This window comes from Massilia aurea (genome assembly GCF_024753205.1).
In the GTDB taxonomy this organism is placed as follows: domain Bacteria; phylum Pseudomonadota; class Gammaproteobacteria; order Burkholderiales; family Burkholderiaceae_D; genus Telluria; species Telluria aurea.
On sequence record NZ_JANUGZ010000002.1, the window covers coordinates 1,088,842 to 1,146,512 of the forward strand.

47 protein-coding genes and 1 pseudogene (2 of these 48 only partly in view) are annotated in these 57,671 nt (G+C 64.5%); 21 read left to right on the top strand and 27 right to left on the bottom strand.

What is annotated here, in order from left to right; genetic code table 11:
- Window positions 1-1,256, top strand: the 3' portion of a protein-coding gene (gene purB, locus NX775_RS10410; RefSeq protein ID WP_258835929.1) for an adenylosuccinate lyase. The gene continues 124 nt to the left of window position 1, outside the view; the window shows 1,256 of its 1,380 coding nt (coding positions 125-1,380); the start codon falls outside the window, past its left edge; the stop codon is at window positions 1,254-1,256.
- Window positions 1,257-1,326: 70 nt separating this feature from the next.
- Here the strand turns inward: purB and NX775_RS10415 are convergent, their stop codons facing one another.
- Window positions 1,327-3,309: a TOL_0244 family TonB-dependent receptor gene (locus tag NX775_RS10415; RefSeq protein WP_258835930.1), complete on the bottom strand. Its 1,983-nt coding sequence runs from the start codon at window positions 3,307-3,309 to the stop codon at window positions 1,327-1,329.
- Between the two features lie 148 nt (window positions 3,310-3,457).
- Here NX775_RS10415 and NX775_RS10420 point away from each other — a divergent pair.
- From NX775_RS10420 to NX775_RS10430, 3 genes and pseudogenes are all read left to right on the top strand, one after another.
- Window positions 3,458-4,005: pseudogene (locus NX775_RS10420) on the top strand (cytochrome b).
- On the top strand, window positions 4,002-4,574 hold the full coding sequence (locus NX775_RS10425; RefSeq protein WP_258835931.1) for a YceI family protein: 573 nt from the start codon (window positions 4,002-4,004) through the stop codon (window positions 4,572-4,574). The pseudogene NX775_RS10420 and the gene NX775_RS10425 overlap by 4 nt, the downstream one beginning before the upstream one ends.
- A gap of 35 nt (window positions 4,575-4,609) precedes the next feature.
- Window positions 4,610-5,179, top strand: coding sequence for a YceI family protein (locus NX775_RS10430; protein ID WP_258835932.1), 570 nt, complete (start codon window positions 4,610-4,612; stop codon window positions 5,177-5,179).
- Window positions 5,180-5,281: 102 nt separating this feature from the next.
- Here the strand turns inward: NX775_RS10430 and NX775_RS10435 are convergent, their stop codons facing one another.
- Window positions 5,282-6,604, bottom strand: coding sequence for a hypothetical protein (locus tag NX775_RS10435; RefSeq protein ID WP_183556008.1), 1,323 nt, complete (start codon window positions 6,602-6,604; stop codon window positions 5,282-5,284).
- Between the two features lie 281 nt (window positions 6,605-6,885).
- Between NX775_RS10435 and NX775_RS10440 the strand changes: the two genes are divergently transcribed.
- The 3 genes from NX775_RS10440 (at window position 6,886) to NX775_RS10450 (ending at window position 10,825) form a co-directional block, all read left to right on the top strand.
- The gene (locus NX775_RS10440) at window positions 6,886-7,155 is read left to right on the top strand and encodes a GlsB/YeaQ/YmgE family stress response membrane protein (RefSeq protein WP_123067791.1); all 270 of its coding nucleotides are present in this window, start codon (window positions 6,886-6,888) and stop codon (window positions 7,153-7,155) included.
- A 70-nt stretch (window positions 7,156-7,225) separates the two neighbouring features.
- Entirely contained in the window at window positions 7,226-8,503 is a 1,278-nt protein-coding gene (locus tag NX775_RS10445) for a phospholipase D-like domain-containing protein (protein WP_258835933.1), read from the top strand.
- Window positions 8,504-8,665: 162 nt separating this feature from the next.
- Entirely contained in the window at window positions 8,666-10,825 is a 2,160-nt protein-coding gene (locus NX775_RS10450; protein WP_258835934.1) for a S46 family peptidase, read from the top strand.
- Window positions 10,826-11,225: 400 nt separating this feature from the next.
- Here the strand turns inward: NX775_RS10450 and NX775_RS10455 are convergent, their stop codons facing one another.
- The 12 genes from NX775_RS10455 to NX775_RS10510 form a co-directional block, all read right to left on the bottom strand.
- On the bottom strand, window positions 11,226-11,876 hold the full coding sequence (locus NX775_RS10455) for a CatA-like O-acetyltransferase (RefSeq protein ID WP_258835935.1): 651 nt from the start codon (window positions 11,874-11,876) through the stop codon (window positions 11,226-11,228).
- A 16-nt stretch (window positions 11,877-11,892) separates the two neighbouring features.
- On the bottom strand, window positions 11,893-13,377 hold the full coding sequence (locus NX775_RS10460) for an APC family permease (protein ID WP_258835936.1): 1,485 nt from the start codon (window positions 13,375-13,377) through the stop codon (window positions 11,893-11,895).
- Between the two features lie 140 nt (window positions 13,378-13,517).
- A complete protein-coding gene (locus NX775_RS10465) occupies window positions 13,518-14,381 on the bottom strand; it encodes a head GIN domain-containing protein (RefSeq protein WP_258835937.1) in 864 nt (287 codons plus the stop codon).
- Between the two features lie 124 nt (window positions 14,382-14,505).
- Window positions 14,506-15,618, bottom strand: coding sequence for an NADH:flavin oxidoreductase/NADH oxidase (locus tag NX775_RS10470; RefSeq protein ID WP_258835938.1), 1,113 nt, complete (start codon window positions 15,616-15,618; stop codon window positions 14,506-14,508).
- A gap of 315 nt (window positions 15,619-15,933) precedes the next feature.
- Window positions 15,934-16,935, bottom strand: coding sequence for a succinylglutamate desuccinylase (locus NX775_RS10475; protein ID WP_258835939.1), 1,002 nt, complete (start codon window positions 16,933-16,935; stop codon window positions 15,934-15,936).
- Window positions 16,936-16,948: 13 nt separating this feature from the next.
- Window positions 16,949-21,655, bottom strand: coding sequence for an NAD-glutamate dehydrogenase domain-containing protein (locus tag NX775_RS10480; protein WP_258835940.1), 4,707 nt, complete (start codon window positions 21,653-21,655; stop codon window positions 16,949-16,951).
- A 98-nt stretch (window positions 21,656-21,753) separates the two neighbouring features.
- Window positions 21,754-23,094 carry an N-succinylarginine dihydrolase gene (gene astB / locus NX775_RS10485; RefSeq protein ID WP_258835941.1) on the bottom strand — a complete coding sequence of 447 codons (1,341 nt, stop codon included), beginning with the start codon at window positions 23,092-23,094 and terminating at the stop codon, window positions 21,754-21,756.
- 2 nt (window positions 23,095-23,096) lie between these two features.
- Window positions 23,097-24,581, bottom strand: coding sequence for a succinylglutamate-semialdehyde dehydrogenase (gene astD / locus NX775_RS10490; protein ID WP_258835942.1), 1,485 nt, complete (start codon window positions 24,579-24,581; stop codon window positions 23,097-23,099).
- Window positions 24,574-25,653, bottom strand: a complete 1,080-nt coding sequence (gene astA / locus NX775_RS10495; RefSeq protein ID WP_258835943.1) for an arginine N-succinyltransferase — start codon at window positions 25,651-25,653, stop codon at window positions 24,574-24,576. Before astA ends, astD begins: the two co-directional genes overlap by 8 nt.
- On the bottom strand, window positions 25,644-26,696 hold the full coding sequence (locus NX775_RS10500) for an arginine N-succinyltransferase (RefSeq protein WP_258835944.1): 1,053 nt from the start codon (window positions 26,694-26,696) through the stop codon (window positions 25,644-25,646). The genes astA and NX775_RS10500 overlap by 10 nt, the downstream gene beginning before the upstream one ends.
- Before the next feature lie 68 nt (window positions 26,697-26,764).
- Window positions 26,765-28,066, bottom strand: coding sequence for an acetylornithine/succinyldiaminopimelate transaminase (locus NX775_RS10505; protein ID WP_258835945.1), 1,302 nt, complete (start codon window positions 28,064-28,066; stop codon window positions 26,765-26,767).
- Window positions 28,067-28,202: 136 nt separating this feature from the next.
- Window positions 28,203-29,141, bottom strand: coding sequence for a GlxA family transcriptional regulator (locus NX775_RS10510; protein ID WP_258835946.1), 939 nt, complete (start codon window positions 29,139-29,141; stop codon window positions 28,203-28,205).
- 225 nt (window positions 29,142-29,366) lie between these two features.
- On the opposite strand from NX775_RS10510, the gene NX775_RS10515 reads away from it, so the two are divergent.
- The 5 genes from NX775_RS10515 (at window position 29,367) to NX775_RS10535 (ending at window position 33,897) form a co-directional block, all read left to right on the top strand.
- Window positions 29,367-29,795 (top strand): MarR family winged helix-turn-helix transcriptional regulator, encoded by a 429-nt coding sequence (locus NX775_RS10515; RefSeq protein ID WP_258835947.1) that lies wholly within the window; start codon window positions 29,367-29,369, stop codon window positions 29,793-29,795.
- The gene (locus NX775_RS10520) at window positions 29,792-30,073 is read left to right on the top strand and encodes a hypothetical protein (RefSeq protein ID WP_183555992.1); all 282 of its coding nucleotides are present in this window, start codon (window positions 29,792-29,794) and stop codon (window positions 30,071-30,073) included. The genes NX775_RS10515 and NX775_RS10520 overlap by 4 nt, the downstream gene beginning before the upstream one ends.
- A gap of 92 nt (window positions 30,074-30,165) precedes the next feature.
- A complete protein-coding gene (locus NX775_RS10525; protein WP_258835948.1) occupies window positions 30,166-30,999 on the top strand; it encodes an HDOD domain-containing protein in 834 nt (277 codons plus the stop codon).
- Between the two features lie 263 nt (window positions 31,000-31,262).
- Window positions 31,263-32,060 carry a 3-oxoacyl-ACP reductase FabG gene (gene fabG / locus NX775_RS10530; RefSeq protein ID WP_183555990.1) on the top strand — a complete coding sequence of 266 codons (798 nt, stop codon included), beginning with the start codon at window positions 31,263-31,265 and terminating at the stop codon, window positions 32,058-32,060.
- Window positions 32,053-33,897 carry a glycoside hydrolase family 15 protein gene (locus NX775_RS10535; RefSeq protein ID WP_258835949.1) on the top strand — a complete coding sequence of 615 codons (1,845 nt, stop codon included), beginning with the start codon at window positions 32,053-32,055 and terminating at the stop codon, window positions 33,895-33,897. The genes fabG and NX775_RS10535 overlap by 8 nt, the downstream gene beginning before the upstream one ends.
- A 4-nt stretch (window positions 33,898-33,901) precedes the next feature.
- On the opposite strand, the gene NX775_RS10540 is transcribed toward NX775_RS10535, so the two are convergent.
- A complete protein-coding gene (locus tag NX775_RS10540) occupies window positions 33,902-34,930 on the bottom strand; it encodes a zinc-dependent alcohol dehydrogenase family protein (RefSeq protein WP_258835950.1) in 1,029 nt (342 codons plus the stop codon).
- Between the two features lie 102 nt (window positions 34,931-35,032).
- On the opposite strand from NX775_RS10540, the gene NX775_RS10545 reads away from it, so the two are divergent.
- Window positions 35,033-35,926 carry a LysR family transcriptional regulator gene (locus NX775_RS10545; protein WP_258835951.1) on the top strand — a complete coding sequence of 298 codons (894 nt, stop codon included), beginning with the start codon at window positions 35,033-35,035 and terminating at the stop codon, window positions 35,924-35,926.
- 146 nt (window positions 35,927-36,072) lie between these two features.
- Here the strand turns inward: NX775_RS10545 and secF are convergent, their stop codons facing one another.
- From secF to queA, 5 genes are all read right to left on the bottom strand, one after another.
- Window positions 36,073-37,095: a protein translocase subunit SecF gene (gene secF, locus NX775_RS10550; RefSeq protein WP_258835952.1), complete on the bottom strand. Its 1,023-nt coding sequence runs from the start codon at window positions 37,093-37,095 to the stop codon at window positions 36,073-36,075.
- A gap of 16 nt (window positions 37,096-37,111) precedes the next feature.
- Window positions 37,112-38,986, bottom strand: coding sequence for a protein translocase subunit SecD (gene secD / locus NX775_RS10555; RefSeq protein ID WP_258835953.1), 1,875 nt, complete (start codon window positions 38,984-38,986; stop codon window positions 37,112-37,114).
- Between the two features lie 59 nt (window positions 38,987-39,045).
- Window positions 39,046-39,378, bottom strand: coding sequence for a preprotein translocase subunit YajC (yajC, locus tag NX775_RS10560; RefSeq protein WP_183555984.1), 333 nt, complete (start codon window positions 39,376-39,378; stop codon window positions 39,046-39,048).
- Between the two features lie 180 nt (window positions 39,379-39,558).
- Complete coding sequence (gene tgt, locus NX775_RS10565) at window positions 39,559-40,698, bottom strand: tRNA guanosine(34) transglycosylase Tgt (RefSeq protein ID WP_258835954.1); 1,140 nt, start codon at window positions 40,696-40,698, stop codon at window positions 39,559-39,561.
- A 14-nt stretch (window positions 40,699-40,712) separates the two neighbouring features.
- Window positions 40,713-41,735 carry a tRNA preQ1(34) S-adenosylmethionine ribosyltransferase-isomerase QueA gene (gene queA, locus NX775_RS10570; protein WP_258835955.1) on the bottom strand — a complete coding sequence of 341 codons (1,023 nt, stop codon included), beginning with the start codon at window positions 41,733-41,735 and terminating at the stop codon, window positions 40,713-40,715.
- A 118-nt stretch (window positions 41,736-41,853) separates the two neighbouring features.
- Between queA and recG the strand changes: the two genes are divergently transcribed.
- Entirely contained in the window at window positions 41,854-43,914 is a 2,061-nt protein-coding gene (gene recG / locus NX775_RS10575) for an ATP-dependent DNA helicase RecG (protein ID WP_258835956.1), read from the top strand.
- On the opposite strand, the gene NX775_RS10580 is transcribed toward recG, so the two are convergent.
- Entirely contained in the window at window positions 43,911-44,654 is a 744-nt protein-coding gene (locus NX775_RS10580; RefSeq protein WP_258835957.1) for an NYN domain-containing protein, read from the bottom strand. The two genes, recG and NX775_RS10580, sit on opposite strands and share 4 nt — an antisense overlap.
- Before the next feature lie 209 nt (window positions 44,655-44,863).
- On the opposite strand from NX775_RS10580, the gene NX775_RS10585 reads away from it, so the two are divergent.
- From NX775_RS10585 to NX775_RS10595, 3 genes are all read left to right on the top strand, one after another.
- Complete coding sequence (locus NX775_RS10585) at window positions 44,864-45,610, top strand: tetratricopeptide repeat protein (RefSeq protein WP_258835958.1); 747 nt, start codon at window positions 44,864-44,866, stop codon at window positions 45,608-45,610.
- A gap of 86 nt (window positions 45,611-45,696) precedes the next feature.
- Complete coding sequence (locus NX775_RS10590; protein WP_258835959.1) at window positions 45,697-46,338, top strand: nucleotidyltransferase domain-containing protein; 642 nt, start codon at window positions 45,697-45,699, stop codon at window positions 46,336-46,338.
- Window positions 46,268-46,699 (top strand): hypothetical protein, encoded by a 432-nt coding sequence (locus NX775_RS10595; protein WP_258835960.1) that lies wholly within the window; start codon window positions 46,268-46,270, stop codon window positions 46,697-46,699. The genes NX775_RS10590 and NX775_RS10595 overlap by 71 nt, the downstream gene beginning before the upstream one ends.
- A 32-nt stretch (window positions 46,700-46,731) precedes the next feature.
- Here the strand turns inward: NX775_RS10595 and NX775_RS10600 are convergent, their stop codons facing one another.
- From NX775_RS10600 to pyrC, 4 genes are read right to left on the bottom strand one after another with little or no spacing between them, the layout of a single operon-like run.
- On the bottom strand, window positions 46,732-47,091 hold the full coding sequence (locus NX775_RS10600) for a glyoxalase superfamily protein (protein WP_258835961.1): 360 nt from the start codon (window positions 47,089-47,091) through the stop codon (window positions 46,732-46,734).
- A complete protein-coding gene (locus tag NX775_RS10605) occupies window positions 47,088-48,089 on the bottom strand; it encodes a Gfo/Idh/MocA family protein (RefSeq protein ID WP_258835962.1) in 1,002 nt (333 codons plus the stop codon). The genes NX775_RS10600 and NX775_RS10605 overlap by 4 nt, the downstream gene beginning before the upstream one ends.
- 15 nt (window positions 48,090-48,104) lie before the next feature.
- Window positions 48,105-48,908 carry a DUF3025 domain-containing protein gene (locus NX775_RS10610; protein ID WP_258835963.1) on the bottom strand — a complete coding sequence of 268 codons (804 nt, stop codon included), beginning with the start codon at window positions 48,906-48,908 and terminating at the stop codon, window positions 48,105-48,107.
- 5 nt (window positions 48,909-48,913) lie between these two features.
- Complete coding sequence (gene pyrC, locus NX775_RS10615; protein ID WP_258835964.1) at window positions 48,914-49,963, bottom strand: dihydroorotase; 1,050 nt, start codon at window positions 49,961-49,963, stop codon at window positions 48,914-48,916.
- 264 nt (window positions 49,964-50,227) lie between these two features.
- On the opposite strand from pyrC, the gene NX775_RS10620 reads away from it, so the two are divergent.
- The 3 genes from NX775_RS10620 to NX775_RS10630 all read left to right on the top strand — a co-directional run bounded on the left by NX775_RS10620 (window position 50,228) and on the right by NX775_RS10630 (window position 53,966).
- Window positions 50,228-51,496, top strand: coding sequence for a dicarboxylate/amino acid:cation symporter (locus NX775_RS10620; protein ID WP_258835965.1), 1,269 nt, complete (start codon window positions 50,228-50,230; stop codon window positions 51,494-51,496).
- Between the two features lie 81 nt (window positions 51,497-51,577).
- Window positions 51,578-52,861, top strand: a complete 1,284-nt coding sequence (locus tag NX775_RS10625) for a metal-dependent hydrolase family protein (RefSeq protein WP_258835966.1) — start codon at window positions 51,578-51,580, stop codon at window positions 52,859-52,861.
- 31 nt (window positions 52,862-52,892) lie between these two features.
- Window positions 52,893-53,966, top strand: a complete 1,074-nt coding sequence (locus NX775_RS10630) for a type II asparaginase (RefSeq protein WP_258835967.1) — start codon at window positions 52,893-52,895, stop codon at window positions 53,964-53,966.
- Window positions 53,967-54,013: 47 nt separating this feature from the next.
- Here NX775_RS10630 and NX775_RS10635 read toward each other — a convergent pair whose 3' ends face one another.
- Window positions 54,014-55,873, bottom strand: a complete 1,860-nt coding sequence (locus NX775_RS10635; protein ID WP_258835968.1) for an ABCB family ABC transporter ATP-binding protein/permease — start codon at window positions 55,871-55,873, stop codon at window positions 54,014-54,016.
- Window positions 55,874-55,929: 56 nt separating this feature from the next.
- Here NX775_RS10635 and NX775_RS10640 point away from each other — a divergent pair, with 56 nt between their 5' ends.
- Complete coding sequence (locus tag NX775_RS10640) at window positions 55,930-56,373, top strand: acyl-CoA thioesterase (RefSeq protein WP_183555969.1); 444 nt, start codon at window positions 55,930-55,932, stop codon at window positions 56,371-56,373.
- Window positions 56,374-56,427: 54 nt separating this feature from the next.
- On the opposite strand, the gene NX775_RS10645 is transcribed toward NX775_RS10640, so the two are convergent.
- Window positions 56,428-57,671 carry the 3' portion of a long-chain-fatty-acid--CoA ligase gene (locus NX775_RS10645; RefSeq protein WP_258835969.1) on the bottom strand. Its footprint extends 439 nt past the window's final position, so only the last 1,244 of its 1,683 coding nucleotides appear in the window; its start codon lies beyond the right edge, outside the window; it ends in the stop codon at window positions 56,428-56,430.

A 57,671-nucleotide genomic window follows, 5' to 3' on the forward strand; every position in this document is an offset into this window, starting at 1 on the left:
AGGTTGAAATCGCGTGGCTGCAGGCGCTGTCGCAGGCCGGCTTCGCCGAGATCAAGCCATTTTCAAACGAAGCGATCGCCCACCTCGACGGCATGGCGGCCAACTTCGGCGAGAAGGACGCGGCCCGCATCAAGGAAATCGAAGCGGTCACCAACCACGACGTCAAGGCGGTCGAGTACTGGCTCAAGGAGCAGGTCAAGGACGTGCCGGAACTGGTCGCGGCCAGCGAATTCATCCACTTCGCCTGCACCTCGGAAGACATCAACAACACGTCGCACGGCATGATGCTCAAAGCGGCGCGCGATGGCGTGATGCTGCCGGCACTGCAGGCGATCATCGCCAGGCTGACCGAGATCGCGCACACCAATGCGGCGCTGCCGATGCTGTCGCGCACCCACGGCCAGACGGCCAGCCCGACCACGCTGGGCAAGGAGATGGCCAACGTCGTCGCCCGCCTGCAGCGCGCCATGAAGCGCATCGCCGACGTCGAAATCCTGGGCAAGATGAACGGCGCGGTCGGCAATTACAACGCGCACCTGTCGGCCTATCCGGGCTTCGACTGGCCGGCGTTCTCGAAGGACGTCATCGAGACGCGTCTGGGTTTGACCTTCAACCCGTACACGATCCAGATCGAACCACACGACTACATGGCCGAGATGTTCGACGCGTTCGCGCGCGCCAACACGATCCTGCTCGACCTGAACCGCGACATCTGGACCTACGTTTCGCTGGGCTACTTCAAGCAGAAGCTGAAGGCCGGCGAAATCGGTTCGTCGACCATGCCGCACAAGGTCAACCCGATCGACTTCGAAAACTCGGAAGGCAACCTGGGCCTGGCCAACGCGCTGCTGCGCCACATGGCCGACAAGCTGCCGGTCTCGCGCATGCAGCGCGACCTGACCGATTCGACGGTACTGCGCAATATCGGCGTGGGCTTCGGCTACACGCTGCTGGCCTACGACAGCTGCCTGCGCGGCCTGAACAAGCTGGAAGTGAACGCGGCGCGCCTCGAGCAGGATCTGGACGCGAACTGGGAAGTGCTGGCCGAGCCGGTACAAACCGTGATGCGCCGCTACGGCATCGAGAACCCGTACGAGCAGCTCAAGGAACTCACGCGCGGCAAGGGCATCACCCGCGACGCGCTGCGTGAATTCATCGGGACGCTGGCCGTGCCGCAGGAAGCGAAAGACCTGATGCTGGCGATGACGCCGGCAAACTATATTGGATTGGCCGCCAAGCTGGCGGCTGAGATCTGATGTCGCGCGATGCCGCCACACGGCGGCATCGCGCTTGCATTTGCGTTGACGATGCGCCGGCCCCGGCGCGTCAGTAATCCCACCTGACCTTCACCCCCACGCGCCGCTCGAACTCTGCCCAATACGTGGTCGAGCCGAATTCGGCATGTCCGCCATTCAGGTTCTCGCCATACACCGACAAGGCCACGCCCGGCCGCAAGCGCCAGCCAAAGCGCGCATCGAGCGCCGTCGCTGACGCAATGCGCGACGCCGGCATCTCGCCAGTGCGGCGCAGCGTGACGTTGATCTCGCGCGCATCGTCGATGGTGTAGTGCGACCGCAGTTGCAGCGTATGGGACGGGTCGCGCCGCGCCGCGCTCAAGCCCATCACGTCGTTGCCGCCCGGTTTGAGGGCCAGACGCTGGTGCAGCGCCGTCCAGCCGGCCGACAGGCGCCAGCGCGGCAGTGCCTGCCAACTGCCCCAGGTTTCGATGCCGCTGGCGCTGCCCTTGAGCAGACTGGCAAATTCGACGTAACTGAAGGTGGGGTCGATCTGCTGCCCCCGCAGGTGGTCGTAATCGTGGTGGTACAGCACGACCGTGTACGACAGCCCCGCCGCCGGCTGGCCACGGTAGCCCAATTCGAGCACGCGCGCCACTTCGCTGCGCACGTGCGGCCCGCCGCGCAGGATGAACGGTGGCTGGCCGGGCACCCAGGCATCGACGTCCAGCCGCGCGGGCGAGCGCACCGTGCGCGCGGCCGATGCCCACAGCGCGTGCTGGGGCGAGAGGCGCCACGACAGGCGCGCGCTCGGCAGCCATTCGATGCCGGTGTAATGGTTGTATTCGACGCGGCTGCCCAGCGTCAGGCGCCAGTCGTCGTTCAGCAGGATGTCGTCCTGCACGAACACGCTACCCCAGCGCAGCAGTTTGCGCGCCGGCAGGAACGCGACCCAGGGGCTGTTGGTGACGCGGTCACGCGTGCTGCGATAGTTGGCGCCCCACATCAGGTCATGGCGGCCTTTGGTGGCCAGCGTGTGCTGGAACTGCACGTCTGCGGTCGTGAGGCGCTCGGCGAATAGTGGCGGCGCCTCGCGCACGGTGTGATCGAGAAAAGCTTGCAGCGATACGCTGGCGCCCGCGTCAAGTGTGCGCTGCCAGCGCGCCAGCAGGTTGGCGCCATCCGAGCGCACGCGGCCAAATGTGGATGGGCCGAACGGCGTGGCCAGTTCACCCGGCGCCGACTGATCGAGGCGCCCGCGGTTGACATTGCCAACGACCGAGAAGGCATCGGCCCCTTGGTCCCAGTCGGCACGCACGCCCACCAGCGCGCGCCGGTAGCCGTCGTCGATACGCCCGTCGCCAATGCGCTCGCTGTCGCTGCGCCGCGTGACCTTGCCATACGCACGCCAGGCCATGCCGCCATCGCTCGTGCCGCCCTGGCGAAACGCGGCGCCGGCCGTGCCGTCGCTGGCGCCATGCAGCGCCACCATGCCGCCCTGCGTATCGAAGGCCGAACGCGTGCTGATATTGATGACGCCACTGACGGCGTTCAGGCCCCACATCACGCCACCCGGCCCGCTGACCACCTCGATGCGAGCGATGTCCTCGAGCAGCACGTCCTGCGCATCCCAGAACACGCCCGCAAACAGCGGCGTATACACCGAGCGGCCATCGATCAGCACCAGGATCTTGTTGGACAGGACGCTTGGCCCGCTGTTCATGCCGCGCGCGCTGATGGAGTAGGCATAGCCATTGATGCGCGCCACGTGCAGATTGGGCGCAAGACGCAATACCTCGGGCAGCGAATCGGCGCCGGAGCTGCGGATGTCGTCAGCGGTGATGACGAACACCGCCGCCGATGCGTCCTGCAGGCGCTCGGGCCGCTTCGAGACCGACGTCACCTGGATATTGGCCAGTTCCTCGATCGACAGGTCGGCCAGATCGGCCAGATCGACAGGATTGGCCTGGCCATGGGCGAGCGCCAGGACAGGCGCGGCGCAAACAAGAGCAACCCAGACAGTAGCAACACGCGCTCTGGCGGCAAACGGCATGCAGGGTATGAATGCGCTCATAACCAGATATTACATTCGGCAGAACGTGGTGGTGTATCTTTTGCAATCCGGTGTGGCTTGTTGGGCATGTAAAACCGTGTCAACACCACGACGGCCTTTTTTGCTATAGTGAGTTAGTTCTAGCCCGTACTAATTACTTATAAGAAAAATGCGCCGCTACTCGATTCCAGCAATCGTGCTGCACCGGCTGATGCCATCGCGATCATCGGCACCTTCACCCTTGGCCTCGTCATGACCGACATCCAGGGCATCAGCATGGCCAAGCTGCGCTACACGAGCTGGCACAAATGGGCCGGCGTGACGATCCTGGCGCTGGCCGCGCTACGCCTGTTATGGCGCCTGTTCAACAAGCCACCCGCGTATCCTGCGGGGTTGCCGCGCTGGCAGCATGGCGCTGCCCACGGCCTGCATCTGGCGCTGTACGTGCTGATGTTCGCGGTGCCGCTGTCCGGGTATTTCTTCAGCCTGGCGGCCGGCTACCCGGTTGTTTATATCAGCAAGTTTCCGCTGCCGGTGCTGATCGGCCCCGACCCGGTACTGCGCGAGACGCTGCGCGGCCTGCATTACTGGCTCAATATGCTGCTGGCCACCCTGGTGGCGCTGCACGTCCTCGCCGCGCTCAAGCACCTGCTCATCGACCGTGACGGCATCATGCAGCGCATGCTCCCCATCCCTACCCCGAAGGAAAAACCATGAATTCCATCAAGGCCCTGCTGCTGGCGAGCCTGGTTGCCGGCAGCGTCGTTGCCGTGCAGGCCGCGCCACTCAAGACCGACCTGGCAGCCAGCGGCGTCTCGGCTGTCTTCAAGCAGATGAACGTGCCAGTGGAAGCACCGTTTCGCACGTTCGCGGCGCAGATCGATTACGACGCCGCCAAGCCGGCGGCGGCCAGCGCCAGCGTCGAGATCACAACGGCCAGCTTCGATATCGGCGACGCCATGTACAACAAGGAAGTGGCCAAGAAAGAATGGTTCAATTCGGCGCAATTTCCGAAGGCCACGTTCGTCTCCACCAGCATCGCACCGGCCGGCGCCGGCAAGCTGACGGTGTCGGGCAAGCTGACCCTGAAAGGCAAGAGCGCCAATGTCACGTTCCCGCTGACCGTCAAGGCGGCCGGTGCAAAAACCGTGTTCGAAGGCCAGTTGCCAATCAAGCGTCTGGCGTTCAATATCGGCGAAGGCGAGTGGAAAGACACGAGCATGGTCGCCGATGAAGTTGTCATCAAGTTTCGCGTTACCGCAGCACCAGCCAGTACAGCAAAATAAACTGTCCTACCACCACATCTAGAGGAATCTCACCCATGAACATCAAGCACCTGATCGCAGCCGCCGCTGCCTTTGCCGCCACGTCGGCCTTCGCCGCGCCAGTCACGTACGACATCGAGCCGAACCACACCTACCCAAGCTTCGAAGCCGACCACATGGGTCTGTCGGTATGGCGCGGCAAGTTCAACAAGTCGAGCGGCAGCGTCACCATCGACCGCGAAGCCAAGACCGGCTCGTTGGACATCACTGTCGACATCAACAGCATCGATTTCGGCCACGAAAAGATGAACGAGCACGCGAAAAAGCCTGACATCTTCGACGCAGCCAAGTACCCGACCGCGACCTTCAAGTCGAAGGCGATCAAGTTCACGGGCGACGTGCCGACCTCGGTCGACGGCGAACTGACCCTGCACGGCGTGACCAAGCCACTGACCCTGCAGATCAACAAGTTCAAGTGCATCATGCACCCGATGCTCAAGAAAGAAGCATGCGGCGCGGACGTGACCGGCACCTTCAAGCGCGACGACTTCGGCATCAGCTTCGGCCTGCCGAACTTCTCGCCGGAAGTGAAGCTGGCAATCCAGGTTGAAGCAGTCAAAAAGTAATCTGGTTCGACCATGAAAAATCCCCGCCGGTTCGCACCGGCGGGGATTTTTTTTGATCAGCGCGCTGACGAATCAGTGCAGCTCAGTGCAGCTCAGTGCCGATTAACGGCCGTCACGGTCGAAGTCGCCCGGGATCGCGCGCTCGACACGGTGCCAGCCAGCGCGGGTGGCCGACTTGGCCTGGTCCCAGCTCAGGCGCGAATTGCCTTTCGAACGGTCCCACTCGGTCGACAGACGACCTTCGTTGGCATCGTAGCCGCCGTCGTACTTGTCGTAGTTGTTGTAGCCCAGTGCGTAGGCTGGCTCGTAGTCGTCATAGGTGTAGCCTGGCGTGTAGTACGGCTGGGTCTGGTACTCGTTGCGCCAGTAGTCATTCTCGGCTTTCGGATTGACCACATGGCCCACGCCCTTGCCTGCTGCGCCGCCGACCATGCCGCCGATCGCCGCGCCTGCCGCTACGCCCAGTGGGCCGGCTGCTGCACCGATCACCGCGCCAACCGTCGCGCCGCCGCCTGCACCGACGCCTTGCGCCAGGTTATGGTCGCTCAGTTCGTCGGTTGCTTTTGGATTGACCACTTCGCCTGCGCCACGGCCGGCTGCACCGCCTGCCAGGCCGCCGACGACAGCGCCTGCTGCCATGCCGATCGGACCGCCGACAGCACCGACCAGTGCGCCCGCTGCTGCGCCCGAACCTGCGCCCACGCCCTTGGCCAGATGGTGCTCGGACAGGTCGTCGTTGGCTTTTGGATTGACAACTTCAGCTGCGCCCTGGCCAGCGATGCCGCCAGCGATGCCGCCGACAACCGCGCCTGCTGCCATGCCGATCGGACCAGCAACGGTGCCGACGGTCGCGCCCAGTGCCGCGCCGCCTGCCACGCCCAGGCCAGCGCCCAGCACGTGCGAACCACCCTGTTCGGTCCACGATTTGTGGATGTGCGCTGCATCTTCATCCGAACGTGCATTCACGCCCAGCAGGATGCCGCCGCCCTTGATGCCTTCTTCATAGTGCTGTGCGCGTTCTTCCGGAATGCCGGCGCCGATCAGCGCGCCGATCAGGCCACCGGTGATACCACCCGCGCCAGCACCGGCCAGCGCCGCTGCCAGAGGACCGGCGACGACCAGGCCCAGGCCTGGCAGCACCAGCGTGGTGCCCACTGCTGCGATACCGGCCAGCACGGCGCCGATGGTGCCGCCGATACCGGCGCCAATGCCCGCGCCTTCAGCCGCCTTGGTGCCCAGTTCGGTGTCGGTGTCGGCGAAGTGGGTCTGACGGGTGGAGTCGGACATCATCAGGTTGACGTCATCGCGGTTGTAGCCGCGCTCGGACACGGTGCCATACGCACGCTCGGCGCTGGCACGGTCAGGGAACAGGCCAGTGACCATGCGCTGGTTATCCGTGGTGCGGGTGGTATCGAAGCTGCTCATGATGAATCCTTTGCTGGTTGGTTTCGGCAGCCGGCTACGGATGAGCTGTTGCTGCCAAGGACCTTCACCATAGGCCCCGTCTTCGCATGACTCTGTTCGATGACGCACGTTCGGATGACTGACGGCATCTTGCCGCAAAGAATTTTCACGACGATGCAAATTCGTCATCGAAGGTACGCTGCCGCACCGACCCGCGTTTGTAGCGTCTTTAGACTTTTTCACATGGTCACGGCATTCGTTGGGCCTGGGGGAAATATCTTATCAATTGAGGAGGAAGCACCATGTTATTCATTATCTGGATCGTCGTTGGCGGTATTCTGGGTTGGCTGGCCAGCATGGTCATGAAAACGGACGCCGAGCAAGGCATCATCCTGAACGTTGTGGTCGGTATCATCGGCGCCTTCCTGGGCGGCTGGTTGCTTTCGCCACTGTTCGGTACCGGCACCATCAATTCCGACGACTTCAGTGTTGCTTCGCTCCTGGTCTCGTTCCTGGGTGCAGTCATCCTGCTGGCCATCGTGAATCTGCTGCGTCGCGGTCGCGTTCGCTAATATGGTGGTTCGCCACCCATAAAAAACCAACGCCCTGTGCGTTGGTTTTTTTTCCTCTGCGATTTTACTGATGAGCTCAAAAAAGTTCTGGACACTGTTGCTGACAGTGGCCGCCACCCTCGTTCTGGGGGTGCTCGCATTGAATTTCATGCCGGGCGAAAAACAGATCGAACGCCAGCTGACACGGCAATACGATACGGCCGATCCGCAGTTCCGCCGCTCGCTCGGCGTCTTGCTGGGCCCACCGATCATCGAAGGCAACCAGGTCGAGGCGCTGCTCAATGGCGACCAGATTTTCCCGGCGATGCTCGAGGCCATTCGCGGGGCCAAAAAAACGATCACGCTGGAAACCTATATCTACTGGTCGGAATCGATCGGCACCGAATTTTCCGAAGCCCTGGCCGAGCGTGCGCGCGCCGGCGTGAAGGTGCACGTGATGCTTGACTTCATGGGCAGCATGAAGATGGACAATGCCCAGGTCGACAAGATGAAAGCGGCCGGCGTGCAGGTGCAGCGCTATCACAAGCCGGTCTGGTGGAAGCTGGCGCGCATGAACAACCGCACCCACCGCAAGCTGCTGATCATCGACGGCACGGTCGGTTTCACGGGCGGCGTGGGCATTGCCGACCAATGGCGCGGCAACGCGCAGGACGAAGACCACTGGCGCGACAGCCACTTCCGCGTCGAAGGCCCGGTCGTCGGACAGATGCAGGCGGTGTTCAACGACAACTGGACCAAGGCCACGGGTGTCGTGCTCGATGGCCCGGCGTACTTCCCGCCGCTGCAGCCGAAAGGCACGATGCCGGCGCAGATGTTCTCCAGCTCGCCCACGGGCGGCAGCGAGAGCATGCACCTGATGTACCTGATGGCGATCACGTCGGCGCGCGAGACGATCGATTTGTCGGCCTCGTATTTCGTACCGGATGAACTGACGGTGCGCACATTGATCGCCGCCGCCAAACGCGGCGTGAAAGTACGCCTGATCACGCCGGGCCACATCATCGATTCGGATCTCGTGCGGGCCGCCTCGCGCGACCGCTGGCCCGAACTGCTGGCGGCGGGTGTGCAGATCTCGGAATACCAACCGACGATGTACCACGTCAAAACGCTGATCGTCGACAAGCTGCTGGTATCGGTGGGCTCGACCAACTTCGACAACCGCTCGTTCAGTATCAATGACGAGGCCAACCTGAACGTGCTCGATGCCGGGTTTGCGACGCAGATGACGGACGTTTTTGACGCCGACTGGAAGCTGGCCAAGCCGGTGACGCCGCAGGCCCTCGCCAAGCGGCCATGGTGGGAACACGTGAGCACGTGGTTCGCGTCGCTGTTCGAGGCGCAGTTGTAAGCGCCGTTGCAGGCGCCGTTGCAAAGGAGCCCGCGCCGGGACAGGCGCGGGCTTTTTCATTGGCGTGGCTGAAATACAGGTTGACGATCCGATAGCGGATTAACCATACTCACGAACACTCCCCGGAGTCCGTAATTCCCCTTCCCAACCAGACCAAAGCGCATGAAAAAGACCCTTCTCTCGCTCGCCATCCTCACCAGCTTCGCCGCCCAAGCGGACGAAGGCATGTGGATGCCGCAACAGCTGCCACAAGTAGCCAAGCAACTGAAAGCCGCCGGCCTCAAGCTGGATACGGCAAATCTGACCAAGCTGACTGAATTCCCGATGGGCGCGATCGTGAGCCTGGGCGGCTGCTCGGCGTCGTTCGTCTCGCCGCAAGGTCTGGTCGTGACCAACCACCACTGCGTCTACAACAGCATCGCCGTCAACTCGACGCCCGAGCGCGACCTGCTGGCCAACGGCTTCCTGGCCAAGACCATGGCCGACGAGCTGCCAGCATCGCCCGGCAGCCGCGTGTATGTCACCGACGAAGTGGCCAATGTCAGCGCCCAGGTCATCACCCCTGAAGTCGCCAAGCTGACCGGCAAGGCCCGCATCGACGCCATTGAAAAGAACCAGAAAACCCTGGTGGCGGCCTGCGAAAAAGATGCCGGCTACCGCTGCACCGTGGCCAGCTTCTACGGCGGACTGGAATTCTATCGCCTGAAGCAGCTCGAAATCCGCGACGTGCGCCTGGTGCATGCGCCGGCGTCGGGCGTCGGCAAGTTCGGCGGCGACACCGACAACTGGATGTGGCCACGCCACACGGGCGACTACGGTTTCTACCGCGCGTATGTGAGCAAGGATGGCAAGTCGGCCGAGTTCTCGAAGGACAACGTGCCGTACCAGCCGAAGCACATCATCAAGATTGCCAAGGACAACCCGAAAGAAGGCGACTTCGTGATGGTGCTGGGCTATCCAGGCCGCACCAACCGTCACCGCCTGCCGTCCGAAGTGGCGTTCACGTTCGACTGGAACTACCCGGCATTCATCCAGGCCTCGAGCGAGACGCTGGCCATCATTGACCGCGAAACCAAGGCCGATCCGGCAGCACGGCTGAAATACGCGGGCCAGATCGCGGGCGTGAACAACTACTACAAGAATCGCAAGGGCATGCTGGTCTCGTACCAGGGCAGCGACTTCCTGCAGCGCAAAACGGCCGAGCACAATGCGCTCAAGGCCTGGGTCAATGGCGATGCCGCGCGCAAGGCGCAGTACGCAGCCGACATCGACACCGCTGAAACCCTGATCGCCGAACGCGATGCGGGCACCAAGAAGAGCTTCTTCCAGACCTACGCGCAGCCGAAGTTCCTGTCGTCGGCACGCACGCTGTACCGCCTGGCCAACGAGCGCACCAAGCCGGACGCCGAGCGCAAGACCGGCTACCAGGAACGCGACCTGCCACGCCTGACGTCCGTCGTCGAAGGCCAGGACCGCACCTACGACGAAAAAGTCGACAAGGCGCTGGTGCTGAACTTCCTGACCAAGTACAACGCACAACCGGCCGCCGAGCACGACGCCGCGTTCGACGCCGCACTGGGCCTGCGCGCCGGCATGAGCGAGGCCGAACTGAAAGCCGCGCTGGACCGCATCTATGCAGGCTCGAAACTGGCTGACAAGGCAGCGCGCACTGCGTGGCTGAAAAAGACGCCAGCCGAGTTCAAGGCATCGAACGACAGCTTCATCAAGGCAGCGGTCGCGATGTACGACGCCGACATGAAGGATGAAGAAAAGCAGGAAGAGTCGGCCGGCAAGATCCAGCAAGCCTACGGCAACTACATGAAGGCCAAGATCGCCTACATGAACAGCCGCGGCCAGGCCGTCTACCCGGACGCCAACAGCACACTGCGCGTCACCTTCGGCAAGATCGCCGGCCGCCCGCAAGGCGCCGACGGCACCACCGGCTGGACCGCATTCACCACCGTGGCCGGCGTCACCGCCAAGCACACGGGCGAAGGCGAGTTCGACGCGCCGGACAACCAGCTGGCTGCCATCCAGGCGAAGAACTTCGGCAAGTACGTTGATCCGAAACTGAAAACGCTGCCAGTGAACTTCCTGGCGACGCTGGACATCACGGGCGGCAACTCGGGTTCGGCCGCACTGAACGCCAAGGGCGAACTGATCGGCCTGGCATTCGACGGCACGCTCGACTCGATCATCTCGGATTGGGACTTCAACAAAGCCATGACCCGCTCGATCCAGGTCGATACCCGCTACATGCTGTGGAATATGCAGTATGTCGACAAGGCCGATAACCTGCTGAAAGAAATGAACGCGCTGTAAATCTCACGTCGTTAATCTAGCCGAAGGCCGCGCTACCGCAAGGAGCGCGGCCTTTTTAATACCCCAAACAAATTCCCCAACAATTAGGGTCAGAGTCGAATTGTTTGACAACTTTTGCGGATGAGCCGTTAATGCGACTCCGACCCTAGTTATCTCTGGGGCAATTGGCCAATAATTCGACTCTGACCCTAATTAATTTTTAGTCAAATTTGGCCGGTTTGTATAGCTGCAGGAAACTAATGCCGAGAGTATTTGAATGTGCCGTAACTTCTACCAAACTCAAGCAGAAAAACACCTCAAAAACAATTAGGGTCAGAGTCGAATTGTTTGACAACTTTTGCGGATGAGCCGTTAATGCGACTCTGACCCTAGTTATCTCTGGGGCAATTGGCCAATAATTCTACTCTGACCCTAATTGCAGGATGGTGGTGAGTTCGGTAGTGATTTGGGTGGCCAGGCGGTGGATGTGGAGGCCGTCGACGAAGCCGTGGTGGGCCTGGACGGAGAATGGCAGCGTCAGATTGCCGTTCGGGGCATCGCGAAAGCGCCCCCAGGCCAGGGACGGGATGTCGGGCTGCGCCAGCACCGCGGTCGGGTGCTGGATCGATGTGAAGTCGAGCCAGGGGATGCAGGTGACGAAGACTTGCTCTTTCGCCTGGCGCGGTGACAGGGCTGCGTACTGCGTGTTCAACGCGGTCATGCCAGCGGCTTCGGCGCCAGCAACGCGGCTGCGGGCGACGAACGTGTGCAGGTCGTCGGACCACGCGAACATCGCGAAATTCAGGTCGTCGTTGGCGTTCGTGACGGTGAACGATGGGGTCAGGCGTTCGATGCGGATCACGTCGCCGTCCATGATGCGGTAGCAGAAGTTCTCGATCTTCAGCACCGCGCGCAGCGTGGCGCACAGCAGCACGTGGAATGGCGCCAGGCCCTGCGCGCGGCACCAGGGACGAAAGTCTGGCAGCGTCAGCGTGAAGCACAGGTTCAGCGCCGGGCTGTCCATGCTGTCGAACAGCGCGAAGCGGTCGCGCCGTCGTTCGAACTTGTCCATCGCGATCGCCAGCCGCTTACGCCTGCTGTTTGTTCAGCCGGCTGTTGCGCATGCTGTAGACGAAGTAGGTCACGACCGCCACGCCCATCCAGATGAAGAACACGCGGAACGTCGTGCTCGACAAATCCTTCATGATGTACAGGCAGGCCAGGACCGACAGGCCCGGCACCACGTAGGGACCGAACGGCACGCGGAAGCCCGGTGGCGCGTCAGGACCCTGCTTGTGACGGATCACCGGCACCGCGATCGACACCACCATGAACGCCGTCAGCGTGCCCATGCTGACCATGTCCCACAAGAAGGTCGAGTCGACCGTGCCGGCCACCAGGCCCACGACGGTGCACACGATGATCGTATTGGCCACCGGCGCCTGCGTGCGCGGGCTGACTTTCTGGAATACCTTCGGGATCAGGCCATCGCGGCTGATCGCGTACAGGATGCGGGTCTGGCCGTAGATCGTCACCAGCGTCACCGAGAACACCGACACCACGGCGCCAGCCGACAGGATCAGTGCCGGCCAGGCCTTGCCTGTCACGTTCTGCAGGATCACGGACAGGCCGGCTTCCTGGCCTTCGAACAGGTGCGCCGGCTGCGCGCCCATCGCGGCAATCGCCACCAGCATGTAGAACACGGTGACGATGACCAGCGCCGACAGGATCCCGATCGGCACATTGCGGCGCGGGTCCTTGACCTCTTCGCCGGCGGTGGCGATGGTGTCCAGGCCAATGAACGAGAAGAATACGGTGCCGGCAGCGGCGGTCACGCCGGCCATGCCCGCGTAACCCTTGCTCTCGTCCATATTGAAAAATGGCTGGAAGTTGTTGGCGTCAAAGCCGGTGAACGCAATCGCGGAAAAGAACACCAGGATCGCCAGCTTGATCATCACCATGATGGCGTTGGTCGTGGCCGATTCCTTCGTCCCGCGCACCAGCATGATGCCGCACATGATCACGAGCAGGATCGGCGGCAGGTTGATGTGGCCCGGATTGAACGAGACGTTATGGTGGTCCGACACGAACATCGGCGAGCGCAACTCGATCGGTATCTGCCAGTGGAACGCGTTGAGCAGGAAGTTGTTCAGGTAATCGGACCAGCCGATCGATGTCGCACTGGCCGCGAGGCCGTATTCGAGCAGCAGGCAGCCGGCGACGATGAACGCCGCGAATTCGCCCAGCGTCGCATACGCGAACGAGTACGAGGAGCCCGATGCCGGCACGCGCCCGGCCAGTTCGGCGTAGCACAGCGCGGTCAGGCCAGCGGTGATTGCCGCAAGCAGAAACGAGAGGACGACGGCAGGACCGGCTTTCGGCACCGCTTCGACCATCGTGAAAAAGATGCCGGTACCGATCGTGGCGCCCACGCCGATCATCGTCAGCGGGAACAGCCCGAGCGAGCGATGCAGGCCAGGCAAGGCGCCGGCAACGCCAACAGATGTGCCCTCGTCGTGATGGCGTCCCGCCGGTTTGGTACGTAGCAGCTTTTGGCCCAGAGTCTGATTCACGGCGAGTCCTTCAGTACGCGGTTGCAATCGCGTTCGATGCCGCCGGTAAGCAGTCCCCAAACGCAGTCTCAAAACGAAGCTGCGATTATAGGGGACTCTGCTGTCGCTGAAGACATTTTGTTTGCACGCGCGACAAGACCTTAATCGAGCAGGTGGATGCGCTCGCCCGTCATGCTGCGCTGGGCCGGCTGGCCATACACGCGGATGCCGCCCGAGCCCGAGGTACGGGCAAACAGCGACTGCCTGACCGTGGCCCGGATGCTGCCGGCGCCGCTCGCGCCCAGGTCGGCGTCCTGCGTCGTCAGGCCCGCCAGATCGGCGCTGGCCGAGCCGCTCACGCGGGCGTTGAGCGAGCGCACCGCGCCGCTGGCATCGAGCGAACTCGATCCACTCAGCTCCATGCGCGCGACTTCGCCGCTGACCGGGCCAAGGCGCATCCGGCTCGACCCGGACAGCGTGACATCGATGCTGTTGCTGGTGAGCCGGGCCGCATCCAGCAGACCGGAGCCGCTGGCCCGCGCATGCAGGTTGCCCGCAGTGCCGGCCAGCGTCACGCTCGCCGAACCGCTCTTGCGCACGTCAAGCGGCGCGCCATTCAGGCCACTCACGTCGACGCGGGTCGCGCCCGACGCGCGCACCTCGGTCAGGCGCGGCGTCGTGTAGATGATGCGTAGCAGCGTCTTGCTGCGCAGGTTCTGCTCGGACCAGATGCGCAGCGTGTCGCCCTGCGTCTCGGTGCGAATCAGCGGCAGCAGGTTGCTGTCGGCTTCCACCACCAGCGACGCGACCGGCCCCACGCGCACATCGACCGGCAGCGCGCCGCTCACGTCCAGCGCCGGCAGCGCCGCGACGGCGCGGGCATCGCGCGCCGCGACACCGTTCCCCTCCGTCGTCCCGCTACTCCACGACGTATGAATGCGCATGTCGCTGCCATCCTGGGGCGCGACGATGATGGCGCAGCCGGCAAGGGCAGCTAGAGCAGCAAGGGCGATGGGGGTACGCATGGCAGTCCTGACAGGTTGTTGTTCGGGTGATGGCACTCTACCAACCGCCCTGCCCCGCAACGTGCTGCGTGCGACGAACTGCAAAAGCGGCGCCGTGGACTGCATGCCCCCGGCGCGAACCGTGTCAGCCCTTGCCAGGCCGCGTGGTGTCGAACAGCGTCTTGAACTCATGCGGCTGCGAGCGCCAGTACTGCGGCGGCGCGCTCACCTGCGCACCCAGTTCGGCCGCCGCGTGCCACGGCCAGCGCGGGTCGTACAGCATCGCGCGCGCCAGGGCGATGACGTCCGCCTGGCCCGCCTGCAAAATGGCTTCGGCGTGGCGCGCCTCGGTGATCAGGCCGACGCCAATCGTCGGCAGGCCCGTATCCTGCTTGATGCGTTCGGCGAAGCCGATCTGGTAACCCGGCTCCACCGGGATCTTCTGGGCGGTCGACAAGCCGCCGCTCGAGACGTGGATGAAGTCGCAGCCAATGCGCTCGAGTTCCTGCGCAAAGCGCACGCTCTGCTCGAGGTCCCAGCCGCCGTCGACCCAGTCGGTGGCCGAGATGCGCATCCCGAGCGTCATCGACGGCACGGCAGCGCGCACGGCCGCGAAGACTTCCAGCGGATAGCGCATGCGGTTCTCGAGCGAGCCGCCATATTCGTCGGTGCGGTGGTTGGCCAGCGGCGAGAGGAACTGGTGCAGCAGGTAGCCGTGGGCGCCGTGCAGCTCGATCGCGTCAAAACCCAGGGCATGCGCGCGGCGTGCAGCGGCCACAAAACCGTCGCGTACCCGCGCCAAGCCGGCGGCATCGAGCGCCAGCGGCGCGGCGTCGCCCTCGGTATGCGGCACGGCGGACGGGCCTTCGGTCTGCCAGCCTTTGGGCGCGTCAGGGGCGATCTGCGCGCCACCTTCCCACGGCACGTTCGTCGACGCCTTGCGGCCCGCGTGGCTCAGCTGAATGCCGATCTTGATGGGCGAATGACGACGCATCGCTGCCAGAACCGGCGCCAGCGCGTCGGCATGGGCATCGGACCACAGGCCCAGGTCATTTGGCGAGATGCGGCCTTCCGGCACGACGGCCGTGGCCTCCAATGTGATCAGCGCGGCGCCGGACAGCGCCAGGCTGCCCAGATGGATCATGTGCCAGTCGGTGGCCAGGCCATCGACAGCGGAATACTGGCACATCGGCGCGATGGTAATACGGTTGGACAGCTCGAGGGGGCCGAGCGAGTACGGTGAAAACAGCATGGTCATGGTGGCTCCTGCATATCAAGAGCACCAGTCTAGCCCGACATGAAAATTCGTGTCGTCGACCAAAAAAAAGCGGGGGTCAGGTCTGACATTCGGACACGGTCTCGACAATCGCGTAGTGGGAACCAGCTGGCACCGGGCCATGCTAATACTGGGCAAGACACTGTTGGAAGTGGCTAAGGCTGAGGCCGTGTCCGAATGTCAGACCTGACCCCGGCTGTAAGGCTGAGGTCGTGTCTGAATGTCAGACCTGACCCCGGCTTTGTTATGGAAATACGTGTCGTCGACCAAAAAAAGCGGGCCGCAGCCCGCTTGGTCTTATCCGATGCGCACCACCATGATTCCGGCGCGTAGTCCCACCCGGACATCCGGGTTCGGGAACACGACCAGTTCTTCGTCGTGCTGCACCGTGTAGGTCGTTGCACCATCCTGCGCGATGACGTCGCCTTTTTGCATCGGCGTGAAGTTCCAGGTCTCGCGCCCCACCTGCATGCTGAACGCGTCGGACAGCTTGATGATCGACTGCGCCGTTGCGAACACGCGCGGCGGCGCCGTTGCTGGCTGCGTCGGCTGACCGCGCAGCAGGCGATCCAGCGCGCTTGATGCGGCGGCGAACTGCGACAGATCATTCTGCCCCAGCGTGCCAACACGACCCAGTTCGACCGTGCTGCTGGCCGCGCCGAGATGCTCGGCCGTGAAGTAACTGTAGGTGCCGGCCGATTCGGGATTCATGATGATCGCTTCGATCCCTGCCTCGCCCAGCCACCCTATCAAGCCCTCACGCGCGGCATCCGCAATCAGTTCCGGCACGATCGCGAACATCGGATAGTGCGAGGGCCTGATCGCCGTGTGCAGGTCGAGGTGCCAGCGCGCCGGGCCGCTGCCCTCGAAAAACGCGCGGGTCGCCTCGATCAGCACATCGGCGCGGCCGGCCTCGAACGTCCCGGCCAGCGAGCCGCGTTCGGCGCGGAACATCCGGTTCAGGTCCGCGTCGATGAAACGCTTGCCGGCGCGGATGGCGTCGATATGCCCGACACACAGCATCAGGTCCACCGCCAGCGTGCTGGCGGAACGCGACAGCGCATCGACCAGATACGCCACCATCTCGATCGGCCCCGTCTCGTCGCCATGCACGCCGACCGACACCAGCACGCTGGGGCGATCGGCGTCCGGCGTTGCGGCGCGCACCGTCAGGATGCCCGACGCCGGCAACCCGACGACAAAGCCGGCATCGCGAAAACGCTGCGCGACCGCGCCGAAGTCGGCTTCGGCCAGCGCGCGCACCGCTTCCGGCAATCCTGCTGCAGGTGCGGTGCTCATCTCGGTGCTCATATCACGCGGCCAGACGTTCTGGCGAGAGGCCTTCCGACAGCGCCCACACGTCCAGCATCGCCTGCTCCAGTTCGGTCGGCGGCGCAAAGCCCGTCAAGCCGCGCGCGGCGGTTACTTCGTCCACCGCTGCCTGCATGTCGTTGCCGTTGTGGCCCGCATGCTCGATCACCTGCAGCAGCAGGCGCTGTTGCGCGCGGCGCAGCGATTGCAGCGCGTAGTTGCGCAGCTGTTCCTGCGACTTGCTCTGCGCCGGCAGCTTCAGGCCCAGTTCCAGCGTGTCGATACCAACCTGCTGGCGCAGCAGCGTGCCGACCTGCAGGAACTGCAGCAGCGACATGCCTTCTGGTCGTGACACCGAGACCGCCGCGAACAGGAACGAGGCTTGCGACTCGATGATCTCGACCGCCTTCCAGGCCGCTGCAAACTGCGGTGGCAGGCCCGTGTGGCCATCGGCCTCGGAACGGAACTTGGCAGCCGCGCTCTCGTCGGCTTCGGCGAACAGCGTCGAGAGCTCGTCCAGGCCTTGCGAGCCTGGTGGCAGCGACAGCACGCCTTCGATCGTGGCGCGCTGCAGCGCGCGGGTACGGTTGTCGACCGAGACCGACACGTCGCGAGGCACCACCAGAGCATCCGCGTCGAGCGCATCGAACACCGGCGCCAGGTGCAGCGCAGCCCAGGCCTTGGCCCACGCCTTGACGACTTCGGTGTCGTCGATGCGGTGTTCCAGCGCCAGGTCGCGCAGCATCAGCGGGCCGCAGCGGTTCACGGCTTCGTTAGCCAGCACGGTGGCCAGGATGGCGTTGGCCAGCGGATGGTCCAGCGGATCGCGGGTGGCGACCAGCTGCGCCGGGAAGTAAGGCCGCAGCAGTGCATCGGCCCAGACTTCATCGGTCAGCGGCAGCGCAGCCAGCGTGCGCTTGAAGCGGTTCTTGACGTTGGCAATGACCACCGCCAGTTCCGGCGCCGTCAGGCCCAGGCCCAGCGCCTTGCGGCGCAGCAGTTCGACGTCGCTCGGGAGCTGTTCGAGCTCGCGCGAGACGGCGCCTTCGGCTTCCAGGTTGGCGATCAGGGCGATGTAGCCATCGACTACTGCGCCGGTGGCTTGCGCCTGCACTTCGCGCGTCAGCAAATGCGTCTGCAGCGTGTTGTCGCGCAGGACAAGGCGCTCGATCTCGCCCGTCATTTCATTCAGCGTGCGGTTACGGTCGGTTTCCGACAACTGGCCGGCATTGACTTCGGTGTCGAGCCAGATCTTGACGTTGACTTCATGGTCCGAGCAATCCACGCCGGCCGAGTTGTCGATCGCATCAGTGAAGATACGGCCACCGGCGAGCGCGAACTCGATGCGGCCGGCCTGGGTCGCGCCCAGATTACCGCCTTCGCTCACCACCTTGCAGCGCAGCTCATTGCCGTTGACGCGGATCTGGTCGTTGGCGCGGTCCTTCACTTGCGCGTGCGTTTCGGTCGAGGCCTTGATATAGGTACCGATGCCGCCGTTGTAGAACAGGTCGACCGGCGCCTTGACGATGCGATGCATCAGTTCCTGTGGCGGCAGCGATGTCTCTTCGATCTGGAGCGCCTCGCGGATCTGCGGCGAGAGTTCGATCGAGCGGGCATTGCGCGGGTACACGCCGCCGCCGGCCGAGATCAGGCTCTTGTCATAGTCTTCCCACGACGAGCGTGGCAGCGCGAACATGCGCTCGCGTTCCTTGAACGAGACTTCGACATCCGGGGTCGGGTCCAGGAAGATGTGGCGGTGGTCGAACGCCGCCACCAGTTTCAGCTGGCGCGACAGCAGCACACCGTTGCCGAACACGTCGCCCGACATGTCGCCCACGCCGGTCATCGTGATCGGGTTGTTGGCCAGGTCGTGGCCCAGTTCATAGAAGTGGCGCTTGACCGCTTCGAACGCGCCCTTGGCGGTGATGCCCATCTTCTTGTGGTCGTAACCGTTCGAGCCGCCCGATGCGAACGCGTCGCCCAGCCAGAAGCCGCGCTGCACGGCGATGCTGTTGGCGATGTCCGAGAATGTCGCGGTGCCCTTGTCGGCGGCCACCACCAGGTACGGATCGTCCTGGTCGTGACGCACGGTCGCCTCTGGCGGCACGATCTCGCCGCGCACGCGGTTGTCGGTCACTTCCAGCAGGCTGGCGATGAACAGGCGGTAGACGGCTTCGCCCTCGGCGGCGACCACGTCGCGCGCCGCATCCTTCGGCATCTGCTTGCAGACAAAGCCGCCTTTCGAGCCGGCCGGCACGATGACGGCGTTCTTGACCATCTGCGCCTTCACCAGGCCCAGTACCTCGGTGCGGTAGTCTTCCATGCGATCCGACCAGCGCAGGCCGCCGCGGGCGACCGGGCCGCCGCGCAGGTGCACGCCTTCGAAGCGGCGCGAGAACACATAGATTTCGCGGAACGGCCGCGGCTCGGGCGCCAGCGCCAGGTCGCTCGTGTCGACCTTGAAGATGATTTTTTCGCCGCTGTTCTGGAAGTAGTTGGTACGCACGGTGGCCAGCGCCAGGTCGATCAGCGCCGCCATGATTTCTTCGGTGTCGGCGTGGTTCACGCCTGGCAGGCTGGTTTTCAGCAGGTACAGCGCGCTGCTGCCTTCGTTGCGTTGTTCGTCGGTCAGCGCCGGATCGAAGCGCTGCATGAAGCCGTTGACGAATTCCTTGACCAGGCCAGGCTGGGCGCGCAGCGTTTCGGCCATGTAGCGCACCGAGAACTTCGAGCCGAGCTGACGCCAGTAGCTGATGTACGCGCGCACCAGCTGCACTTCGCGCAGCGACAGGCCGCCTTCAATGGTCAGGCCGTTCATGCGGCCATCTTCGGCTTCGTCGTTGAACAGGGCGGAGAACAGTTCTTCGGCCACTTTGCCGATGCCCGGCTTGGTGAGTTTGGCGGCGCTTTCGGCGTCGACCGACAGCGCGGTCACGTAACGGCGCACGCCATCCAGGCCCGTGTGGCGGAAGGTCTGCTCGCGGTCGACCGCGATGCCGGCGTTCTGCAGCGCCGGCAGGATGCGCGACAGCGACGGCACGGTCTCGCTCGAGTACAGGCGGATCGAGGTGCCGGCAGCGTCATCCTGCTCGATGCGCGCGGTCACGCGGTCCGGACGGCAGCGCGTCAACAGCGCGTGCACGTCGCGGAACGCCGTTTCGGGCGCCGTGGCGGAGACAAAACTCACCGGCAGCGTTGGCACCACCTTGCGCATCAGGCTGCGCAGGCGGCTTTCATCGACGCTGTTGGTCAGCTGGGCAAAGCGGTCATGCCAGCCATCGAGCACGCCCAGGAGCGGCGCCTGCAGATCGGTTTCCAGGTCGAGCGGATAGCGGGCCGCATGCGCGATCAGGTACACGCGCGCCAGCGGGCCATCGGCCACCAGGGTCTGGACATCGACGTCGCGCGCGCCCGAGCTTTCCTTCAGGGCGGCTGCCAGGCTCGCGGCCACGGCGGCGCTGAAACGCTCGCGCGGCAGGTACACCAGCACGTTCAGGTGACGGCGATACACGTCGCGGCGTGCAAACACCTTGGCGCGCGGCTGCTTGTACAGCGACACCACGGCGCTGCAGACTTCGGCCAGCCATTCCGGCTCGGCTTCCAGCGCTTCGTTGCGCGGCAGCGATTCGAGGATCTCGATGAATTTCTCGGCGCGGAAACCTTCCTGGCGCACGCCGGCGATGCCGAGCACCTTGGCCACGCGGCCACGGGCGAACGGCAGGCGCGCCAGCGGGGTCGAGGTGGCGGCGCGGGTGAACAGGCCAATGAAGCAATGCTCGCCCAGGATGCGGCCCTGCGCGTCGGTATCGCGCACGCCGATGAAGTCCAGCGGCTGGTCGCGGTGCAGCGTGCCGGCCACGTCGGCCTTGACGATCGACAGCGTGTCAGCGCGGCGCGACAGCGTATCGAGGTCGCCAGGGATGCTGGCCAGGCAATCGCCATACACCGGATGAGCGGTGTCTTTCAGCACGCCGATGCGGCTGCCCAGATCGCGTTCGAGTTCGCGCTCGCCAGCCTTGACGACGTAGTAGGCATAGCCGAACGGCTCGAAGCCTTCGTTCTTGGCCCATTCGAGGAAGGCAGCGGCTTCCTGGCCGTCCGGCGTGCCGGCGGCGGCAGCGGCTGCGGCCACGGCGGTCATGCGGTCGCCCATGGCGACGGCGTCGCGCTGCACGGTGGCGGCGTCGCTGGCGACCATGCGGATGCGCGCGGTCAGCTTGTCGAGTTCTTCGTACTGCAGTTCATCGTTCAGCAGGCACAGGACGATGGATTCGAGCGGGCTGCCCGCTTCGCCGATGGCGGCCAGCGCGCCCGTGGCGTCGCGGCGTACCGGCAGCACGGCGTTCATGACGCCGGCGGCGACGATGCGCTCCTTGCGCAGTGCCATGACGAACGAGTCGACCAGGTACGGGCGGTCATCGTTGAGAATCAAGAGTGCGGTGGCCTTGCCGCCGCGGCCGTCCGAGTAACCCATCGTGGCGATCTGCGCGCCAGGGCCGGTGCGCTGGGCCAGTTGCGAGAAACCGTCGACCAGCACGGGCGCCAGGCTTTGCGGCGCGGTGCCGGCCAGGTCTTCGTCGTCGAGCGACTCGAGCCAGGCGGCGATCAGGGCATTGACCTGCGCGCTGCTGGCCGATGGATTGGCCGAACCGTTCTCGTTGATCAGCGCCAGCGTCTGGCCGCGCAAATCGTTGGGCATATCTTTCATCTTGCTTCTCCAAAGTTGTGTGCCTGGCGCGCAACCGGCTCGTGGCGTGGCGCTGCCCTGCTTTATATGGACGGGGATTACCCGCCCGAATCCTGCTGTTACAAGTCGTACAGCCCCGGCAAGCCGAGGATGCGTGTGAGTTCTTCCAGCGCGGCGGCGCATTCGAGCGCCAGCTGCGGGTCCATCAGATCCTGCGTTTCGATGCGGTCGCGATAGTGGCGTTCGACCCACGCAACCAGTTGCGCGTACAGCGCCTCGGTCATGATCACGCCCTGGTGCATCGCGGCCGCCTCGGCGTCGGTCAGCGCCACGCGCAGGCGCAGGCACGCCGGCCCGCCGCCGTTGCGCATGCTCTGGCGCAGGTCGAATTCGATCAATTCATCGATCGGTACGCGTCCCGCCAGCAAGCCTGCCAGATAATCGGCAACTGCGGCGTTCTCGCGGCATTCGTGCGGCACCACCAGCGCCATGCGCCCGTCCGCCTTCGACAGCAGCTGGCTGTTGAACAGGTAGCTGGCGACGGCGTCGCCCACCGCCACCTGGCTCGTCGCCACGCGCACCGGATGCAGCTCGGTGCCGGCAACGGCCAGTGCGCGCCGCAGCGCGTCGAGCGTGCCCGCTTCATCGGCGAGCGCCTGCTCGTGGTAGAACAGCACATTGCCGTTGCCAACCGCGATGACGTCGTTATGAAAGACGCCCTGATCGATCACGTCCGGATTCTGCGACGCAAACACAGTGCGCGCCGGGTCCAGGCCATGCAGGCGCGCGATGGCTTGCGAGGCTTCCAGCGTCTGGCGCGCCGGGTATTTTTTCGGCGCCGGGGCCGACGGGTCGAACTCGGCGCGGCCATACACGAAGAACTCGACGCCGGCAGCGCCGTGGCTCGCGGCAAAGCGCGTGTGGTTGGCCGCGCCTTCGTCGGCGAAGGCCGGCACCGATGGCAGCGGGTCGTGCACCATGAAATGCTCGCTGTTGCCGAAGATCGCGCGCAGCGTGCGCGTGGCCTGCACATGTTCTTCGGAGCGGTGCAGCTTGTTGTTCAGGTTCGCGGCCGTGAAGTGCACGCGGCCATCGAGCGAATCGGCCGACGGGCTGACGGTGGCCGCGTTGGCGGTCCACATCGGCGCAGCCGACCAGGCGCAGGCCAGGATCACGGGGGCTTCACGATAAGCGCGGGCCAGCACATCGGCGTCGGTGCCCGAAAAACCCAGGCTGCGCAGCAGGCGGAAATTCGGCCGGCCCTGCGGCGGCATCACCGCCTGCGCAAAGCCGCGCGCGGCCAGTTCACGCATCTTGGCCAGGCCCTGCAAGGCGGCCTGGCGCGGATTGGAGCTGCTGCGCACATTGCTGAACGAGGCCACATTACCGAACGAGAGGCCAGCGTAGTTGTGCGACGGGCCAACCAGCCCGTCGAAATTGAATTCGCGTGCGTCGCGCATGGTCAAGCTCCTTCGGCCGGGAAGCTCAAGCCGGGCGAGAGCGTGGCCGGCATGTCCAGCACCGGGTTCTCGATCGAGGCGACCGGATAGGCGCAATAATCGGCGGCGTAATACGCGCTCGGGCGGTGATTGCCCGACTTGCCCACGCCCCCAAACGGCGCCGAGCTGGCCGCGCCGGTGGTCGGCCGGTTCCAGTTGACGATGCCGGCGCGGGCGCGCACGGCAAAGCGCTGCCACAGGTCTTCGGACGGCGACAGCAGGCTTGCGGCCAGGCCGTATTGGGTAGCGTTGGCCACGCGCAGCGCGTCATCAAAACTCGCCACGCGGATCACTTGGAGCAAGGGGCCGAACCATTCTTCGTCCGGAATGCCCTGCGCGTCGGTTGTGTCGACGATGCCGGCCGTGACGAAGCCGGTGTTCGGGTCGAGCTGGCGCATCGCCAGCAGCAGCTTGCCACCCTTGGCGACCATGTCTTCCTGCGCCTGCACGAGGCGCGCGGCGACGGCGCTCGAGACGACGGGCCCCATGAACGGCTGCGGCTCGGCGTTCGACGGGCCGACCTGCAACTGCGCGGCCACGGCCACCAGGCGCGCGAGGAACGCGTCGCCGGCAGCGCCCTCTTCGATCACGAGGCGGCGCGCGCAGGTGCAGCGCTGGCCGGCCGAGATGAAGGCCGACATCACCGTGTGGTGCACGGCCGCGTCGATGTCTTTTACGCCCCACACGACGAGCGGATTGTTGCCGCCCATTTCCAATGCCAGCATCTTGCCCGGCTGGCCGCCGAACTGTTTATGCAGCGCGGCGCCGGTCTGGCTGCTGCCGGTAAACAGCACGCCGTCGATCAGCGCTTGCTGGCCCAGTGCGATGCCGGTGTCGCGGCCGCCGTTGACCAGGTTCAGCACGCCCTTCGGCAAACCGGCCTGCTCCCACAGCTGCACCGTCTTGACGGCCGTGCGCGGTGCGTATTCGCTCGGCTTGAACAGCAGCGTGTTCCCGGCGATCAGCGCCGGCACGATGTGACCGTTCGGCAGGTGGCCCGGGAAGTTGTACGGTCCGTAGACGGCGAACACGCCGTGCGGACGGTGACGCAGCACGGCGTTGCCGTCGGCGACCTTGGTTGCGCTCTCGCCGGTGCGGGCGGCGTGCGCCTGGACCGAGATGTCGATCTTGTTGGCCATCGTCGCGACTTCAGTGCGCGCTTCCCACAACGGTTTGCCGACTTCTTCGGCGATCGTCGCGGCGAGCGACTCGGCGTTGTCTTTCAGCAGATCGCGAAAACGCGTGGCGATGGCGATGCGTTCGGCCAGTGGCGTCAGGGCCCAGGCTTCGAAGCTGTCGTGCGCGGCTTGCGCGGCGCGCGCGATGTCATCCGGGCTCGAGGCATTGCTGGTCCAGGTCTGGCGGCCAGTCGATGGGTCGATCGTCGCGAGCTCGGCGCCGCTGCCGGCGAGCCATTCGCCGTTGATGTAATTCGAGAGATTAGCCATGGGTGTTTTTCCTGGTATTGAGTGTCAGGGTACGCACATTGTCGCCAGCGGCGATGCGCAGCAGCGCCAGCTCGTCGGGACTCAGGACCACGCTGCCCGCGCCCGGCACGGCGCGCGTGAGGATCATCCGGAAGTCGTCCAGGCGCGTGTTCGACACCAGCATGTGTTCGGTGTCGTGGGCGATGTCCTTGGGCGCACCCTCGACCACCTCGCCGGCGTCGATGGCCGGCAAGCCTTGCGCCGCCACGGCCAGCACGCTGTCGCGCACCGCGCGCAGTTCGGACACGCGGCCCTGCAGCACGGGACCGGCGTCGAAAATGTCGACATAGCCTTCGTAATACATGCCCTCTTGTTCGAGCAGACGGCGCGCCGGCTGGGTCGAGGTGTGCACCTTGCCGATGACATCGATCGCCGATTGCGGCAGGTAGTCGACATACAGCGGCTGGCGCGGCATCAGCTCGGCGATGAAGGATTTCTTGCCGATCGCGGTCAGGCCGTCGACGTGGTTGAAATCCATCTTGAAGAAGTGCCGGCCCAGGCCTTCGTAGAACGGCGAATCGCCGCCCTCGTCCTGGTAGCCGCGCATCTCGGCGATGATCTTTTCGGTAAACAGCTGCTGGAACTGGGCGATGAACAGGAAGCGGCTCTTGGAGAGCCACTTGCCATTGAAGCCCACGCGGTATTCAGGCAGCAAAAACAGCGAGCACAGTTCGGTCGAACCGGTGAGATCGTTCGACAGGTACAGCGTCTCCATGCGCGTGAAGACATTCAGTTCGCGGCTGCAGTGCACCAGCGTACCGATGCGGTAGTTGTAGAACGGCTCGGTCAGGCCCACTGCGCCCTTGATCGCGCAGACGCCGGCGATGCTGCCGTCCTGCGGCTGTTCGAGCACGAACATGTAGTCGCGCTGTTCGGGGCGGATGGTTTCGGCAAACGACGCCTCGGACGTGGCCAGGCGCTGGCCCAGCATCTCGGGATCGGGCTTCAGCGTCGTCATGCCGCTGCCGGCCTGGTGCGCCATATTGATCAGGGCGTCCAGGTCGGACGTTTTGGCGGCGCGGATCACGAGCATGATGCTTCTCCTTCGATGCGCAGGCAGACAACCTCGTCGCCCGCTGCGACGCCAAGCGCTTGCTGGACGTCGCGCGGCAGCGCGATCGTCGATGCGTGATCGAGCGGCGAAGAGTGCAGCGTCACGGCCCGGAAGCCGTTGTCGACGCTGGCGACGGCGTAGGCCACCGGCGCGCCGTGATTCGGCGACTCTTGTCCGGCAGCGGCCACGCGCAGGCGCTGCGAGGCACCGAACGAGCGCAGCGCGTTCTTGTGCGCCTGCAGGATCGGACCGCCGTCGAAGATGTCGATGTACTCGTCGGCTTCAAAACCTTCCTGCGCCAGCAGGTCGAAGGCCATCTGGCCACCCGGATGGATCTGGCCCAGCGCCGCCTGGGCATCGCCCGGCAGCAGCGGCACGTAGACGGGATAGTGCGGCATCAGTTCGACGATCAACGTGCGGTTGCGGGCGCCTTCGATCAGGCGCTCGGCTTCGAGAAAATCCATCTTGAAGAACTTGCGGCCCAGCGCATTCCAGAACGGCGACTGGCCATCGGCATCGACGCGCCCGGCCAGCGGCACGAAGAAGCGGTCACCAAAGCGGTGCGGCGCGAGCATCGCGTACAGCAGGCGCGCGCGCGACAGCAGCGCCGCCTCGACACCGGCGCTTTCACGGTTGCGGACAAAAAAGCCCGACAGGTGCGAGTAGGCAGTCAGCTCGGAGCACAATGTGAGTGCGTGCACGTTGTGGCTGATGTTCAGGTCGCGCGAGACCTGCTGGATGACATCGTTGCGAAACGCGAAATAGGTGCCGTTCGAGCCGGCCGATGCGTGGATGGCGGCAGTGCCGACGACCTCGCGCGAGCGCAGGTCTTCGAGCACGAACAGATACGATTCTTCGCTTGGAATATCGACTTGCGCGGCGAACGAGGCGAGCGAGCGCTCGACGGCGGCATTGATGCCTTCGCGCGTGCGCGGGAGCGTATGCACCCCCGGCATCGAAATAGCGGCCATCGCTTCGAGCGCGCCGATATCCGCGCGATCTACCGGACGGACAACATACATGTGGTCTCCCTGTGGGTCAGTGCGTGCGGCCGGCCACCCCGTTCAAGGCGACCGGCGGGTCCGATGCATCAGGCGGCGTCGGGTGCAGGCACGGGTGCCTCTTTGCGTGGCGCCGCAGGTTCGTCGATGGCGTCAGCCAAAAATTCGGCCACGGCGGCGCGCATGATGCGGTTCGCTTCAGCGATCTGCGCGTCCGAGACGATCAGCGCCGGCGCCAGGCGCACGACGTCCGGACCGGCGATCAGGAGCATCAGGCCCATCTTCTCGGCGATCTTGGTGAAGTCCTTCGAGCGGCCTTTCGACGTTTCCGCCATCGGCAGGCCCAGGAGCAGGCCCATGCCGCGTGGCTGGCCAAACACTTGCGGGAAGTCCGCCGCCAGTTGCAACAGGTTCGTCATGATGGCCACGTTGGCTTCTTTCACGCGCGCCAGGAAGGCCGGCTGGTTGATGATCTCCAGGACCTTGAGGGCGACGGTGGTGGCCAGCGGGTTGCCGCCGTAGGTCGTGCCGTGGCTGCCCACGCCCAGGTGCTGGGCGATTTCGGTGGTGGTGAGCATCGCGCCGATCGGGTAGCCGTTGCCCAGCGCCTTGGCCGACGTCAGGACGTCCGGCTTGACGTTCATCTGCTCGTAGGCGAACAGCGTGCCGGTGCGGCCCATGCCCGACTGGACTTCGTCGAAGATCAGCAGCGCGCCGGTCTGGTCGCACAGCTCGCGCAGCGCTTTCAGGTAGTCAGGATTGCCGGGAATGACGCCGCCCTCGCCCTGGATCGGCTCGACGATCACGGCCGCGACATCATCGGTAATCGCGGCGCGCGCGGCCTCGATGTCGTTGTACGGGATGTGGCTCAGTTCCGGTGGCAGCGGCTCGAAGCCTTCGGTGTACTTCGACTGGCCGCCGACCGACACGGTAAACAGCGTGCGGCCGTGGAACGAGGCCAGGCACGACACGATGCGCGACTTGTGCGGACCGAACTTGGTGTGCGCGTATTTACGGGCGAGCTTGAGGGCCGCTTCGTTGGCTTCGGCGCCCGAGTTGCAGAAAAACGCGCGCTCGGCGAACGTCGCTTCGGTCAGCGCACTGGCCAGACGCAGCACCGGCTCGTTGGTGTAGCCGTTGCCGAGGTGCCAGAGGGTGTTGAGCTGCTTGGTCAGCGCTTCGTTCACTTCAGGATGGGCGTGGCCCAGCGAGGTGACGGCGATGCCCGAGGTGAAGTCCAGATACTGCTTGCCTTCCTGGTCCCACAGGTCCAGGCCCGATGCGCGCACCGGCACCATGGCGGCCGGGGCGTAGGTCGGGACCAGGACGTCGTCGAAGGTCTGGCGGGTGACAGACCGCGTGGCGATACCCGAGTCGAGCTGAGCGTTCATGGCTTTTTCCTCATCCAATCAATGTAAATGGCGCGGGACAAGTCTCCCGCATGATCAATTCATTATAGAAACGCTGGCCGACAACTTCTTTTAGAAGTGCGACAGGCATTTTCATTTTTGACGCTACCGGACGGCGCTATTGCGCCAGCTTCCGCTGCCGCTCTTCGCGCGGCGTATTGCCGAACAGGGCCCCGAACGCCGTCGAAAAGTGCGAGCCGGACGAAAATCCGCACATCAGCCCCACCTGGACGATCGAGTGATTGGTGTCGAGCAGGAGCTGGCGCGAGCGGCGCAGGCGCAGTTCGAGGTAGTAGCGCGATGGCAGGCTGCCCAGGTATTGTTTGAACAGGCGCTCGAGCTGGCGCCGCGAAATACCGGCCAGCTGCGCGATCTCGTCGGTGGACAGCGGCTCTTCGATATTGGCTTCCATCAGCGCCACCGCCTCGGACAGTTTCGGTTGCAGCGCGCCGAAGCGGGCCTGCAGCGCCACGCGCTGGCGCTCGTCCGGGCCGCGTACGCGGTCGATGCAGAGGGTTTCTTTCACCTGTGCCTGGACGGTCGCGCCAAACAGCAGATCGACCAGCGTCAGCGCGAAGTCGATACTGGCCGCGCCGCCGCAGCAGGTGAGGCGGTTGGCGTCGAATTCGTACAGGTTGGGAGTGAGCAGGGCCTGCTCGGCCTGGGCATTGACGTCAGGGTACAGCGCCCACGGCAGCGCGGTGCGCACGCCCTGCAGGACGCCGGCATCGGCCAGCCACAGCACGCCGGCGCCGACGCCGCCCCAGAACGGCGCGGCGCGGCAGCGCTCGACCAGCGCGCGCAGATTGGCCGGACGCAGCGCTGCTTCGGCCTCGTCGGCCACCAGCAGCACGAGGTGCCAGTGACGCTGGGCGTCGCCCATGAATTTGTCGGGACTGCGCACGTCGACGTGCAGACGCTCGGGCCCAAGCACCTTGGCAGCCAGCCGCAGCGGCTGGTACAGCCCGGACCAGGTCAGCGCGTCCGGCTCGCCGGCATTGACCAAGAGCACGCGCAGCAGCCGCTCCTGGGTCAGCAGGGACAGGTCAGGCTGCATCGCGGCGGATGGTCAGGGTCACGAAAAGGAAACGGCCACAGGCCTGTGCAAACGACATGGGCGTACATCATACCGGAGAACATTCGCGCAACGGGACTGTGGCCGCCTGCCCGGTAATATTGCGTATCGGTGGACGCGTGGTGCTACCGGCAAGGCAGCGGGCGGCTATAATCCCGGCCCATGGGGGAACGATATCTAAAAAGCGTCCGACTGCTGGCCGAGTGCATGCAGAGTTTCGAGCGCGTCTCGGGCGACGCCGTGCGCCAGAATGGCTTGACGCATGCGCAGTTCGATATCATCGCCACGCTCGGCAACACGAGCGGCATGAGCTACAAGGAGCTGGGCGAGCGCACCCTGATCACCAAGGGCACGCTCACCGGCGTCATCGAGCGCCTGGAGCACAAGGGCCTGGTACTGCGCGAGCGCAGCTGCGACGACAAGCGCTCGTTCTTCGTGCGCCTCACGCCGGCTGGCGAACAGGTATTCTGCGATGTATTCCCGCTCGTGATCGCACGCGGCAAGGAATTATTCCACGCTTACAGCGACACCGACTTCGCCACGCTCGAAACCGCCCTGACGCTGCTGCGCACCCGCATCGCCAGCCACGGCAACGGTCCCCTGCCATCACCACCCCACCTGAAGGAAACGCCTTGAAAACCGCCCTCATCGACGACAAGAAGCCCGCCCATTTCGACAAGCACATCATCGGCAACATCCTGCTCGACGTCGCCCCCCTGGATGAAGTCCAGCAAGAACCGATGCTGATCGGTGTGCGCAACGAAGCCGGCGAAATCTACCGCCTCATCGGCGCTACCAAGCTCAACAGCTACATGAACGCCGTCGAAGAACTGTTCGACCTGGGCCTGGCCGACGAGCTGGAAAACACCGAAGAGCCAAAAGAAGGCTGCGACGCCATCTTCAGCGAAGCGTAATCCGGTCGCAGGGACACCACAGGCCATTGCCGGTGGTTCTCTAGAGCAATATATTTGGTCGCGTTCTGATGGGTTGGGGGTATAATTTTTTGATGGACCAACTCTCCTCCCTCGACAGCATTGCTGCTGAAGCCAGCCGGGGCGAACTCACGTTCCCCACCAGCGTTCACGCATCGCTCAAGTTGCAGCGGGCGTTGAGCGAACCCGACTGCCATATCGACGCCGCCGCCCGCCTCGTGCAGGCCGAACCGCTACTGGCCGCGCGCACGGTGGCGATCGCCAACTCGGTCGCCTATAACCGCTCCGGCAACGACGTCACGAGCGTGCCCGCCGCGGTGCAACGGGTGGGCTTTCGCACGCTGGGCGCGCTGGCCGCGTCCGTCATCGTGCGCCAGCTGGCCAGCGAAATCCGCGACCCGGGCCTGCGCAAGAAGGCCGACCAGCTGTGGACCCACTCCGCCCACGTGGCCGCACTGGCCCAGGTGATCGCGCGCCGCGTCTCGTTCGTCGACCCTGAAACCGCGCTGTTCGCCGGCATCGTGCACGAGGTCGGCGGCTTTTACCTGCTGTCGCGCGCGGAAGCGATGCCGGGGCTGCTGGACGACAATTTGGAGGCCTGGCTCGACCACGGCGAAGCAGCCATCGGTCGCGGCGTGCTGCACCAGCTGGCCGTGCCGACGCCCGTGATGAGCGCCATCGAAGCATTGTGGGACGGCATGCGCGCGCTGCCGCCCGAAACCCTCGGTGACACACTGCTGCTGGCCAATGACCTGTCGCCGTTCCCGTCGCCGCTGTTCGCGCCCGTGGGCGCCACGACCTATGCGGCCGCAGCCACCATCGACTTCGTGTTCGGCCACGGCACGCTCAAGGGTGTATTGGCGGAGTCGGGCGAAGAGGTCAAGAGCCTGACCTCGGCGCTGCTGTAGGCAAAAAAATGCCCGCTCGGTGAGGAGCGGGCCAAAGTCCAAAACTAGGGATGTCCTGAAAGAGACAGCCCGATCTTATGTCTCGCGGGGTGCGCACTCGGTGCGCTGACTCACACTCGCGCCATCTTTTCACGCGGATTCCGTGCTCGTTTTTCCACACGCCATTGCCACCCCTGGCATGCCGGTCGCATCCCCGCTTTCTGCTAAGGTCACGCCAATCACTGGCGTACGCAGCTGTGCGCCCCGACCTTCTGGAGAATCCCATGAAAATCAGCTTGCAAGACCAGGTGGTGCTCGTCACCGGTGGCGATTCCGGCATCGGCCGCGGCATCAGTCTCGCGTTCGCCGAGGCCGGCGCCCAGGTCGTCGTCAACTACAATAGCAGCCGCGACAAGGCCGAAGAAGTCGTCGCGCAGATCACGGGTGCCGGTGGCCGCGCCGTGGCGGTCCAGGCCAATGTCGGGCACGAAGACGACGTCACGCGCCTGTTCGACGAAACCGTCAAGGCGTTCGGCGGCATCGATATTCTGGTCTCCAACTCGGGCATCCAGAAAGACGCCCCGATCGCCGAGATGACGCTGAAAGATTGGCAAGCCGTCATCGACGTCAACCTCACCGGCCAGTTCCTGTGCACGCGCGCGGCGATCCGGCGCTTTCGCGAGCAGGGCAACCGTGGCCGCATGCGCGCCAACGGCGCCATCCTGTGCATGAGCTCCGTGCACGAGATCATTCCTTGGGCGGGCCACGTCAACTATGCCGCGTCCAAAGGCGGCATCGGCATGCTGATGCGCTCCCTGGCGCAGGAAGTGGCGCCCGACCGCATCCGCGTCAACGCCATCGCCCCGGGCGCGATCCGCACGCCGATCAATGCCGAGGCCACCGAAGGCGCGGCGGCCGACAAGCTGCTCAAGCTGATCCCGTACGGCCGTATCGGCGATGTGGAAGACGTCGCGGCGCTGGCGCTGTTCATGGCATCCGACCTGGCCGACTACATGACCGGCACCACGGTGTATGTCGATGGCGGCATGACGCTGTATCCGGGCTTCGAAGACAATGGTTGAACGCTCAAGCAACCAGGCGCCCAATCCACCGGCCACGCCGCCACCAAGGCCTATCGCCGATCACGGCGCGATCGGCAACCTGGCCACGATGGCGCTTGTCGCCACCGACGGCACGATCGACTTTTTGTGCTGGCCCGACTTCGACAGCCCCAGCATATTCGCCGCCCTGCTCGACCCGGACAAGGGCGGTCATTTCACGCTCGCCCCGCAGATGGCGGATGCGCGCGTCGTGCAGACCTACCTGCCCGACACCAACGTCCTGCTCACGCAGTGGCTCAGTGACGAGGCCAGTGTCCAGGTCACCGACCTGATGGCCGGTCCCGAAGAAATCGGCCACGGCGCGGCGCGCCTGCTGCGCCGCGTGCAGGTCACGAAGGGCGACGTGTGCATGCGGCTCGATTGCCAGCCGCGCTTTGACTACGCGCGGCTGCAGCCCGAGGTCAGCATCACGCAGGGCCAGGTGGTGTTTTCCGCCGCCGGCGCGCCGTCGCTGCGCCTGTGCGCGCCGGTCGACTTCACTGACGTCAAAGGCGGCGCCGGCGCCACCTTCGTGCTGAAGGCAGGCGAGTCGATCGACATCGTCATGGACGAAGAAGGCGACCCGCCGCTCGACCAGGCGGCGCGCGATACGCTGGTGGTTGACGTCGTCGCGCACTGGCGCAACTGGGCCCGGCGCTCGACCTACAAGGGCCGCTGGCGCGAGGACGTCACGCGTTCGGCACTGGTGCTCAAGCTGATGACATCGCGCCGTCATGGTTCGATGGTCGCTGCCGCCACCTTCGGCCTGCCCGAGGTGCTGGGCGGCTCGCGCAACTGGGATTACCGCTCGACCTGGATCCGCGATGCGTCGTTCACCGTGTATGCGCTGATGCGGCTTGGCTACACCGACGAAGCCAAGGCGTTCACGCGCTGGTCGGCCGAGCGGCCCAACCATGGGCCGGACGATGGCCAGCTGCGCATCATGTACGCGCTCGACGGCGGGGAAGTGCAGGCCGAAGTCGATCTGGATCACCTGGCCGGTTATGCCGGCTCGCAGCCGGTCCGAATCGGCAACGACGCCGCGACCCAGCTGCAGCTCGATATCTTCGGCGCCCTCCTCGACGCGGTGTACCTGAGCAACAAGTACGGCGAAGCGATCTCGCACGCCGACTGGCTCGGCGTCTGTCACGTGGTCGGCTTCGTGTGCGACAACTGGCGCCGGCCTGACGCCGGCATCTGGGAAGGCCGTGAAGCGCCGCGCGAGCACCTGCACTCGCAACTCATGTGCTGGGTGGCGGTCGACCGGGCAGTCCGCCTGGCCAGCAAGCGCTCGCTGACCGCCCCGTTCGACCGCTGGATCGCGGCGCGCAACGACATCTCCAACTACATCTGGGCCACGTTCTGGAACAAGGAACTGGGCCACTTCGTGCGCAGCAAGGGCTCTACCGACCTCGATGGCGCGATGCTGATGATGCCGCTGGTGCGCTTCATCGGCTCGACCGACCCGCAGTGGCTGGCCACGCTCGACGCCATCGGCGACCAGCTGGGCGACGACGCGCTGGTGCTGCGCTACGACCGCGACGATGGCCTCGAGGGCGAGGAAGGCGCGTTCGCGGCCTGCTCGTTCTGGTACGTGGAATGCCTGGCGCGCGCCGGCCGCCTGGAACAGGCGCACAACAATATGGAAAAGCTGCTCGCCTACGGCAACCACGTCGGGCTGTACGCGGAGGAGTTCACCGGCAAGGCCGAGCTGCTCGGTAACTTCCCGCAGGCGTTCACGCACCTGGCCCTGATCAGCGCTGCCACGTATCTCGACAGCGCGCTCGATGGCAGGAACAACCATCCGTGGCAGTTGTGATCGCTTAAGCCATCTCGATCACGATCTTTCCGAACGGGCCTGCCGCCAGGTGCGCCAGCGCCTCCGGCAGCGCCGCCAGCGGGTAGCGCCGGTCGATCACGGGCGCGATGCCGGTGCGGTCCACCGCGCGCACCAGCGCTTCGAGCGCGCGCCGGTGGCCGACGCTGATCCCCTGCAGCGTGACCTGCTTGCGCAGCATCAGGCCGGACGAGCCCGAGAAGGTAAAACCGTCGAACACGCCGATCAGCGAAATCCGCCCCTGCACCGCCACCGCATGCAGCGCGCGGTCCAGGTGCGCGCCACCGACCATCTCGAGCACATGATCGACGCCCCGCTCGCCGGTGATGCGGTACACCGCCTCGACCCAGTCCTCGCGCGCATAATTGATCAGGTGGGCCGCACCCAGCGCCCTGGCCCGGTCGAGCTTGGCGTCGCTGGACGAGGTCACGATCGCCGTCGCGCCATGCGCCACCGCCAGTTGCAAGGCAAACAGCGAGACCCCGCCCGTGCCCTGGATCAGCACCGTCTGGCCGGCGTGCAGCTGCCCGTGTTCCACTAGCGCGCTCCAGGCGGTCAGGCCAGCCACCGGCAGCGTGCTGGCCTGCGCATCGTCCAGGCGTTCGGGCGCCGTCACGAACCAGTCTTCCGGCAGCGCCACATACTCGGCCAGCACACCGGGCGCCGCGCCCCCGAGCGTATGGGCGGGCGGATGGCGCGCAGTCCCCGCAGGCAAGCCATCAAACCAGCCCGCCTCGAAGGTCGAGATCACGCGCTGGCCCGGCTGCAGGCGCCGGGCGCCCTCCCCGACCGCAACGACGACGCCGCACAGATCCGAGCCCGGGGTCAGCGGAAACACGGGCGGAATGCCCATGCCAGCATCAATCGCCAGCAGGTCGCGGTAATTCAGCGCCACCGCACCGACGCTGATCAGGACCTCGCCCGGAGCAGGCCGGGGCACCGGCGCGCTTGCCAGTGTCAGGTTGTCGCGGCCGGGCGCGGCCAGGCGCCAATGGCGCATCGTGGTTGGAAGCATGAGATAACCTTTAGAGCAAATGAGATGGCTGCCATGGTAATTCCGGATATCCCGGATAATTAGCCCCAAAAACATCACATGATTTATGCCGAAAGTTCTTGAATGACTGCGATTGTCGATACCTCCGCCGGCCTGGCTGCATTTGTTCGCACGATCGAGACCGGGTCGTTCAGCGACGCTGCGCGCCTGCTGGGCGCGAGTCCCTCCGCGGTATCAAAAAGCGTGGCGCGGCTGGAAGCGCGGCTCGGTGTGCGGCTGATCCAGCGCTCGACACGCACGCTGGCGCTGACAGCCGAAGGCGCGCTGTATTTCGAGCGGGTGGCGCCACTGATCCAGGCGCTGGCCGATGCCGAACAGGCGCTGCGCACGCCGGATGATGTGAGCGGCCTGCTGCGCGTGGCGGCGCCGAGTGACCTGGGCCGTACCGTGTTTGCCGGCTGGGCCGAGCGTTTCGCGCGCGCGCATCCCCGGCTCAAGCTCGAACTGGGGATTGCCGACCGCCAGGTCGACCTGATTCGCGAGGGGTATGACGTGGCGATCCGCGTTGGCGCCCTGCTGGACAACCGACTGACGGCGCGCCGCTTGACGACGCTGCAGCCGGTGCTCGTCGCCGCGCCCGCTTACCTGGCGCGGCGCGGGCAACCGGCCGAACGGGCGGACCTGGCCGAGCACGCCTGCCTGCGCTACCTGACGCCGGCCGGCCCCTTCCCCTGGACCTGGGCCGACGGCAGCAGCCTGGTGCCGGACGGTCCGTTCGACACCAACGATGGGGTCGTATTGCGCCAGGCCGCGCTGGCAGGCGCCGGTATTGCCCAGCTAGCCAGGATCGCCGTGGCGGACGATCTGGCCGCCGGCCGCCTCGACATCGTGCTGCCGCACTTGCCAATGCCAGGGCTGGAGGTACACGCGCTGCATGCCTACGGACGCCAGGCGCCGCAGCGGGTGCGCTTGTTCATTGCCTTTTTGCAGCAGCAATTTGCAGCCGACCACGCTTAGCGACAGGGCAAAAAAAAACCCGCGCCGTTGCCGGGGCGGGTGAAGTCCAAAACTAGGGATGTCCTGAAAGAGACAGTTCCACTATAAATACGGGCACATCGCGGCTCCGTGCGTTGACACACACAAAACCGCAATCGTGCAATCGGTCAGACGACGGCGCCGTCGGTATCGTCTTTCTCTTTGACCGGCTTGATCAGGTCTTCACGCTTGACGCCCAGCCACATCGCCACGGCCGCCGCCACGAACACCGACGAGTAGATACCAAAGCAGATACCGATGGCCAGCGCGATCGCGAAGTAGTGCAGCGCGTAGCCGCCGAAGAACAGCATCGACATGACCATCATCAGCGTCGAGCCGTGCGTGATGATCGTGCGCGAGATCGTGCTGGTGATCGCGTGATCGATCACTTCCGGCACGCTCATGCGGCGCTGCTTGCGGAACATCTCGCGGATCCGGTCGAAGATGACGACCGACTCGTTGACCGAGTAGCCCAGCACCGCCAGCGTTGCAGCCAGCACCGTCAGCGAGAATTCCCACTGGAAGAACGCGAAGAAGCCCAGAATGATGACCACGTCGTGCAGGTTGGCGATCACGGCGGCGACGGCGAATTTCCATTCGAAGCGGATCGCCAGGTAGACCACAATACCCAGAATGACCATCAGCAGTGCGTTCAGGCCGTTTTGGGCCAGCTCGTCACCGACCGACGGACCGACGAACTGCACTTGCTGCAGGCTAATCAACTCTTGCCCGCCTGGCGCGACGCAGCTGGTGCGGTTGAGCACTTCACCCTTGTCGGTCGTCGTTTGCGTCTGCTTGGTCGTGCCCTGATCGTCGCGGCAAATCGCGTTGAACACGGCCGTCGAGCTGCTCGCCGCTGGCGCGCCCGCGACGATCGGCAGGCGCAGCATGATGTCCTGCGCGGTGCCGAAGCTGGCCACCTCAGGGTGCGAATAGCCCATGCCGCGCAGCGTGTTGCGGATCTTTTCCTGGTCCGCCGCCTTCGGATACAGCAGCTCCATCACCGTGCCGCCCGTGAACTCCACCGAGAAGTTCAGGGGCTTGGTGATCAGGAAAAACACCGCCGCCACGAATGTGATCACCGAGATCGCATTGAGGACCAGCGCGTGGCGCATGAACGGGATGTCCCGTTTGATCTTGAAAAATTCCATTGTCGTATCCCGGTGCTTACTTCTTGTTAGGCGTCATGCCAGGCTGCCAGACCGTGCCGATCGAAATCTTCGTCAGCTTCTTCTGGCGGCCGTACCACAGGTTGGCGAAACCGCGCGCCACGACCACGGCCGAGAACATCGAGGTCAGGATGCCCAGGCAGTGGACCACGGCGAAGCCGCGCACCGGACCGGAACCGAAGATCAGCAGCGCCAGGCCGACGATCAGGGTGGTCACGTTGGAGTCGACGATGGTGTCCCAGGCGTGCTTGGAACCGGCCGAAATCGCCGCCTGCGGCGTCGCGCCGGCTCGCAGCTCTTCACGGATACGTTCGTTCACCAGCACGTTCGAGTCAATTGCCACGCCCAGTGCCAGCGCGATTGCCGCGATACCCGGCAGGGTCAGCGTGATCTGCAGGATCGACAGCAGGGCCAGCAGGAACAGCACGTTGGCCGCCAGCGCCAGCGCCGAGAACACGCCGAACAGGTGGTAGTAGATGATCATGAAGATCGCGATTGCCACGAAGCCCCAGATCGTTGAGTGTAGGCCGCGCTCGATGTTCTCGGCGCCCAGTTGCGGGCCGATCACGCGTTCTTCGACGAATTCCATCGGCGCCGACAGCGCGCCCGAGCGCAGCAGCAGTGCCAGCTCGTTGGCGTCCTGCGAGGTGCCCATATTGGTGATCTGGAAGCTCGAACCCAGTTCGCTCTGGATGGTCGGGGCCGACAGCACGTTGTAGACGCCCTTTTCTTTCAGCAGGATCGCCATGCGCTTGCCGACGTTTTCACGCGTGGCCAGGCGGATACGGCGGCCGCCGTCGCCGTTCAGGTCGAGCGAGACGGCAGGCTGCTGGTTCTGGTCGAAGCTGGCGGTGGCGCTCGAAATCGATTCGCCGGTCAGGATGATGTCGCGCGAGACGACGATCGGTGCGCCGCGGCCTTCGGTGAACAGTTCGGAGTTCAGCGGAATCGCCGCCGACAGCTCGGTGCCCGGGGTCACGGTGGTGTCGACCATGCGCAGTTCGAGGGTGGCGGTGCGGCCGATGATGTCTTTCGCGCGCGCGACGTCCTGCACGCCTGGCAGCTGGACCACGATGCGGTCGGCGCCCTGCTGCTGGATGATCGGCTCGGTGGTGCCCAGTTCATTGATGCGCTTGGACAGCGTCATGATGTTCTGCTTGATGCCGTCTTCGACCGAGCGCTTGATGGCTTCAGGCTTCAGGCTCACGACCAGCTTCATGTCGGCGCCATCGGCGGCATCGGCAAAGGCCAGCTCGCTCGACTGCGCGGCCAGCACATTGCGCGCGTTGCTGCGGGTGGCAGCGTCGCGGAAGCGCACCTCGATGGTGTCGCGCACGCGCTCGATGCCGCTGTGGCGCACGTTCTTGTCACGCAGGTTGCTGCGCACGCTCGACTGCAGGGCCTTGACCTTGTTGTCGAGGACCGCCTTGGTGTCGACCTGCAGCAGGAAGTGCACGCCGCCGCGCAAGTCCAGACCCAGGCTCATCGGCGCTGCGCCAATGGCCGTCATCCAGGCCGGGGTGTTCTTCACCAGGTTGACGGTGACGATGTAATCGGGATTGGCAGGGTCGCGGTTCAGTTCGCGTTCGAGGGCCAGCTTGGCCTTGAACTGCTCTTCGGTACCGGCGAAGCGCGCGCGCACCGAAGTGGTGTGGCCCGTGCCTTCGAGGGTAATACCGGTGGATGGAATGCCGGCACGCTTGAGCGCATCCGCGACCACGGTGGTGGAGGCACTCGTGATATTCAGGGTAGAACGGCCTGATGTGACCTGCAACGCCGGCGTTTCGCCGAAGTAGTTCGGTGCCGTGTACAAGGCGCCCAGCAGCAGCGCAATGACGATCAGTAAGTATTTCCAGACGGGATAGCGATTCATAGTGTTCCGGCGTTCAGGTTAGGCAGTGCGGGTTGCCCCGCACAGCGCACAGCTAAGGCTTACAGGGCTTTGAGCGTGCCTTTTGGCAGCAGCGTGGTCACCGAATTCTTTTGCACGGTGATTTCGGTGCCGACGGCAACTTCCAGCGTCACATAGGCTTCGGCCACTTTCGAAACACGGCCGACGATACCGCCGGCGGTCACGACTTCGTCGCCCTTGGCCAGTGCGTCCATCATGGCTTTCGCCTCTTTCTGGCGTTTCTGCTGAGGACGGATCATCAGGAAATACATGACCACGAACATCAGGATCAGCGGCAGGAAGGTCGTCAGGCTACCCATGATGCCGGCGTCGGCGACAGGGGCAGTTTGCGCGTACGCGTTGGAAATGAACACAAGAACTCCGATGGTGAAGTTAAAAAAATAAGCGGTGTATTCTAGCATCGGCCAGAAGCCGCAAACCATATCCGGCAGTATGTCGTCTTGCTTTCAGGTATTGCAAGACAAACCGGTCGATATCGCATGCAGCCCCGACCGTCAATACCGCAAGATCGGGGCCGCAGGGTAAGCAAGTGCTTACACGCCGCGTGCGCGGTCGGCCGCGAACTTGACGCGAAACGCCTGGAAGCCGTCGGCATCGATCGCGTCGCGCATTTCCTGCATCAGATTCAGGTAGTAATGCAGGTTGTGGATCGTGTTCAGGCGCGCGCCCAGGATTTCGTTCGAGCGGTGCAGATGGTGCAGGTAGGCGCGCGAGAAATTCTGGCAGCAGTAGCAGGTGCAGCTCTCGTCGAGCGGCGCCATCTCTTCTTTATAGCGCGCATTCTTGATCTTGACGTCGCCAAAGCGCGTAAACAGCCAGCCGTTGCGGGCGTTCCGGGTGGGCATTACGCAGTCGAACATGTCCACGCCGTTGGCCACGCCATCGACCAGGTCTTCCGGCGTGCCCACGCCCATCAGGTAGTGCGGCTTGTTCTCGGGCAGGCGCGGGCCGACGTGGGCCAGGATGCGCTTCATGTCTTCCTTCGGCTCACCGACCGACAGGCCGCCAATGGCCAGGCCCGGGAAGTTGATGTCTTCCAGACCAGCGAGCGACTCGTCGCGCAGGTGCTCGTACATGCCGCCTTGGACGATGCCGAACAGCGCGTTCGGGTTGCCGCCGGCATTGAACTCGTTCATCGAGCGCTGGGCCCAGCGCAGCGACATGCGCATCGATTTCGCCGCTTCGTCAGCGGTGGCCGGGCGGCCGTCGATTTCATACGGCGTGCATTCGTCGAACTGCATGACGATGTCCGAATTGAGCGCGCGCTGGATCTGCATCGAGATTTCCGGCGACAGGAACAGTTTCGAGCCATCGATCGGCGAGGCGAATTTGACGCCCTCTTCCGTGATCTTGCGCATCGCGCCCAGCGAAAACACCTGGAAGCCGCCCGAGTCGGTCAGGATCGGGCCATCCCAGCCCATGAACTTGTGCAAGCCGCCGAACTTGTTCATTACGTCCACGCCCGGGCGCAGCCACAGGTGGAAGGTATTGCCCAGGATGATCTGCGAGCCGACGTCCTTCAGTTCGATCGGGTCCATCGCCTTGACCGAGCCATAGGTGCCGACCGGCATGAAGATCGGGGTTTCGATGGTGCCGTGGTTGAGCTTGAGACGGCCACGGCGGGCGTGCGACAGGCCGCTGGTGTCTTTTTTGAGCAGGGTAAATTCGAGCATTGTGTTCTCTGGACTTATCGTGAGGTAGTGCTCAAGAGCATGGCGTCGCCATAGCTGAAGAAGCGGTATTCATTGGCAATCGCGTGCGCGTAGGCAGCGCGGATCGGCGCGTAGCCGGCAAAGGCCGACACCAGCATCAGGAGCGTCGACTTGGGCAGGTGGAAGTTGGTCACCAGGCGCGTGACCGTTTTAAAGGTGTAGCCGGGCGTGATGAACAGGGCCGTGTCGGCGCTGCCGGCGACCAGCTCGCCGCTTTGCGAGGCCGATTCCAGCGCGCGTAGGCTCGTCGTACCGACGGCAATCACGTCGCGGCCTGCGGCCCGGGTGGCGCGCACCGCGTCCACCGTCTCTTGCGCGATCGTGTACCACTCGGTGTGCATCTTGTGTTCGCTGAGGTCTTCGACCCGCACCGGCTGGAAGGTGCCGGCGCCCACGTGCAGCGTGACGTAGGCGAAGTTCACGCCTTTTGCGGCCAGGCGGTCGAGCAGCGGCTGGTCGAAGTGCAGGCCGGCCGTGGGCGCGGCCACGGCGCCTGGCTCTTTCGAGTACACCGTCTGATAACGCTGCTCGTCGAATTCGTCGGCAGTGTGCTCGATGTACGGCGGCAGCGGCAGCCGGCCATGCGCTTCGATCAGGTCGAACACATCGCCTTCAAAGTGCAGCGTGAAGAATTCGCCGGCGCGCTCGCCTGCCGTCACATCGAAAGCGTCGGCCAGGCGAATGCGATTACCCGGCTTGGGCGACTTCGACGCGCGGACCTGCGCTAGCACGGTACGGTTGTCGAGCACGCGCTCGACCAGCACCTCGACCTGGCCGCCGGACTCCTTGACGCCGAAGAAGCGCGCCTTGAGCACGCGGGTGTTGTTCATCACGAGCAGGTCGCCCGCCTGCAATTGGTCGACGATGTCGGCGAACTGGCGGTCGATGATCTGGCCGCCATCGAGGTGCAGCAGGCGCGACGCGCTGCGGTCCGGCAGCGGCAATTGCGCAATGCGCTCGGGGGGCAGGTCGAAGTCGAAATCGGATAGCGAATACATGATGTTCAATTGGTTGGGCAAATCTCGGCAAATCAATGCTGCCAGCTTTACAATAGAGGCTTGAAGCGCATACGGCGAACCTTCTATTTTACGTCAGCAAGCGCCACTTTGCCGCAATATGCCCGCCCCTAAAACCACAACGCCCCCAAAAACGCTCGAAAGCAAGCTCGCCCGCCTTGGCCTGCGCACCGACATGGACCTGGTGCTGCACCTGCCGCTGCGCTACGAGGACGAGACCCAGATCATCACGATCCGGGATGCCTGCATGCGCGGCGGCCAGACCTGGCAGGTCGAAGGCATCGTGACCAAGAACGAGATCTCATTCAAGCCGCGCCGCCAGCTGCTCGTCACGATCGCCGATGCATCGGGCGACCTGCTGCTGCGCTTCATGAATTTCTATGGCAGCCAGGTCAAGCAGATGGCCGAAGGCGTGCGCATCCGCGCGCGGGGCGAACTCAAACACGGCTTCTTTGGCGCCGAGATGGTCCACCCGGGCTACAAGGTCGTCAACGAAGGCGCGCCCCTGCCCGCCTCGCTCACGCCCGTGTACCCGGCTGGCGAAGGCCTGTCGCAAACGGTGCTGCGGCGCGCGATCGCCGATGCGATGAAGCGCATCGACTGGGCCGACACCGTGCCGCCAGCGATCCGCAAGCGCATGGACCTGATGGACTTCGAGCCGGCCGTCAAGCTCCTGCACTACCCGCCGGCGGATGTCGACGAGCACGCGCTGATCGAGCGCTCGCACCCGGCCTGGGACCGCATGAAGTTCGACGAACTGCTGGCGCAGCAGTTGTCGCTGAAACGCGCGCAGCGTGCGCGCCGCGAAAAAGGCGCGCCGCCACTGCGCGCGGTGGGCCAGTTGTCCGAAGGCTTCCTCGCCGGCCTGCCGTTTGCGCTGACCGGTGCGCAGCAGCGCGTGGTCGAAGAGATCCGCGCCGATCTGCGCGCTGGCTATCCGATGCAGCGCTTGCTGCAGGGCGACGTCGGCAGCGGCAAGACGGTGGTGTCGGCGCTGGCCGCCGCGCAGGCGATCGACAGCGGCTACCAGGCGGCCCTGATGGCGCCAACCGAGATCCTGGCCGAGCAGCACTTTCGCAAAATCGCGGCGTGGATGGAGCCCCTTGGCGTGAAAGTCGCGTGGCTGACCGGCAGCCTGAAGAAAAAGGACAAGGCGGCATCGAACGCGTTGATCGAATCGGGTGCGGCGAACCTGGTGATCGGCACGCACGCGCTGATCCAGGACTCGGTGCAGTTCGCGAAACTGGGCCTGGTGATCGTCGACGAACAGCACCGCTTCGGCGTCGGCCAGCGCCTCACGCTGCGCAACAAGGGAAGCGATGGCCTGGTACCGCACCAGCTGATGATGTCGGCCACGCCGATCCCGCGCACGCTGGCGATGACGTACTACGCCGACCTCGAAGTCTCGGTGATCGACGAACTGCCGCCGGGCCGCAGCCCGATCGTCACGCGCGCCATCGACCAGAACCGCCGCGACGAAGTGGTCGAGCGCGTGTACGCCGCGGCGCTCGAAGGCCGCCAGGTGTACTGGGTCTGCCCGCTGATCGAGGAATCCGAAGCGCTGCAATTGCAGACTGCGACCGAGACCTACGAAACGCTGGCCGAATCGCTACCCGACCTGCAGGTAGGGCTGGTGCATGGCCGCATGAAGCCGGCCGAGAAGCAGGAAGTGATGGACGCGTTCACGGCGGGCCAGGTGCATGTGCTGGTGGCGACGACCGTGATCGAGGTGGGCGTGGACGTGCCGAATGCATCGCTGATGGTGATCGAGCATGCGGAGCGGTTCGGCCTGTCGCAGCTGCACCAGCTGCGAGGGCGCGTGGGTCGCGGCTCGGCAGCGTCGGTATGCCTGCTGCTATACCAGTCGCCGCTGGGCCAGGTGGCCAAGCAGCGCCTGTTGACGATGCGCGAGACGACGGACGGCTTCGAGATCGCGCGGCGTGACCTGGAGATTCGCGGGCCCGGTGAGTTTTTGGGCGCGCGCCAGTCAGGACAGGCGATGCTGCGCTTTGCCGACCTGGAAATCGATCAGTGGATGGTCGACCGGGCACGCGACGTGGCGCAGTGGCTGCTCGAGGGCGAAACACCCGAGAAGATGGCCGTCGTCGATGCGCACCTGGCGCGCTGGCTGGGTGGGCGTGAGGAGTTCTTGAAGGTTTAGACGGCAGGCAGGATGGCGGTAGATGCCAGCCCTACCCGACAGTGCCCTTGATCACTCTGATGGACGCATAGCAGATCATAGGCATCCAGCATCGTGCGCAGGCTTTTGTAACCGTTCGCCGTGTGGCTGAACCCGGGGCGTACTTGGCGCAGATGATTGCCCAGCGCCCCAAGATCGACCCTGCCATCGGAAGCCGAATCGGCTAACAGACGCACTGCCTCCACGACGAATCTTGGCCTGCGCCTGACAGGCGCGACGACCTTGTCGTCCATCACAACTGCTGCCACACGAGGTGGTTCAACGACCTGCACTACCACTGAAGCCGCTTCATGAAACCGGTCGCACGCATGACGCAAGGCCGCAGGCGTTTTCTGCTCGCCAAATACATGCACGCCACCCCCGCGCTCCTGCAATTTGCGGCACAAGCCAACAAAATCCGAGTCGCTCGTCACGATCACGAACTGGTTGGCGCGCCCGTCGAGCAGCATTTCCAGCGCATCCAGCGCCAGCGCGATATCGGCCGTGTTCTTCCCGCCCACATACTGGAATTGCAGGCACGGCGCAAAGCCGTGACGGATCAGCGCTTCCTGCCACTTGTTGGTCAGCGAAGCCGCATTGCCATAACCGCGCCGCAGCACCACACGCCCGAGGGTTGATGCATGCTGCATCGCCTGATCGAGCACGGCGCTTTGCGCATTTTCGCAATCGACCAGTACCGCAACATTCCGTTCTGCAGACATGAGAATTCCCGTTAGGCAACAACTTAACTCTAGCAGGATATTGATGACGGACGGGTGGCATTTCCCGTCTGAGCGCTTACCTTGTTGTACAAATGCACTGTGACAATCCGTTAGAAATTTGCTCCCTGTTTGCGGCTATCTTGGCTGAGTTGCAATGCCCTGCCCGGGGCAGTGGCGCCTCTCATTCACCATTCAATACGGAACCTGGCATGCCTATCGTCGGACTCGGACTGCACTTTCTGATCGCGCTGTTCTTCGCGGTCCATGCACTGCGCAACGGGCGCCAGATGTACTGGCTGCTGATCCTGTTTTCGTTCCCGGTCCTGGGCAGCCTGGCCTATTTCGTGGCTGAGTACCTGCCCGCGTCGCGCCTTCAGCGCCAGGGCCGCATCGCCACCCGCGCGCTGCAGAAAACCATCGATCCGGGGCGCGACGTGCGTGAAGCGCGGCGAGCGTTCGACCTGACGCCGACAGCCCACAACCAGATGCGTCTGGCCGCCGCGCTGCTGGGTGCGGGCCAGTCCGATGAAGCGGTTCAGCATTACGATGCCTGCCTGCGCGGGCCGTTTGCGGGTGATCCGGAAGTGATCCTGGGCGCCGCGCGCGCCAATGCGGCGCATGGCCAGCCGGCGCCCGCAATTGCGCTGCTCGCGTCGCTGCAAGACCGGCAGCCGGGCTTTCGCGCCGATGAAGTCGGGCTGGCACTGGGCCGCGCGTATGCCGCGAACAATCAGCAGCTTGAAGCCGGCGTGCAGTTCGAGTCAGTGGTGGAGCGCTTCGGTAGTATCGATGCGCGCGTCGAACTGGCGCTGTGGGCCATCGCCAACGGCAAGAACGATGTGGCACAGCGCGAGCTGCAAGAGATTGCGCATGCGCGCAAGCACATGGAAAAGCACACGCGGGACCTGCATCGAGAATTGTTCAGACGGCTGGATGCGGCGACTGTACCAACGTGACACTTGCCTCCTGGTGCACCATTGAATGAACCGTCTATTCAGCCGCGACTTTGACAATACCTTATTTGGGTACTATCATTCCCTCTATGGGTACTTATGCCGAAGCGCTTTTCACTAAAACACAGCAACGCGTGCTGGCGGTATTGTTCGGCCAACCGCATCGTTCTTTTTACGCGAATGAAATTATCGAACTGGCGCAGTCCGGTTCAGGTGCCGTACAACGGGAGCTGGCGCGTCTGCAAGCGTCACACCTCGTGACGGTGCAGAAGATCGGAAACCAAAAGCATTATCAGGCAAACCCGGACGCGCCAATCTACGAGGAACTGCGCGGCATCGTCATGAAAACGTTCGGCGTGGCCGACGTGCTGCGCAATGCGCTCATCCCATTGTGGCCTCTAATCGAGGTAGCGTTTATTTACGGTTCTTTGGCCAAGGGCACGGAACATGCAGGCAGCGATGTTGATCTAATGGTGATTGGATCACTGCCATCAAACGTCCAGTTACTCGAACTACTGCTGCCAACGCATGCTCTGCTGGGCCGCGTCGTCAATCCGACGCTCTATACAGCGGCCGAATTTTCGCAACGCGTACAGGTTGGCAAGTCGTTTATCATTCGCGTGCTGGAGCAGCCTAAAGTCTTCGTCAAAGGAAACGAGCATGACATTTCCCGAATCGGCAGCGCTGGCGAACCTGGCCCGGATCGGCAAGTTGAAGGCAGAGCCGCCTGACGCTCGCGAGAGCGCCGGCTTGTTACGCTCGGCGACAGTACGTTTGCAGGATGCCCGGCAACCCATCCTGTCGCTCGAGAGCCGCTTTGACCTGGCCTACAATGCCGCGCACGCGGCCGCATTGTCGGCCTTGAGAACGCATGGCTACCGCAGCGAGAACCGCTATCTGGTCTTTCAGTCCCTCGAACACACATTGGGCTACGCACCGACGCAATGGCTGCTACTCGATCAAGCGCACAAGAAACGCAATCTTGCCGAGTACGAGGGCGATCTTGACGTCACACAGGGCTTCGTCGAGGAACTGATTGACGCTGCCGCTGCGTTGATCGCGGCAGTACATGCATTGCAGAAGGGATCATGACGTTGATTCTGACACCTGCGATGCCGGGAATTCTACGAAATGAAAAACGTCAGGCGATTCCCAAACGGGTCACGCACGGTCAGCTCGCGCGCTCCCCAAGGCGTATCTTCGATTGAAGGGCGCGCATAACCGTACGCCCTGCCCGTCAGCTCGGCATGCAGCGCATCGATATCGTCAACGGCGATCCGCAGCGCCGCACCAGGACAGCAATCGCCATGATGTTCGCTCAGGTGCAGCACGCACCCGTCACGCGCGATCTGCAGGTACAGCGGCAGGTCGGGCGCGAAGCGGTGTTCCCAGTCGACCCTGAAGCCGAGGTAGTCGACATAGAACTGCCTGGCCTTCGCTTCGTCGAAGATACGCAGGATCGGCGTGACGGCGCCAAGCATCATGCTGGCGGGCGTACGCGGTCCGCGTCGTAACGCAAGCCGATCTGCCGGCGGATCTCGTCCATCACGCCCATCAGCGCCAGCGTTTCACGCTGCGTCATCACCGGGCTTTCCAGCAAGCCGGCTTGCCAGCAGCGCTGCGCCTCAATGGCTTCGTGCACGTAGCCGTTGCCCAGATACGGCGTGTCGATCGTGCGCGAGGTGCCGTCGTCGAGCGTGACCGTGACCGACGTCGCGCAGTGGAAGCGCGTGTTCATGCGCACGTGGCCACGCTCGCCCGCCACCGTCAGTTCGGCCGGCGTGCGCGCCAGCAGCGAGCAGCTGCAGACCGACATGCCGCCGCCTTCGTGCTTGAGCGTGAAGCCCGTCTGCACGTCGACACCCGTCGGGCCCATTTCGGCCTGGGCGCGGATTTCCGACACCGGGCCAAGCAGGCCCGCGGCGATCGACAAGGGATAGATGCCCAGGTCGAGCAGTGCGCCGCCGCCCAGCTCGGGATTGAAGACGCGGTGCTCTGGGCCGAACGTGGCGGCGAACCCGAAGTCGGCCACCACCTGGCGCGGCGTGCCGATTTCGCCGGACGCCAGGATGCGCTGGACTTCCTGGTAGGCGGGCAGGTAGCGCGTCCACATTGCTTCCATCAGGAACAGGCGCTTCGAGCGCGCGAGTGTGACGACCTGCTCGGCTTCGCGCAGGTTCATCGTGAACGGCTTTTCGCACAACACGCCTTTGCCGGCGCGCAGGGCCATCGATGCATTCTCGACGTGCTGCGGGTGCGGCGTGCCGATGTAGACCAGGTCGATGTCCGGATTTGCCACCAGTGCGTCGTACGAGCCGTAGCTAGCCAGCGCGCCGAATTCGCGGCCGAACGCATCGGCCGTTTCCTGGCTGCGTGATGCCACGCCGGCCAGCACCGCGCCCGGCACATCCTTGAGTGCAGTGGCAAAGGCATGGGCAATCTTGCCCGTGCCGAGGATTCCCCAACGTACCGCTTCAGCCATGCACATTCTCCTTGGTTAGTCCGTCCGGCGTGGACGGAACACGGTGGTATCACGATAAAAATCGGCGTCCTGCCCGGGCCACCAGCCCGGCACGCCCAGCACCTGCAGCGGTGTGAAGCCCGATGTAGCGCCATTGCCCGCCAGGCCTTCGCCAGCCAGGGCAGCGGCCACTTCGCGGTCGATCCAGGCGCGGCGCGCAGCCGGCGCGAGTAGAAAGTAAGTGTCGTCCACGAATACGACGCGCGTATGCGCGGTGATCGCCTTGCGCGGCGTGACCAGCTTCTCCATCAGCGCGTGGCCGAACAGCCAGACCTCGGCGTCGCGGCCGAACATCGCGCGCTGATCGTACAGCGCTTCGAGCCAGCGATGTGCACGCAGGTCGTCGACCAGCGCGCGCCCGGCAGCCGTACCCCGCACCACCAGCAGCGCTGCGTTCTCGTCGAAGATCGTGGCGGCGTCACGCGCCGGTCCGCGCGACTTGCCCACGCCGGCCTGCGCGATCTGCGCCGCCTGCAGCGTGTTCAGGGCGCGCTTGATACCCGGGAACGTCTGCCACACCAGCGCATTGAAAAAGTCGTGCAGATTGTCGCGCGTGGGCACCTGCCCCGTCGCGCCGATGAAAGCCTCGTACGCCATGCCGTCGGGCAGGCTCGCTTGCGGCACGAAACGCAACGGCTGGCCGGCGCCGTTGCGCAAATCGAGCGCGCATGCGGCCACATTGAAGGCGTCGATGAAGCCGTCGGGCGGCGGCGCGGCGCGCTCGAAGGCCGGGCGCACCGTGTCGTACCACGGCTGCGCCCAGTCGATCGGCGGCAGCATCGGTGTTACAGCATCTTCCAGTTGATGGTCTCGCCCGCGTTGAGCGGTACCAGCTGGTGCTCGGCCATCGGCACCGATTGGGGCAGCGTCCAGGCTTCGCGCTTGAGCGTGATCGTGCCCTCGTTGCGCGGCAGGTTGTAGAACGCCGGGCCGTTGAAGCTGGCGAATGCCTCCAGCTGGTCGAGCGCGCCGGCCTGGGCGAAGGCTTCGGTATACATCTCCATCGCGTGCAGCGCCGTGTAGCAGCCCGCGCAGCCGCAGGCCGCGTACTTGGTGTGCACCGCGTGCGGGGCCGAGTCGGTGCCCAGGAAGAAGCGCTCGTCGCCGCTGGTGGCGGCGGTGACCAGCGCCAGGCGGTGTTCCTCGCGCTTGAGTACAGGCAGGCAGTAGAAGTCCGGGCGGATGCCGCCCTTGAACAGCTCATTGCGGTTGTACAGCAGGTGGTGCGCGGTGATGGTGGCGGCGATCGGGCCTTCGGCTTCGGCCACGTACTGGGCCGCATTCCTGGTGGTGATGTGCTCGAACACGACCGGCAGGGCCGGCATGTCGCGGCGCAGCGGGCGCATGACGCGCTCGATGAACACGGCTTCGCGGTCGAACAGGTCGATGTCGCTATTGGTGACTTCGCCGTGCACCAGCAGCGGCATGCCGATTTCCTGCATCACTTCGAGCGTCTTGTAGCACTTGGTCAGGTCAGTCACGCCGGCGTCGGAATTGGTCGTGGCGCCCGCTGGGTACAGCTTGACGGCGTGGATGAAGCCCGTATCTTGCGCGCGGCGGATCTCGTCCGGGTTGGTGTTGTCGGTCAGGTACAGCGTCATCAGGGGCTCGAACTGCACGCCCTCGGGCAGCGCGGCCAGGATGCGGGCGCGGTAGTCCAGCGCCATCGCCGTGGTGGTGACGGGCGGGCGCAGGTTCGGCATCACGATCGCACGCGCGAACTGGCGCGCGCTGTGCGGCAGCACGCTGGCCATGGCCGCGCCGTCGCGCAGGTGCAGGTGCCAGTCGTCGGGACGGGTGATGGTGATGGTGTCGGGGATTTCGATGGTGGACATGGCGGCTCTCGGAAAACGGATGGCGTATTTTACCTGTGCCGGGGCGCCGTGGATCACCGCGCAACGTGGCACGACAGCCGACATACGCCACACGCGACTGCATGCTTGACAGCACTAACAGCCCCTAGGATACTGCGGAACTTGCCATAATCTTCAGAATCAACTGGTCTTTCGGTCCTCGACAGCCAGCCACTGCCCGAACAATTCACCAGCGACAGCGCCGTTGCCGCGGGTGTCGCACAGGTCCCAAAGACAGGAAGCTTTATGAACAATCGAAACCGCCTGACCACTTTTATTCTGATCGCGCTGGTGATCGGTATTCTGGTCGGCTATCTGGTCAACACCAACACGGACACCGCCGGCGCGCAAAGCTTCGCTGACACGATGTCGTTGATCACGACGCTGTTCCTTCGCCTGATCAAGATGATCATCGCGCCGCTGGTGTTTGCCACCCTGGTGGTCGGCATCGCCAAGATGGGCGACGCCAAGGAAGTCGGCCGCATCGGCGTCAAGGCACTCGGCTGGTTCTTCATCGCCTCGCTCATCTCGCTGTCGCTGGGCCTGATTCTGGTGAACCTGTTCCGTCCCGGTGACGCGCTGTTCGCCGCCGGCATGATGCCGCCAGTGGGCACCGATGCGGGCATTACCACCACCGGCCTGACGATGAAGGACTTCATCACCCACCTGGTGCCAACCTCGATCGTCGACGGCATGGCCCGCAACGAGATCCTGCAGATCGTCGTGTTCTCGGTGTTCTTCGGCACCGCTGCCGCCGCCGTCGGTGCGCGCGCCACGCCGATGATCGACGCCATCGACGGCGTCGCCCACGTGATGCTCAAGCTGACCGGCTACGTGATGAACTTCGCACCGATCGCGGTGCTGGCCGCCGTCTCGGGCATCATCGCCAAGAGCGGTCTGGGCGTGCTGTCGACGTATGGCGTCTTCATGGCCCAGTTCTACTTCGGCATTGCGCTCCTGTGGGTGGTGTTGATCGGCATTGGCATGATCTTCGTCGGCCCGCGCATCCTGCGCCTGATCGCCGAACTGCGCGGCCCGACCCTGCTGGCCTTCTCGACCGCATCGTCCGAAGCGGCGTTCCCGAAAACCCTGGAAGGTCTGGAGCGCTTCGGCGTCAAGAACCGCCTGGCCTCGTTCGTGCTGCCGATCGGCTACTCGTTCAACCTCGATGGCTCGATGATGTACTGCACCTTCGCCGCCGTCTTCATCGCCCAGGCCTACGGCATCGAGCTGTCGATGAGCACCCAGATCACGATGATGCTGGTGCTGATGCTGACCTCCAAGGGCATGGCCGGCGTGCCGCGCGCATCGCTGGTCGTGATCGCCGCCACGCTGAACCAGTTCGACATCCCCGAAGCCGGCCTGCTGCTGCTGCTGGCGATCGACCACTTCCTGGACATGGCCCGCTCGGCCACCAACGTCATCGGCAACGGCATCGCCACCGCCGTCGTTGCCAAGTGGGAGGGCGAGCTCGGAGAGCCGAACGCCGAACCCGCCATTTCACCACTGCGCTAGGCGCGGCGGGCATTGCCTGACACCGAAGGCCTTCCAGCGATGGAGGGCCTTTTTTTTCATGAAAATAACGAGGGACGAACGATGAAAACCATGATGGCCGCCGGCATGCTGCTGGCCTTGAACAGCGCGCACGCCGCCACCCAGACAGTCGATTGCGGCCGCCTGCTGGACGTGCAGCAAGGTACCTGGCGCGAACGCGTCAGCATCGTCATCGAGAACGGCAGCATCCTCTCGGTCGGCCCCATGACCGGCGCCCCCGGCAATATCGATCTGTCGCGCCACGCCTGCCTGCCCGGCCTGATCGACATGCACGTGCACCTGACCAGCGAGACCCTGCCGGCAGTGGACGCCTACCGCGACCGCCTCACCGCCAACCCGGCCGACATGGCTTACCGCTCGATCAAGTTTGCCGAGCGCACGCTGATGGCGGGCTTCACGACGGTGCGCGACCTGGGCGCGGCCGATGACCTGAACATCGCCCTCAAACGGGCGATTGCCGCTGGCGACGTGCCGGGCCCGCGCATGTTCACGGCCGGTAAATCGCTGGCCACCACGGGCGGGCATGCCGATCCGACGAACAACCTGTCGCACTTTTTGAACGAGAAGATCGGCACGCCCGGCCCGGTCGAGGGTGTGCTCAACAGCCCGGAAGAAGCCCGCCAGGCCGTGCGCCAGCGCTACAAGGATGGTGCTGACCTGATCAAGGTGACGGCCACCGGCGGTGTGCTGAGCCAGGCCGCAAGCGGCCAGAACTCGCAGTACACCGAGGACGAGCTGCGCGCCGTGGTCACGACCGCGAAGGACTACGGCTTTCGCGTCGCGGCCCACGCCCACGGCGCGGAAGGCATGAAGCGCGCGCTGCGCGCCGGCGTCGACTCGATCGAACATGGCACGCTGATGGACGACGAAGTCATCACGCTTTTCAAGAAGACCGGCGGCTGGTACGTGCCGACCATCTCGGCCGGCCGCTACGTGGCGGACAAGGCCAAGGTGCCGAATTACTACTCGGCGCTGGTGCAACCCAAGGCGGCGGCAATCGGGCCGCAGCTGCAAGCCACGTTCGCCCGCGCCCACAAGGCCGGCGTGAAGATCGCGTTCGGCACCGATGCCGGCGTGTTCCCGCACGGCGAGAACGCGAAGGAGTTCGGCTACATGGTCGAAGCGGGCATGACGCCGATCGAGGCGATCCGCGCCGCGACCGTCAATGCGGCCGTGCTGCTGGATCAGCCCAAGCGCCTGGGCGCGATCGCGCCGGGGTTCGCGGCCGACATCATCGCGGTCGAGGGCGACCCGCTCAAGGACGTCAAGCTGCTCGAGCAGGTCAGGTTCGTGATGAAGGATGGCGTCGTCTTTAAAAAGCTGTAAGCTGCCGGGTTTATAAAACCCGGAGACTTTCATGCTGTTCCCGCGATCTGCCCACGCCGCCCTGTGCGGCGTTCTTTTTCTGTTTGCGGCCGCCGTCCAGGCCCAGACCGCCAAGCTGCCGAACGTGACGATCCTCGCCACCGGCGGCACCATCGCCGGGACGGGCGCCAGCAGTACGACAACGGTCGGCTACACCGCCGCCACTGTCGGCGTGCAATCGCTGATCGCGGCCGTGCCCGAGATCGCGAAGGTGGCCAACGTCACCGGCGAACAGGTATTCCAGATCGCCAGCGAAAACATCAGCGATGCGCAGTGGCTGCAACTGGCCAAGCGCGTCAACGTGCTGCTGGCGCAAAGCAGCGTCGATGGCATCGTCATCACGCACGGCACCGACACGCTGGAAGAGACGGCATACTTTTTGAACCTGGTCGTCAAGAGCAGGAAGCCGGTGGTGGTGGTCGGCTCGATGCGGCCGTCAACGGCGCTGTCGGCCGACGGCCCGATCAACCTGTACAACGCGGTGCGCCTGGCCGGCACGCCTGAAGCGGCCGGCCGCGGCGTGCTGGTGGCGATGAATGACCAGATCCACGCGGCGCGCGACGTCACCAAGGCCAATACGACAACGGCGGACACCTTCCGCACGACGGAGCTGGGGATGATCGGCTACATCCAGGGCGGCAAGCCGTTCTTTTATCGCGACGTGACGCGCAAGCACACGGTCGATACCGAGTTCGATCTGGCCAAACTCGATGCGCTGCCGCAGGTGGACGTGGCGTACGCGTATGCAAACGTGGGCGATGTGGCGGTCAATGCGCTGGTGGCAGCTGGCGCCAAGGGGCTGGTGCATGCGGGTGTCGGCAACGGCAGCCTGCCTGCCAAAACCAGGCCGGCGCTGATGGCGGCGCGGGCCAAGGGCGTCATCGTCGTGCGTGCGAGCCGCGTCGGCCAGGGCATCGTGGCGCGCAATGGCGAAGCCAATGACGACGGGCTGGACTTCGTGGTGGCCGATACGCTCAGCCCCCAGAAGGCGCGCATTCTGTTGATGCTGGCGTTGACGAAGACGACCAGCACCAGCGAAATCCAGCGGATGTTTTATACGTATTGATGCACTGCTGGCGGGACGCGTGGACGGCGGAGCCGTCCACCCTACGCCTATTTACCCGTTACCACCTGCTCGAAGGCTTCCGGCACCAGCGGCGGCGAGGCCACATCCTCGTCGGGCCGCGCCAGCTGCCGGTCCCACATCTGCGCATACAGGCCGCGCGCCGCCAGCAGCGCGCCGTGCGTACCGCGCTCGACGATCTTGCCGTGATCGAGCACGATGATCTGCTGCGCGTCGGCGATCGTCGACAGGCGGTGCGCGATCACCAGCGTCGTGCGGTTCTTCGCGATCTCTTTCAGCTGCGCCTGGATGGCCTGCTCGGCGCGCGAGTCGAGCGCCGACGTGGCTTCGTCGAAGATCAGCAGCGCCGGGTCTTTCAGCAGCGTGCGCGCGATCGCCACGCGCTGCTTCTCGCCACCAGACAGTTTCAGGCCCCGCTCGCCCACCATGCTCTGATAGCCATCCGGCAGACTTTCGATGAAGTCGTGGATCGACGCCGCGCGCGCGGCTGCCACGATGTCGTCGCGGCTGGCGCCAGGCCGGCCATACGCGATGTTGTATTCGATCGTGTCGTTGAACAGCACCGTGTCCTGCGGGACGATGCCGATTGCCGCGCGCAGCGAAGACTGGGTGATGTCGCGCAGATCCTGGCCATCGATCTTGATCGCACCGCCGTTCACGTCATAGAAGCGAAACAGCAGGCGTGACAGCGTGGACTTGCCCGAGCCGCTGTGGCCCACCACCGCCGTCGTGGTGCCGGCGGCAATGGTGAAGTCGACGTCGAACAGGATCTGGCGCTTGGTCTCGTAGCTGAATTCCACATGCGAGAACTCGACCTGCGCGCCCTTGATATCCAGCGGCAGCGCCTTGGGACCGTCGGCCACTTCGCGGTTCTGGTCGAGCAGGCCAAACAGGCGCTCCATGTCGGCCAGGCTTTGCTTGATCTCGCGGTAGATCACGCCCAGGAAGTTCAGCGGCATGTACAGCTGGATCATGAAGGTATTGACCAGCACCAGGTCGCCCAGGCTCATGGTGCCGTTGATGACGCCCTGCGTGGCGCGCCACAGGATCAGCGTGACGGCAGTCGCGATGATCAGCGACTGGCCCGTGTTCAGGACCGACAATGAAGTCTGCGAGCGCACGCCGGCGTTCTCGTAGTTCTTCAGGCCCTCGTCATAGCGCTTGGCTTCGTAGTCTTCGTTGCCGAAGTATTTCACCGTTTCGTAATTGAGCAGCGAGTCGATCGCCTTGGTACTGGCTTTCGATTCGAGGTCGTTCATCGTGCGCCGGAAGTGCGTGCGCCATTCGGTCACCACCACGGTAAAGGTGATGTACGACGCCAGTGCCACGGCGGTGATGATGCTGAACCAGATGTCGTAATTCAGTATCAGGTAGCCCAGCACCAGCGTGATCTCGACCAGCGTCGGCAGGATGTTAAAGAGCGAGTACGAGATCAGCGAGTTCACGCCGCGCGTGCCGCGCTCGATGTCGCGCGTCATGCCGCCCGTCTGGCGGTTCAGGTGAAAGCGCAGCGACAGCGCGTGCAGGTGGCGGAATACGCGCAGCGCGATGGTGCGCACGGCGCGCTGCGTCACGCGCGCGAACAGAAATTCGCGCAGCTCGGTGAAGACGGTCATCGACAGCCGCAGCAAGCCGTAGGCGATCAGCACGCCGACCGGCAGCACCATCAGCGCATGCGGGTGCGCGGGATCGATGGCCAGGCCGTCGATCAGCCGCTTGAGCACCAGCGGCACGCCGACGTTGGCCATCTTGGCCGCGACCAGCGCGCCCATGGCGGCCAGCACGCGCCACTTGTAGACCCACAGGTACGGGAACAAGGTCTTGAGCGTTGCCCAGTCGTTGCGGGGAATGCCGGTAGGGTCCGGCGGAAGTGAGGTATTGCGGCGCATGGGGGGACTTTTGTGGTTCAATTCGGGTCGATTGTAGCTTTTACCGAGAATTTACGATGACCACGCCCGAAAACACCGTTACCACGCCCAGTACCATTCGCCTCCCCGCCGGCAAGATGCCCGAACTGCGGGTCATGCCCGCCCCGTCCGACGCCAATGTGTATGGCGATGTATTCGGCGGCTGGATCATGGCCCAGGTCGACCTGGCCGGTTCGCTGCCGGCCACGCGCCGCGCCAATGGCCGCGTGGCGACCATCGCCGTGAACTCGTTTTTGTTCAAGAATCCGGTGTTCGTCGGCGACCTGCTGTCGTTCTATGCCGATATCACCAAGGTGGGCAACACGTCGATCACGGTGTTCGTCGAGGTGTACGCCGAGCGCAACCGGCTGGCGGCCGAAGTGGTCAAGGTGACCGAGGCGACGCTGACCTATGTGGCCACCGGCCCGGATCGCAAGCCGCGCCAGTTGCCGCCGCTCGAATCGCTGATCGCGAACCGGTAATCCGGTCGTGAAAAAGGCCGCCATGATGGCGGCCTCCAGAACCTCATGCCGGCATCAGCCCGGCTTTTTTTCGTCGCGCAGTTCGCGCCGCAGGATCTTGCCGACGTTCGTCTTCGGCAGCGTCTCGCGGAACTCGACGAACTTCGGCCGCTTGTAGCCGGTCAGCTGCTCCTTGCAGAAGGCCTTGACCTGATCGGCGGTGAGGCTCGCGTCCTTCCTGACCACATACAGCTTGACCGCCTCGCCAGAATGCTGGTCGGGCACGCCCACGCACGCCACTTCGAGCACGCCCGGCATCGCCGCGACCACGCCTTCGACTTCGTTCGGATACACATTGAAACCCGAGACCAGGATCATGTCCTTCTTGCGATCGACGATGCGCGTGTAACCCTTGTCGTCCATGATGCCGATGTCGCCGGTCTTGAAGAAGCCGTCGGGCGTCATGACCTTGGCCGTCTCGTCGTCACGTTGCCAGTAGCCGGCCATGACCTGCGGGCCACGCACGGCGATCTCGCCGGCGGTGCCGAACGGGACGGCGTTGCCGGCATCGTCCAGGATGCGCAGTTCGGTTGATGGCAGCGGCAGGCCGATGGTGCCGGTGAACTCGCTGATGTCGCAGCGGTTGGCGGTCACCACGGGCGAGGTCTCGGACAAGCCGTAGCCTTCGACGATCGGGATGCCCGTCGTCTTGAGCCACTTGTCGGCCACGGCTTTTTGCACCGCCATGCCGCCGCCCGGGCACACCATCAGGCCCGAGAAATCGAGCTTGGCGAAATCGTCGTCGTTCAGCAGGCCGTTGTACAGCGTGTTCACAGCCGGGAAGATGTTGATGCGGTAGCCGCCCAGCTCCTTGATAAAGCCCTTGATGTCGCGCGGGTTCGGGATCAACAGGTTCATGCCGCCCACGCGCAGGCCGAGCAGCGCGCAGACCGTCAGCGCATAGATGTGGTACAGCGGCAGCGCGCAGGCAAACTGCGGCTGCTCGCCCGCCAGCTGGCGCCCCAGAGTCGGCGCGAACCAGGCCTCGTTCTGCAGCACGTTGGCGATCACGTGGCGGTGCAGCAGCACCGCGCCCTTCGACACGCCCGTGGTGCCGCCCGTGTACTGCAGGAAGGCGATGTCGTCGTGGCCGATCGCAACCTGCCCCAGGGTTTCGCGTGCGCCCTCGCCCAGCACCTTGTTGAAGGCGACCGCGCCTGGCAGTGAGTAGGCCGGCACCATCTTCTTGACCTTGCGTACCACCAGATTGACCAGCGTGCCTTTCAGGCCACCCAGCAGGTCGCCCATCGTGGCCAGAA

What these genes read in the sequence shown, in the direction of transcription:
- NX775_RS10415 (WP_258835930.1), bottom strand. Translation starts at nt 3,309, where the DNA reads ATGAGCGCATTCATACCCTGCATGCCGTTTGCCGCCAGAGCGCGTGTT.
- NX775_RS10425 (WP_258835931.1), top strand. Translation starts at nt 4,002, where the DNA reads ATGAATTCCATCAAGGCCCTGCTGCTGGCGAGCCTGGTTGCCGGCAGC.
- NX775_RS10430 (WP_258835932.1), top strand. Translation starts at nt 4,610, where the DNA reads ATGAACATCAAGCACCTGATCGCAGCCGCCGCTGCCTTTGCCGCCACG.
- NX775_RS10435 (WP_183556008.1), bottom strand. Translation starts at nt 6,604, where the DNA reads ATGAGCAGCTTCGATACCACCCGCACCACGGATAACCAGCGCATGGTC.
- NX775_RS10440 (WP_123067791.1), top strand. Translation starts at nt 6,886, where the DNA reads ATGTTATTCATTATCTGGATCGTCGTTGGCGGTATTCTGGGTTGGCTG.
- NX775_RS10445 (WP_258835933.1), top strand. Translation starts at nt 7,226, where the DNA reads ATGAGCTCAAAAAAGTTCTGGACACTGTTGCTGACAGTGGCCGCCACC.
- NX775_RS10450 (WP_258835934.1), top strand. Translation starts at nt 8,666, where the DNA reads ATGAAAAAGACCCTTCTCTCGCTCGCCATCCTCACCAGCTTCGCCGCC.
- NX775_RS10455 (WP_258835935.1), bottom strand. Translation starts at nt 11,876, where the DNA reads ATGGACAAGTTCGAACGACGGCGCGACCGCTTCGCGCTGTTCGACAGC.
- NX775_RS10465 (WP_258835937.1), bottom strand. Translation starts at nt 14,381, where the DNA reads ATGCGTACCCCCATCGCCCTTGCTGCTCTAGCTGCCCTTGCCGGCTGC.
- NX775_RS10470 (WP_258835938.1), bottom strand. Translation starts at nt 15,618, where the DNA reads ATGACCATGCTGTTTTCACCGTACTCGCTCGGCCCCCTCGAGCTGTCC.
- NX775_RS10475 (WP_258835939.1), bottom strand. Translation starts at nt 16,935, where the DNA reads ATGAGCACCGCACCTGCAGCAGGATTGCCGGAAGCGGTGCGCGCGCTG.
- NX775_RS10480 (WP_258835940.1), bottom strand. Translation starts at nt 21,655, where the DNA reads ATGAAAGATATGCCCAACGATTTGCGCGGCCAGACGCTGGCGCTGATC.
- astB (WP_258835941.1), bottom strand. Translation starts at nt 23,094, where the DNA reads ATGCGCGACGCACGCGAATTCAATTTCGACGGGCTGGTTGGCCCGTCG.
- astD (WP_258835942.1), bottom strand. Translation starts at nt 24,581, where the DNA reads ATGGCTAATCTCTCGAATTACATCAACGGCGAATGGCTCGCCGGCAGC.
- astA (WP_258835943.1), bottom strand. Translation starts at nt 25,653, where the DNA reads ATGCTCGTGATCCGCGCCGCCAAAACGTCCGACCTGGACGCCCTGATC.
- NX775_RS10500 (WP_258835944.1), bottom strand. Translation starts at nt 26,696, where the DNA reads ATGTATGTTGTCCGTCCGGTAGATCGCGCGGATATCGGCGCGCTCGAA.
- NX775_RS10505 (WP_258835945.1), bottom strand. Translation starts at nt 28,066, where the DNA reads ATGAACGCTCAGCTCGACTCGGGTATCGCCACGCGGTCTGTCACCCGC.
- NX775_RS10510 (WP_258835946.1), bottom strand. Translation starts at nt 29,141, where the DNA reads ATGCAGCCTGACCTGTCCCTGCTGACCCAGGAGCGGCTGCTGCGCGTG.
- NX775_RS10515 (WP_258835947.1), top strand. Translation starts at nt 29,367, where the DNA reads ATGCAGAGTTTCGAGCGCGTCTCGGGCGACGCCGTGCGCCAGAATGGC.
- NX775_RS10525 (WP_258835948.1), top strand. Translation starts at nt 30,166, where the DNA reads ATGGACCAACTCTCCTCCCTCGACAGCATTGCTGCTGAAGCCAGCCGG.
- fabG (WP_183555990.1), top strand. Translation starts at nt 31,263, where the DNA reads ATGAAAATCAGCTTGCAAGACCAGGTGGTGCTCGTCACCGGTGGCGAT.
- NX775_RS10535 (WP_258835949.1), top strand. Translation starts at nt 32,053, where the DNA reads ATGGTTGAACGCTCAAGCAACCAGGCGCCCAATCCACCGGCCACGCCG.
- NX775_RS10540 (WP_258835950.1), bottom strand. Translation starts at nt 34,930, where the DNA reads ATGCTTCCAACCACGATGCGCCATTGGCGCCTGGCCGCGCCCGGCCGC.
- NX775_RS10545 (WP_258835951.1), top strand. Translation starts at nt 35,033, where the DNA reads ATGACTGCGATTGTCGATACCTCCGCCGGCCTGGCTGCATTTGTTCGC.
- secF (WP_258835952.1), bottom strand. Translation starts at nt 37,095, where the DNA reads ATGGAATTTTTCAAGATCAAACGGGACATCCCGTTCATGCGCCACGCG.
- secD (WP_258835953.1), bottom strand. Translation starts at nt 38,986, where the DNA reads ATGAATCGCTATCCCGTCTGGAAATACTTACTGATCGTCATTGCGCTG.
- tgt (WP_258835954.1), bottom strand. Translation starts at nt 40,698, where the DNA reads ATGCTCGAATTTACCCTGCTCAAAAAAGACACCAGCGGCCTGTCGCAC.
- queA (WP_258835955.1), bottom strand. Translation starts at nt 41,735, where the DNA reads ATGTATTCGCTATCCGATTTCGACTTCGACCTGCCCCCCGAGCGCATT.
- recG (WP_258835956.1), top strand. Translation starts at nt 41,854, where the DNA reads ATGCCCGCCCCTAAAACCACAACGCCCCCAAAAACGCTCGAAAGCAAG.
- NX775_RS10580 (WP_258835957.1), bottom strand. Translation starts at nt 44,654, where the DNA reads ATGTCTGCAGAACGGAATGTTGCGGTACTGGTCGATTGCGAAAATGCG.
- NX775_RS10585 (WP_258835958.1), top strand. Translation starts at nt 44,864, where the DNA reads ATGCCTATCGTCGGACTCGGACTGCACTTTCTGATCGCGCTGTTCTTC.
- NX775_RS10590 (WP_258835959.1), top strand. Translation starts at nt 45,697, where the DNA reads ATGGGTACTTATGCCGAAGCGCTTTTCACTAAAACACAGCAACGCGTG.
- NX775_RS10595 (WP_258835960.1), top strand. Translation starts at nt 46,268, where the DNA reads ATGACATTTCCCGAATCGGCAGCGCTGGCGAACCTGGCCCGGATCGGC.
- NX775_RS10600 (WP_258835961.1), bottom strand. Translation starts at nt 47,091, where the DNA reads ATGATGCTTGGCGCCGTCACGCCGATCCTGCGTATCTTCGACGAAGCG.
- NX775_RS10605 (WP_258835962.1), bottom strand. Translation starts at nt 48,089, where the DNA reads ATGGCTGAAGCGGTACGTTGGGGAATCCTCGGCACGGGCAAGATTGCC.
- NX775_RS10610 (WP_258835963.1), bottom strand. Translation starts at nt 48,908, where the DNA reads ATGCTGCCGCCGATCGACTGGGCGCAGCCGTGGTACGACACGGTGCGC.
- pyrC (WP_258835964.1), bottom strand. Translation starts at nt 49,963, where the DNA reads ATGTCCACCATCGAAATCCCCGACACCATCACCATCACCCGTCCCGAC.
- NX775_RS10620 (WP_258835965.1), top strand. Translation starts at nt 50,228, where the DNA reads ATGAACAATCGAAACCGCCTGACCACTTTTATTCTGATCGCGCTGGTG.
- NX775_RS10625 (WP_258835966.1), top strand. Translation starts at nt 51,578, where the DNA reads ATGAAAACCATGATGGCCGCCGGCATGCTGCTGGCCTTGAACAGCGCG.
- NX775_RS10630 (WP_258835967.1), top strand. Translation starts at nt 52,893, where the DNA reads ATGCTGTTCCCGCGATCTGCCCACGCCGCCCTGTGCGGCGTTCTTTTT.
- NX775_RS10635 (WP_258835968.1), bottom strand. Translation starts at nt 55,873, where the DNA reads ATGCGCCGCAATACCTCACTTCCGCCGGACCCTACCGGCATTCCCCGC.
- NX775_RS10640 (WP_183555969.1), top strand. Translation starts at nt 55,930, where the DNA reads ATGACCACGCCCGAAAACACCGTTACCACGCCCAGTACCATTCGCCTC.